We start from the raw sequence: 57,671 nt of genomic DNA, 5'->3' as shown, positions 1-57,671 counted from the left end.
AGATATTGCTCGCCCCAGGCTTCCAACCCGCTCACCCCGACCCGTTCGTCGCCGGCGTATCCGATCGACTGGTAGTAGGCCATATCCTCCGCCGAGGGCTGTTGGGTGTATCCGACCACATGCGAAGCGATCCCGCCGCCGTAGTAGTAGCGCATCATCGTGGTCGTCAGGTGGATGCCGGCGAGGTTGCGGAGGGTTCCGTAATATTGCTCGATATCCGCCTTGTTGGCGTCGCCGATCGGGTAATACCAATCCGGATGGTTGTAATCGAACATCTGGCGGACCATTTCGCGGGGCATGTGCAGGGCCAGCGCCACGTAGGCGACCACCTGGTCCTCGTCTTCGATCTCCCCCGGGACAATCCCGATTTCCACCGCCTCGGCCTCGGCCGCCAGAGCCAGCCCGTTTCGGTCGTAGATGTTGCCGCGCGCGGGATAGCTGCGGTGCAGAATCAGCCGGTTGCCGTTCTCCAGCTCCGGCAGGACCGTCTTTCCGTCCCAAGCCACTTTCCAGCCCCCGTCCTGGTTCTTCAACAGCATCCGGGTCTGGCGGGTGATGTCGCCCACCAGGATCGTGTGCAGGGTGACTTCGAATCCCACCGTCGCGTCGGTGGGAGTCAGTTCCACCGAAAGGATCCGGTAATCCAGCGACTGGAACGTGACGTTGAGATGGACATCCTCGTAGAACGCCTGGAACTCAGCCGGCGACATGGCGTCCCGGCTGAGGGCGGAAAGCAGGGAATACATCTTGCCATAATCCCGCGTCTGCCAGCCGTCGAGATAGGCGCGCGCCGCGGATTCAGGCGAGGGCGCCTGCGTGACCGCCAATCCCAGCGGCGATTGGGTGATGAGCGGCTCGACGGGGCCGCCGCCGTTCCTCGAAAACAAGGAGCGGATGAGGATCACGGCCAGGACAACCGCAACCACCAAGAGCGCAGGAAAGACCCACTTTTTCAAACCGTCACTCTCCTTGGGCGTTCATTCCGGACCGGCGCAAAACCGCATCCGTTCCCCGTTCGACAGGCTTCCGGAAGCGGCCGGGCCGGGGGATTCCCTGCTTCTTCCAACAGCCCATACACGAGGCACAGCGGCAGGCCGACGACGTTAGTGTAACATCCGTTGATGGATTCGACCGGCCGGAAGGAGGAATCCTGTATGGCGTACCCGCCGGCCTTGTCCAGCGCGTTTCCGCCGGACAGATACTCCGCGATCTCCGGGTCGGAATAATTCCGCATGCGCACCGCGGTGACCGCGGCCGCGGAGGCTTCCTCCCCGGAGGGAAGGCGCAACAGGCAAACGCCGGTGATCACCCGGTGCGCCCGGCCGCGCAACCGCAGCAGGTATTCCTCCGCCTGCCGGCGGTCGCACGGTTTCCCCAGTACGGTTTTCCCGTCGGCCACAACAGTATCCGCCGCCAGGATCCATTCCTCGAGCCCGGAAAGCACAAGGGATGCCGCGCGGGCTTTCTTGCAAGCCAACCGAACCGCCGCCTCCTGCGGATCCTCGCCCGGTCGGATTTCCTCGTCGATGGAGACCGGCAGCGCGATGCAACCGATGCCGGATTGCCGCAGAAGCTCCCGCCGTCGAGGGGATTCGGATGCGAGAACCAGGTTCATTATCCTCCATCGTCGAGCATTTCTCAGGCGGAAATTCCATTGTTCGACCGTATTGTATCAAAGGCGATTATTCGGGCTGAGAGAATGGTTTATTGAATAACCGCACCGGACTCCACCCTTGGAACAAATCCGGCTGGAAAAGGCGCAAAATATGGACAGAGATCTCCGAAAAAGCCGGGAAAGCCCACCGCCCGTGAAGCCTGTGGGCCACTATTATAAAAGTTCGGCGGTTTCTGATTGGATTTTCCGGCGAGTCCGGGCAGGGTATACAAGCCCGGGGTTTCCACCCCGAGCCGAAACAGTTGTAACTGATAAGCCAGTGATCGTCTTGCCGACGCCCGCCCTCGGCGTGTTCTTCGCCGGGGGTGATTTTAGCCCGCATCCATTGGATTATCACAAATTACTGGATCCCGGCTTCGAACCCCGCTTTCCCCGCTTCGCGAGGGCGGGCGCCGGGAGGTTAAAAAAAATCAAACGCCGGTAGTTCTTTTTTGAGATTTTTACACGGAAATAACAGTCTGAGCAGGTACATACAGTTTTTTACCCTCAGGCAGATTGAACCGATCGGATTCCCGCGCACCGCTGGTTGGAACGAATTCCTTTTCCCTCCCGATCCACGCTTTGGCCCTCCCAACCGCGGCATCCTTCGACGGCAATCTTTCGCAGTTCCGCGGATCGCAATCTGCGGCGGACGGGGAATCCTGCCCGGAGGGCGCCGGCCTGGCCGGCAAGGTACAATAGACCAAAGATGATTCCCGCGGAAGATTGCCCCCTCGATCCTTTCCGTCGGCCGACTCTCTCTTGGCTTTCCATTTTCTTCGACGTCGGACACATCCTGTTGTCGGTCGGCGCCGCCCTGCTCGTCTCGGCCGCCGTCCCGGCGGCCTCCCCGGCACTTGCCGCCGGAAGTCTGCTCCTGACCGCCCTTTTCCTCCTGCCGATTAAGCACCGGATGATGAAACGGGTTGGTTTTCCGCGGGAGAACGATTTCCGCGGGGACTCGCTCGAGTTCGCGAAAACCTATTCTCCATTCTCCCTCCCATCCGACGCTTCATCCGCGAGGGAAGCGGATTGGGAAAGCGCGGGGCCGACAGAGAGACGGGAGGCGCTCCTGCGCTTCATGCAGATGCTGCACTCGGCCTCCGATCTGGACATACTCTTGGAATTAACCGCATCCCAGATCCTGCACTGCGTCCCGGCCGTTTCCTTTCGAATCGCGCTGGCGGATGAAGATCCGTCCTTCTTGGCATATGCGTTTTCACTTGACCACGAGGTCCGTCGCGGCGAGCGGGAGAACAGGCTGTTCACCGCGGATGAGGATTTATGCGGAACGGTCGTGCGCAGCGGGGTTCCGCTGGTCACCGGCGAGTATGCCGAAACCTGCCGGATCCGAAACCTACCCGCCCGCGAATCCGCATCCGCCTGGGCCGGTTACCCTCTGTCGTCCGGTCCGTCGGTCATCGGGGCGATGCTCCTCCTCCGCGACACTCCCTTTACGGAAGGGGAACAATCGCTGCTGGAATCGATCGCCGCGGCCGTCGGTCCGGCAGCCGCCAAAGCCCGTTTGGTCCGGGAATCGAACCGCCGGACGGCGCTGGTCTCTGGTTTGGTCCGGGCGTCGCGTCTGATCCTCGGCGCCGCGGGGAGAAAGGATCTGCCTGAGACAATTCTCTCCGCGGCCCGCGATCTTCTGCCTTGCCACTCTGCTATTCTGCTGCTTCCCGAATCCTCCGAATCCTGGAAAGCGGCCGGCCGAACCGGTGAAGCAGGTTGGCGGGCCGACCTCCCGGCGGTCGGAATGGACCACCCCTTTGTTCGGCCCATCGCCGGCGACCGGCCGGCCTTCCTCGACCGCCTACCGGCCGACGACCCGTTTTGTTCCGCGGCCGACGGCGGCGGCGCGGAATTTCACTCCGCCGTCTCCTTGGCCTTGCGATATCGGGAAAAAACATGCGGGCGGGTGGTTTTTTGGAATCCCTTGCGGGCCGCCCCTCCCCGGGAGCACGATGCGATGCTGTTGAACGCGTTTGCGGCGATCTGCGTTGCGGCGCTGGAAAAAGACCGTCCGCAGGCGCCGCCGGGATCCGCCGAGAGTGCGCTGTCGGAAGAGCTGACTTCCCTGCAACGCCTTGATCAGGCGCTGAACAGCGCGTCGGATCCTTCCGAAGCGATGGCCGTTGTCTTGGACTGGGGGATCCGGTATGCGGAGGCGGCCTGCGGCTTGGCGGCGATTTGCACCGAGGACGCCTTTGAGGTTTCGGCCGCATTCGGCTATCCGCCGGAGACCGGCCTGGCGAAAGGAATTCGACTGCCCCGCGATTCGGAAGGGTTTGAAGAAGCCGTCCGCACCGGTCAGTCTTTTCGTATGCAATCGCAGGGAACCCAGGGGCGCGGCCTGTTGCCCTGCGGCCGAGTCTCACTGTTCCTGCCGATCCGGCGCGGCGTGCGGATTCTCGGCGTCTTGCTGCTGGAATCCGAATCCGAAGCCGCCTTTCCGCCGGCGCAAGCCGAGTTCCTGGAACGGCTGGCCTCGCATGCGGCCATCGCCATCTCCAACGCCCAACTCTATGCCGAGGTGCGCAACGCCAACCAGGCCAAGAGCGAATTCATCTCCTTTGTCGCCCACGAATTGAAAACGCCGATGACTTCGATCCGCGGATACACCGATTTGGTGGCCCAGGGCGCGGTCGGCCCGGTCAGCCAACCGCAGGCGAATTTCCTCGCCACAATCCGCCTCAACGTGGACCGGATGGCCGCGCTGGTTTCCGATTTGAACGACGTCTCGCGGATAGAATCCGGCAGGCTGAAATTGGAATTCAGCGCCGTCGCCCTATCGCCGGCCGTCGACGAGGTGGTCGAGGCATTGCGCTCCCAAATGGAAGGCAAGGAGCAGAAACTCACCCTGGAGATTCCCGCCGACCTGCCGCCGGCCTGGGTCGACCGCGGCCGATTGATCCAAATCCTCACCAACCTGGTCAGCAACGCCTACAAATACACACCGCGCGGCGGAGTCTTGCGGATTGCCGCTGAACGCACCTCCAATCGATGGGATCCGTCCGGCCCTCCCGAGGTCGTCCATTTCCTGATCCAGGACAGCGGGCTGGGGATTTCGCTTCAGGAGCAAAAAAGTATCTTCCAAAAATTCTTCCGATCGGAAGAAAGGGTCGTCCGCGACCTGCCGGGCACCGGCTTGGGATTGCACATCACCCGCAATTTGGTGGAAATGCACGGCGGAAAGATCTGGTTTGAAAGCGAATTGCACAAAGGATCGACGTTCCATTTCACCGTGCCGGCCGCCTCGTTGTAGCCCGATCCCGCGTAGCCGGGACGGAGCACCGCCTATGCTACAATTTGGAAAATGGAAGATATCACCTTAGAAATTATTATTCTCCTGCTGCTGATTCTGCTCAATGGCCTGTTCTCCATGTCGGAATTTGCCGTTGTCTCCGCGCGAAAATCCAGATTGCAGCCCTTGGCCGAGAACGGGAACGAAAACGCGCGCACCGCTTTGGAACTTGCCAAGCATCCCGACCGGTTTTTGGCGACGATTCAGATCGGCATCACTCTTGTCGGAACCCTGGCGGGGGCGATCGGCGGCGCCACGATCGCCCGCCAAGTCGCCGCCTGGATGGCCGGTCTGCCCCTGCTCTCCCCATACGCCGAGGCGATCTCCGTCACGCTGGTGGTTTTGGCGATCACTTTTCTGACCCTAGTGCTGGGCGAGTTGGTCCCCAAACAGCTCGCGCTGCATTCGTCCGAGCGCCTGGCCATGGCGGTGGCCGAGCCGATGCGGAAGATATCCCGCGTCGCCTCGCCCCTGGTGCGCGTCCTGGCCGGCTCGTCCAATTTCATCGTCCGCATGCTGGGCATCCGCCCCAGCAAGGAGCCGCCCGTCACCGAGGACGAAATCCGCGTGCTGATCGAACAGGGAACGCAAGCGGGTGTATTCGAGGAAGCCGAGCAGGAGATGGTCGAGGGCGTGTTCCGCCTGGGCGGACAGCGCGTGGGATCCCTTATGACGCCGCGTCCCGACGTGGATTGGATCGACTTGGACGAATCCCCCGGAGTGATTCACGACCAGATCCTTAACAGCCACCGCTCGCGATTCCCCGTGGCGCAGGGCGACCTGGACGGCGTACTCGGGATTCTGCGCGTAAAAGACCTTCTGGTGCGGAATTTTTCCTGCGATCCGCAGGACATCCGAAAGCTGCTGCGTCCGCCCCTGTTCATTCCGGAAAATGCGGAGGCGCTGCAAGCCCTTGAGGAATTCAAGGAAAACCGGGAACGGTTTGCGGTCGTCACCGACGAATTCGGCGGCGTTGCCGGGGTGATTTCCAGCACCGACATTCTGGAAGCGATCGTCGGAGATCTTCCCCTCAAGGGCGAGGCGGTCGAACCGGAAGTCCTCCACCGCGAGGATGGTTCCTGGCTTCTGGGCGGAGCGCTCAGCATCGGGGAGATGGAAGATCATCTGGAATTGGAACGGCTCCTGGACGAAGAGGAGGTGACCTTCCAAACCCTCGGCGGATTCATGATGGCCCGACTGGGCGAAGTTCCACGGGCGGGGGACAGGTTCGATTGGGGGGGATACCGATTTGAAGTCCTGGACATGGACGGCCGGCGGGTGGATAAGGTGCTGGTCACACCGCTTCCGCCGGATTCGAAAGAACCCCGAGTCGCTTAACCGCTTATCCCGTCGTGGACACCCCGGCCCCAAGCGTCGCCAAGGAGCGGGCCGAGGATGCTTGGAAGCCGGAAAGAGGATCATCCTCTCCCTGCGGCTTTTCGGCAAGCGGCCGTGGAGAAAGCAAACGCGCCGCCCGTAGGCGGCGCGTTTGCTTTCCGAAATTCCCTCCCTCGGGATTCGGCTTACGCTATTGCCCCATTATTAACCTTCGGCAAGTCTTTCTCCGCCTCGGCGACCGCCTCGGCCGGGTATTCAAAATCCTCCAATCCGCCGTGATTGAAGACGTCATAGGCGCCGAGGTCGAGGAAACCATGGCCGGAGAAGTTGAATGCAATAACCTTCTTCTGGCCTTTCTGCTTGGCTTCCAGGGCTTCGTCGATGGTCACGCGGATGGCGTGCGCGGTTTCCGGAGCCGGGAGCATGCCCTCCGTTTCCAGGAACAGTTTGGCCGCTTCAAAGACGGGAACCTGCTTGACCGCCACGGCTTCGATGTATTTGTTGGCGTGCAGGCCGGAAACCAGCGGCGCCATGCCGTGGTAGCGCAGGCCTCCCGCGTGAATCGCGGGCGGAATGAATCCGTGGCCGAGCGTTTCCATCTTCACCACCGGCGCCATTTTGGCGGTATCGCCGTAATCGTAGGCGTACAGCCCTTTGGTCATCGTCGGGCAGGCCAGCGGCTCCACGGCGATCACGCGCGTCTTTTTACCCTTGGTGAGGTTCTCGCGCAGGAAGGGGAAGGAGAACCCGGCAAAGTTACTCCCGCCGCCGACGCATCCGATCACCACATCCGGATACTCGCCGGCCAGTTCCATCTGTTTCAGGGCTTCTTCGCCGACCACGGTCTGGTGCATCAGAACGTGGTTGAGCACGGAGCCGAGGGAATACTTCTTCGCCCCGTTGGATTTGGCGGCCACTTCCACCGCCTCGGAAATGGCGACGCCCAGCGATCCCCCGCTCTGCGGATCCTTGGCCAGCAACGCGCGGCCGAAATCGGTGAGGTCCGTCGGGCTGGCAAAAACTCTGGCTCCGAAGTTCTCCATTAATACCCGGCGGTAAGGTTTTTGCTGGTAGGAGACCTTGACCATGTACACTTCCAAATCGATGTCGAAGAAGTGGCAGGCCATCGCCAGCGCCGAACCCCACTGGCCGGCGCCGGTTTCGGTCGTGAGCGCCTTGGTCCCGGCTTCCTTGTTGAAGAACGCCTGCGCCACGGCGGTGTTCGGCTTGTGCGATCCCACCGGGCTGGCGCCTTCGTATTTGAAGTAGATGTGCGCCGGCGTATCGAGCGCAAGCTCCAGCCTCCGAGCGCGGATCAACGGCGTCGGTCGCCAGAGTTCATAAATGTAGCGGACGGGTTCCGGAATTTCGATGTACCGCTCGGGGCTGACCTCCTGCATGATCAGACTCATCGGGAAAAGCACCGAGAGGAAATCCGGCGTGATCGGTTCCAGTGTGACGGGGTGAAGCGGGGGCGGGATTTTAAAGGGCAGATCGGCTTGGATGTTATACCAAGCTTTCGGGACGTCTTTTTCCCCCAACAGGAATTTGGTTGTTTCCATGCGTCTCCTCCTGGAGCAAAAATGGGTCGATCGGCGGATGATGGTTTCCGTTCGGCGCAACGGAGGAATCCCATCCGTCCGCCGGAAATTAAAAACGCCCGTCTCCTTCTTGGGACGGGCGTTTCGCTCGCGGTGCCACCCAAGTTCGGCCGGTGTCGGAAACGCAAAACCCTGCGTGAATGTGCAGGGTTTGGTTTGCCAGCCTCACTCGTCGGGGTTACCGGTTTCCCGGCGCCCCCCCCGCCCGGTAACGGGGGCGGATCCGGCTCAGGCTATGGCGGGATCTTGCGCCTGCTTTCGCCCTGCAACTCCGAGGTCCATTCCGCGTTCGCGCCGCCGCCGGTCTTCCACCTTTACGCCGGCTCTCTGAGGAGCGCTCGCCGCGTACTCGTCCTCATCCACGTTTTTTCGATTTTCGAATGGAGGCAGAGTATATCCCAATGGACGGCGATGTCAAGCCGCAATTCCCTTTACCGCTGTCAGCGGCGGAAAAACGCACCGGATTTGTAGAATCCCAAAATTTTACGGAGGGCGTTAATATGGATCTTTAAAAAGTCACCTGCCGGGAAAAAACACCTCTTATTCTTACCAAAGCCGGCCGCTCCCCGCATGACACTCAAAAGTTTTTACGACGTGTTTGAGGTCTTTGCGCCTTTCTGTAGACAAATAAAGCCAAGTTCTGGCTTCTTTCTCAATGATATAGACTCCGTTCCAATATTAAAGAGAAACCTAATATCTACGTATATCCATTAATTCCACCTTATTTCTGGCGATTGACAGCAATAGAACAAATGTGCTATTATCCCCGAACCTCAGCATCTCCTTCCTAAAAAACGAGGAACCCATGGAAAGGATTATTGAACAATTCCCCCAGAGTGCACTTCGTGATTCTGCCGTCGTTTCCTATTCGGCATTAACCCGGCGTGAACGTGAAGTTCTTACCCTTATCGCCGCCGGACAGACAAACCGGGAAATGGCGGAAAGCTTGGTGGTCTCTCCCGAAACGGTAAAAACTCACGTCCGTCATGTATTAAGCAAGTTTGGGGTATCCCGAAAAGCCGAGATCTACGCGCTGATCGATCGGGAACAATGACAATAATCTACCGCGCGGCAGGCTGCCTCCGGCGGATCATGGTTTGACCGCTTCAACATAGGTATAGCTTCCAGCCGTCTGGGATCCGGGCTGTTGGCAGGTTTTTACGAACGTGTCCCATGTGTACGTCTCCTTGGATCCGCTGTAGGGATTGAACACCTCCACAAAGATATCCCCGCCGCCGTCTTGGAACACGTCCGTCACCGTCACCCAGTGCGCGGCTCGGCCCGGGGTCTGCGGTGCGGCGCCGGGCACCAGCTGCCCATAGGTGGGATTGGGGCCGAAGGAATTCGCCGACGGAAGGAAAATTTCCCGCCGGGTATCCAATTCGGTCAGGACCACCACGGAATGGCCGGATTGGATCTTTGCCGCCAGCACATCCGGCGGAGGCAATCCGCCGTTTGAGATCTGGGCCTCGTATCCGCATTCCTCGAATAAACGCTTGAGATCATAGGCGCTGGTCGTATGATGGGTGTTCTGCAGAACCTGGGTGCCGTGATACTCCGTCTTGGTCCCGTCGCTGTTCCAATACCCGAGACCCCGAAGTTGCGCAAACCGCGAGAGGCCCCCTTCCAAATCCGTTTCCCCGACAGCGAAGAGGACGGACAGCTCGCCGCACAGGTTGGTGTGCGGAATGTCCGGAAAGCGTCCGCCGCCAATTCCGTCGATATCCATGTTGCCGAGGATCAGGTTTTGCCATGGATCTCCGGGCAGATACCACGCAGGATCCCGTCCATCGGGTCCGAACGGCGGCGGCAACGGGGGATCGGCGACCTGCTGGCCGTCCGTGAAGGATCCTTCCCGGTTCGGAATGAGCGATAAATCGACGGCAGCGCTGTTCTTCGATTTCGGAATGTACACGAACTGACCGCCGCCCAAGTCCGCCACATAATATCCTTTTCCCGTTCGGGGATCCGTCCATTCGCCGACGACATTCGTCACCAGACGGCCGGTGTGATAGGTGGCGACTTGTCGCAATCCCTGCACTCCCTGCACATATACCGGCACCCAATCCGAAAGCCAAACCCGCGTCTGGGGGAGGTAATACGGAGTGAACCCTTCCGGATCCGGATACAAGAGAACGGGGAAGTACGTCTGCCGGAACCATCCTTCCCCTTGCGCGGCGATCAGCGCGGCGATGGTTTCCTCGTCGATCGATTTAAACGCATTGGCCAGCGCCGCGAGCATCTCGGCATGCGTTTCCAGCCGAAGGCTTAGGGAGAGAATCCACTGCTGCGCTTCGAGGGCGTCTTTGCGTGCCGACGCCGCGAGGTCCGGACAGGCGCTTCCGACGCCTTGAATCCTCGACAGGAGGCTGTCGGCATCGCGGCGGAAACGTTCGCCGATGGCATGAATCGCATCGGCGTTCTTGAACAACAGGTCGGTATCCATTCGAATTCTGGTCATCGGCATCCCCCCCGGGCGCGAAGCAATTGTGCGCCGGATGAATTATAATCCATACCGAAAGGGGGCGACATAATGCCCGTCTACAAAAGCCCGAGAATCATCCGGAGAATCATCCGCGTGCACCCTCCCGAGGCGGACGCCGTCGCCCGCGTGTTCGGAGAATCCCGCAGCGCCGCGGAAAACGATCAGGCCGCGTTGCGGGAAATATCCAGGTCCCTGGATTCGGAATGGGAGGGAAAACAAAAGGAAAAATTTTTGGAGGATCTGCGCCAGACGGCCGGTCGACTTGCCAACATTCTTCTTCCCGGCCTCCGTTCCCTGGAAAAGAAATACCGGGAGTTCACGGTGGAAAAAACCATCGAGGAATCCGTGGAGGGTTGATCCTCCGCCTTCCTCAATCCCCCATGATGGAGTCGTAAAAGGCGAGGATATCCCGCTTGCGGTCCCCCTCGAGGAAGGCGATGGCGGAACGGGGGTGGATGTTCCTTTGCCCGGTGATCAGCAGGGGAATGTCGTACCCCCACGTGATTTCACTCCGCAGCGGCAGGAAGTGCTCCTGAATGCACCGTAGAATCGGCCGCAGGTGGAATTTCGGATTCTTCAGAAAGCCGAGCAGGAGTTCCGTCGCGCAGTTGCCCGCGCCGCGCCCCAATCCCGCCACGGTCGAATCCAAGTAACTCGCCCCGAGGATCAACGCCTCGATGGTATTGGCGTAGGCCAACTGCTGGTTGTTGTGGGCGTGGACGCCGACCTTCTTCCCGGAAGCCTCGGCGAACTTCATGAACGTGCGGGTTAGCGCCTGGATTTCCTCCGAATACAGCGCTCCGAAGCTGTCGACGATGTACAGGACATCCACCTCGGATTCAGACAGGATTTCCAGCGCCTCTTCCAATTCGCGGTCGTGGACGATCGAAACCGACATCAGGTTCAGCGTGGTCTCGTAGCCTTTGTCGTGCGCGGCTTTGATCATATCCAGCGCGGTCGGGATCTGATGGATGTAGGCCGCCACGCGGATCATATCCAGGACGCTTTTTTCCTTCGGCAGGAAATCCTCATGGTAGTTGGTGCGTTCGGCGTCGGCCATGGCCGAAAGCTTGATCGCGGTTTTATTTTCGCCGACGATCCGGCGGATATCCTCTTCCTGGCAATGCTTCCAGCAGCCGTATTCCGAGGGCGAATAAATTTTCTGGTCCCCCTTGTATCCGATTTCCATGTAATCCACGCCGGCTTCCGCCAGCGCCTGATACACCGCTCGGACAAAATCATCCGTGAATTGGGAGTTGTTGACCAATCCCCCGTCGCGGATTGTGCAATCCAACACATTAATGTCCGGCCGATAGGTCAGCCAGGTTCCCCGCTTCCCCGCCGTCCCGGATGAGCATTTTTCTTTCATACCCCGCCTTTTTGTGATCCGGAAAACCGTCGGCGGAATTATACCCCTCCCAGCCCTATCCAAATCGAAGCGCGGACATTTCCCGAACGGGGAACACTTCGTTGCGTGATCTGGAAAAAGCCAGGGAGGGGTTAAGCAACGTTTAGGAGGGTTCTTCGCCGAGGGAAGACTCCGCTTCCGGCTCCGATCCAGCCGCCGGTTCTACCTCCACCGGCGCCGCCGGAGACCAGCGGCTGTTTTCATACACTCTCAGAAGCAATTCGACGGCGAGAAAAGCGCCGAAAAAAGCCCAGCCCAGGAACGGCGTGAACATCCGCCCCGCCTGCAGCCAGATCAGAAACACTCCCAGCGATGCGGCTTCGATCGCCTCGCGCACGAGGACGCCTTCGGAAGGAAACCGTTCGGCGGTGAACCGCCGGTTAAGGTACCAAACGACGGGAAGCGCGGTTCCCGTAAAAGCCAGAAACAGGGAAAAGAAAAACAGCCAGCGCGGACCGAGGAACGGCTGGGTTAGGAATACCACCGCCGCCACTCCGCCCCAACCCAGAAGGGCGAAGACTCCCCCCATAAGGAACAACCCGGCGGGGAACGGCGGCGGTTGTAATGTTGTAGAAGGCTGTTTCGAGGGCATAGGCCGTTATTATAGCCGCGACTCCCCGCCGCCGCGAACGGAATCCGCCGCGGGATGCCGCCGTCACATCCATCCATTCTTCCGCAGCAGGAGGATCATCAGAATCGGCAGGGCGAGCATCACCGCCAGCGTAATCAGAAATCCAAGAGGCGAGATGATGCTTCCCAGCTGGGGTCCGGCGGGGAGGAAGAAGTTCATGCCGAAAAACCCCGCCACGAACGACATCGGCATGAAGAGGGTGGTGATCACGGTAAGGGTCTTCATGATGTCGTTCATCCGGTTGTTGATCACCGAGAGGTACGTGTCGAGCGCGCCGCCGACCAGGTCGCGCATGCTCTCGTTGATGTCGTGCAGCCGGACCAGGTGGTCGTACACGTCGCGGAAGAAAATGCGGTCCTTGGCGTCGATCACCGGGTAGTCGTCCCGCGCCAATTTGTTGAGCACTTCCCGTTGGGGGGCGATGATCCGCCGAAGCTGCAGCAGGGCGCGTTTAAGCTTGAACAGCTCGGCGAGATTGGCGGGAGTGGGATGGTCGAAAATTTCGTTCTCCTGGGCTTCGATGGCCTCGTCGATCTCCTCGACCGCCGGCATATAGGCCGCCACCATATCGTCCACAAGCCGGTAGAGAATGTGGTCGGTCCCCCGGCTGAGGTAGCGTTCGTCCCGCCGGCAGCAATCCCAGACGTGATGGATTGCGGCAACCGGCTGATCGTGGTGCGTGACGATGTAATTCCGCCCCAGGAACACGTCCACTTCGTCGGTCTCCAGCTTCCCGTCGTGGTTTCGCCCGAAAGCGATGGCGTGCAGCACGAGGTACAAGTACGAATCCCAGTCTTCCACCTTCGGTGCATGGGATTCCCGCAGCGCGTCGTCCACCGCCAAGGGATGGAATCGGAAGGCTTGGAGCAGGATCGGTTCATCTTCCTGCGCCGGGGTGTTCTCGAAATCCACCCACAACACTCCGTCCGGCGTGTTTAGCGCGGAGGGGAAATCCTCCGGCTTCAGATCCCACCGCAGTTCCCCCTCCGGCGTGCGATACAACGTCCGGATCATGTTCCCTCCTTGCCCGTAATCTCGCTGTCCGCTCCCCGCCGCCGGCCGTCGGCCCCGTATCCGGCGATGACGGCGCAAATCAGGAAGACCACGGTGAGCGCCGGGGCGTCGAAGGTAAGGTGTGAAATGTCCGCCGGATACGGGGCCGCGAGCCAAGGCGCATTTGCCCCGGCCGCGAGCAGCCAACTGAACAGGGAACAGGCCGCCGCCGCGCCGATGCCCGCCCGCAATCCGAAGCCGCGGGCCGCCAACACGATCGGGATCAGGAATGCGGAAGCCATCGAGGAGTGCAAACCGTAAGCATACAAATCCGCGGCTACGAGGAGGAAAAGCAAGCCGCAAAGAAGGACCAGCGCCACACGGCCCTTTCCGCGCAGCGACATCCCGGCCAACCCGGCCAGGATCAGCGCCAAAACCACGGCGGCTGCGACGGTGGCCGCCTCCAGGTCGCCCGAGACCATCCAGGTGAGGATCAGCGCCGCGGCCCCGGCGGCGATCGCCGCGCAGGTGAGGAGGACGAGGAACGTGATCCGCCGGGCCGCCGGTTCTCCGGGGAGTGAAAAGAAAACCTTGAAGTTCGTTTTTCCCTCATCCATCCGGACCATGGGCGTTCATTTGCCGGCGCTGACGGAATTCGTCGCTTGAAAGCAACCGCTTGCGCGCTCCCTGTGAATTGCCGCGATCGGCGGCCGCGGTCGCATTCTTGTGCCGGGAAGCAATCTCGGTGTTCGCTTTTTCGCTCACGCCGCGGAAATGAACCATCGGCTGGGTTTCGCCTTTTCGTCCACCGGCAGCACATCGACGAGATCGTACTCGCGAGACCCCAACCCGAGCGCTTCACCGTATTCGGTCACTTTATAGGGGTCCTTCATCGGTCCATGCATGCGGGTAAACGGATGCCCCTCCGGCCACAGGTACGGCTTCAGCGAGGCGGTCATGTTTTCATCGATGAGCTTCAGCTTGGCGACGGTATCCAGCACCGCCCGGTCGACCGCGACGATGTCGTCCGAACCGAAGATGCCCGCGTCTGGAAGGATCGACATGCCCGTGAAGCCGAAGCAGTCGCACACCGGGGTCATCTGGGTCGCCAGGCTGATGTGAACCGCCTTGCCCGGGGCGAAGGTCGAGAGGGTGATCGCGGTGCTGATCGCGCAGGCCTCCTGGAAAGCCCAAAAAGTCGCCGGAGCGATCTTCAGCGATCCTTCCGGAGCGACCTTAAGGCAGCGGCCGCATTGGTTGCACGGCTCGGTGTGCAAGTGCAGCTCGCGCGGATCGTTCCGGTCCGGGACCAGCGCGCCCATCGGGCAGGAATCGATGATTTTTTGGCGGGTTGCCTCGTCCGGGCATTTCTCGGCGAACCAGTATTTTTCGAAATGAACCGTGTCATGCATCGCCCGGCGCGTCTCGCCGACCATGCATCCGAGGGCGATGTTCTTGAAGGCGCCGCCGAACCCGCAGGAAGGGTGGCCCTTGATGTGGGCGAAATTAATCAGAAAGGTCGCGTCCTGGATCAGGCCCGCCACCTTCCACTCCTTAAGATTCTTAAACTCCCGGGTGTGGGTGTAAAAATACTTTTCGTCAGGCCCGGCCGTCGGATACACCGGACATCCGATCGTCTCGGAGGAATATCCTCTTTCTTCCGCGCCCTCCGCATCCCAGTTGACGTCGGCGACGAACGGCTTGCCGCCGCCCTCCTTGACCGCCTGCACCACTTTGCGGACGAAAACCGGATGGATGGTCGAGGTGATGATGTGATTGCCGGTGTGCATTTTTATCGCCACGGTCTCGCCCTTCACCCGCTCGCGGACCTTAAGCTTTTCGAGAATCACATCGAGTTTGGCGGGAAGGGTTTCTTCCCGTCCGATCACGGACTGACGCGGGGAACCCCAATATACTTTGCTGGCCATCGGTTGTCTCCTTTCTGTTCATCGAACAGGCGGGCGCGGCGGCGGCCTAAGCGCCGGGCGGATCATCCGAATTCCGCAGCGCCGACTCGAGTGCGGGAAAATCCACGCGGGCGGTGAGGTCCAAGCCGAGCGGCGTAACCGAGACAATCCGCCGATTGTGCAGGGCATACACGTCGGTATCCGCCGCCTCGATTTGCGGGTTGAAGTGAATCCGGTAGGGGATATCGGCCGCCTCGGAAAACGATTTTCGCTTTGGGCGCATCGGCTGATAGTACCGCGCGCGCGAAAGGCGGGTGAGGGCCCACGGCGTTTCGGGAGTGGCGCGGATCGGGACGTCGATCTTCAATACCAGGGCTTCTTCCCGGAGGCCGGCGGCGATCAGCTTGCGCGCAAACAAAGCCGCGAAATACCCCGTTGCGGAAAAATCCGCGTCCCGGTCGTCGTCCATGGCCAATCCGGAGGGAGTGGCTTGGGAGATCGCGATCGCCGGCAGGCCGGCCGCCGCCGCTTCGAGCGCCGCGCCCACCGTGCCGGACATGGTGACACCATAACCGACATTTTCCCCGAGGTTGATGCCCGAGACGACGAGCGCCGGGGGCGTCGGCAGGATCTCCAACAAGCCGAACAACACCGTCTGCGCCGGAGACCCGTCGACGGCGAACGCTTTGCGGACCGCGCCGCCGAAGGTTTTCTCAACGGTGACGATCCGTCCGGAGGTGTGGCGGGGCAAACTTCGGCCGGCCCCCGACCACTGCCGGTTTGGCGCGGCGACCGTCACTTCGCCGACGGCGGACAGCGCCTCGGCCGCGATCCACAAGCCGCGCGCGTCGATGCCGTCGTCGTTGGTCAGAAGAATGGAGGGGCGGGTCACGGCGCCTTCCGCACGATGAGCCTCAAGCCTTCGACCCGAACCACCTGAACACGCGTTCCCGCGTCCAAGTGGGCGCCGTCTTCAGTTTCGGCGGTCCACATTTCACCCTCGGATTGCACCATCCCCCTCGGCGCGAGCGCCGTGCGCACGTCGCCGAATTTCCCGGCCAGGGCTTCCCGGCCCATTGAAATCGGCAGCTTTCTGGCGCGGAGGGCCAGCCCGATGACGAGCGAAAAAACCAGGGCCAGGGCGATCCCCGTGCCAACGATCAACGGAACGGAGGCGCGCTGGAATTCCGGCGTGGCCGGCGAGTTGAAGAGGATCAGCGCACCGGCAATGAAGGATCCCGTCCCCGCCGCCGTTAACGCGCCCTGGGTGGGGGTCTGGAATTCCATAAAGAAAAGCACGAAGGCCAGGACGATGAAAACCAATCCAAGCCAATTCACGGAAAGAAGCCCCATTCCGTAGAAAGCCAGCGCCAGGCAGACCGCACCGATGAATCCCGCCACCCAACCTCCGGGTTGGGAAAACTCGATCAGGATCGCCTGCACGCCGACGGCCAGCAGAAGGAAGACGATGTTGGGATTGGTGATCAGCCCGAGCAGAATCTCAATTACGGTCAAATCCAAATCCACCACCGTCGCCCAGGCGGTTCGCAGGACAACCTCGCCTTGGGCCAGGCGGACGGTCCTGCCGTCCAACTGTCGCAAAAGATCCTCCCGCGAATCCGCGAGGATATCGATCAGCCCGGTATCCAGCGCCTCGCGCGAGGAGACCGCCTTGGCGGATTCGATCGTGCTTTCGGCCAAGGCGACGGCCTCCGCCGGGCGGGATTCCGTCAGCGAGCGGATTAGGGCGCGAAGGATCTCCTTCTCCTTGGTTTCCAGCGTGGTGTTAAGGTCTTCGCCTTGTGATCCCACCGGACTGGCGGCGCCGATGGCCGTCTCGGGCGCCATCGCCGCCACATGGCCGGCCAGGGTGATCAGCGTTCCGGCGCTTCCGGCGATCGCTCCGCGCGGAGCGACGTATACCACCACCGGGATCCGGCTCCCGCGCAGGGCGGTGACGATCCGTTCCATCAAACTAATCTGTCCGCCCGGCGTGTTTAGCTCCAAGACGATCAGGCAATAATTCTCCGTGTCCGCCAATTTGACGCCGCGTTCGACGTATTCGGTCATGACGGTGGAAACCGCGCCCTCGGCCTTCAACCACAAGACGCGCGTCTGCCCTTCGGCCCGGACCTGAGTCCGGAAACCGCAAAACAACAAAACCGCGAAGGCGAAGGCGATTTTCTTCATAGCGGATTGATTTGGAATTATAATCCCCTTGGCCCGGAATTTTCAGCAACCCGCGGCGCTTCGGAGCTCCGGCCCCCCGCGGGGGAAGGAAAAACCGCCCGTCCGGTTCCCACAGCCGGAAAAGGAGGGCTCTTGCCCAAATCCCCGTACGACGTGATCGTCATCGGCGCCGGGCCGGCCGGATATGTCTGTGCGATCCGCGCCTCCCAACTGGGCCTGAAAACCGCGGTCGTGGAACGGGAATTTCTGGGCGGGGTTTGTTTAAACGTCGGTTGCATCCCCTCCAAAGCCCTGCTCCGCAACGCCGAGGTCATCCGCACGGTCCGCGGCGGCGGAAAGGAATTCGGATTTGAAACCGGTGATGTCACGGTGGATTATTCCGCCGCCGTCCGCCGTTCGCGCCGGATCTCCGGACGGATGGTTAAAGGTGTCGAATTCCTGCTCAAGAAAAACGCCGTCGACGTGATCCGCGGCGCGGCCCGCATCACCGGGCCCGGCGCGGTGACGGTCGCCGAAGCGGACGGAGATACGCCGTTTTCTCTCACCGCGAAGCACATCGTCGTCGCCACCGGCGCTCAGCCCGCCTCCCCGCCCGGGATCCGTCCGGACGGAATCCGCATCCTCACCTACCGCGAGGCGATCCTCCGCGAGGCCTTGCCCTCTTCGGCGGTGATTGTTGGCGGCGGCCCGATCGGCCTCGAATTCGCCGCACTCTGGAACGCCTACGGCGTACGGGTGACGATCGTGGAGATGCTGGCGCGGATCGCTCCTTTGGAGGATGAAGAGGTCAGCGCCGAATTGACGAAGGCCTTCGGCCGGCTGGGCATCGAAATCCGCACCGGATGCAAGGTGCAATCGGCGGAATCGGCCGGCGAAGGCGTCCGATTGCGCCTGCAAGGCGGCGCCGAAGGCGAATTCCTCGAAGCCGGACTGGTGCTGGTAGCCGTCGGCTTCCGCCCCAACTCGGATGGGCTGGGCCTCGAATCCCTTGGCGTGGCGATGGAAAAAAACCGCATTTCCGTGGACGGCCGCATGGCGACCAACGTCCCCGGGATCTGGGCGATCGGCGATGTCACCGGAAAACTGATGCTGGCTCACGTCGGATCCGCAATGGGCTTGGCGTGCGCGGAAGCCATGGCTGGTCAAGAGCCCGCCGCACTGGATTATGAGTTCCTTCCGCGCGCCGTCTACTCGCACCCGCAGGCGGGCTCCTTAGGTCTGACCGAATCCCAGGCGGCGGAGCGGGGTTATACAGTCAAAGTCGCACGCTTCCCCTTCCAAGCCAACGGCAAAGCCCTGGGGATCGGAGAGCACGCCGGTTGGGTGAAGCTGATCGCCGATCAACAGACGGGATTGCTGCTCGGGGCGCACCTCGTCGGGCCGGAAGTATCGGAATTGTTGCCGGAACTCACCCTCGCACAGCGGGCGGGCTTGGGCGCGGAGGAGATCGCTCGCAATATCCACGCGCACCCCACCTTAAGCGAGAGCTTGATGGAGGCGGCCCATGGGTTGCACGGAGGCTACCTCCACTTGTAAACCGGAAGCGGATTGCGGGGCAAGAAACGCCCCGCAACCGTCCGATGGCGAACTCCATTCCATGGATTAACAGGAGTCTTCATGCTGCGGATTGAGAAAATCGACAGCAACAAACGCTCCGACGTGATCCGGTTCTATAAAGTGCCGTTTCCGATGTACGAAGGGAACCCGTTTTGGGTCCCGCCGCTGTGGTCGGACCTGTCCATGCAGCTCAACCGGAAGAAACACCCATTCTACGAACACTCCGACGCGGATTTCTTCATCGCCTCGCAATCGGGCCGGGATGTCGGCCGTATGGCGGTAATGGAAAACAAGCCCTACAACCGCTACCACGACCGCAAGGTTGCGGCGTTTTACCTGTTTGAATGCATCGAGGATCCGGAGGTTGCCAAAGCCCTGTTCGAACGCGCCTTCGGGTGGGCCCGCAGCCGCGGGCTGACGGAGGTGATGGGTCCGAAGGGGTTCGGCCCGCTGGACGGCTACGGGATGCTGGTGGACGGATTCGACCGGCGGCAGACGATGATGATGTCCGCCTACAATCCTCCGTACCTGCCGCGCTTTTTGGAGGCGCTGGGTTTCCGCAAGGAGGTGGATTTCATCACCTGCCTGATCACCCGCGAAGGATTCCGCATGCCGGACCGGGTGCACTCCATTGCCCAGCGCGTTCTCAAGCGCGGAGCCTTTAACGTCCTTTCCTTTAAGAATAAGAGGGAGTTGCTGGGCTGGATTCCCGGATTCATCCGGGCGTACAACGCCGCGTTTGTCAAGAATTGGGAATACTACCCGCTGTCCGATCGGGAAGTGAATTTTGTCGTCGACAACATCATGCAATTCCTGGATCAAGATCTGATAAAAATCATGACCCACAAGGACGACGTCGTCGGATTCATCCTTTCCTTTCCCGACATCTCCGCCGCGCTGCAGCGGACGCGCGGCTATGTGGCTCCCTTGGCCATCTTGGACGGCGTTCCCCCGCCCCTGGCGATTCCGGATATCCTCCGCGAAGTCTCCCGGACCGAATGGCTTGCGCTCAACGGCGGCGGCATCCTTCCCGAGTTCAAAGGGGTGGGCGGAAACGCCCTGATGTACTCGGAGATGGAAAAAACCATCAACAGCCATTTCCGCCAATTCAACTACGGAGAGCTCTGCCAGGTGGCCGAAACCGCCAAGGAAATGCGCTCCGACCTCGCCAATCTCGGCGGGGCATTCCACAAGAACCACCGGGTTTTCATCCGCAGCATCTAATCGCGCGCCCCTTCCGGCCTTCGCCCAATCCGCGGGACGGCTTCCCCGCCTCCACGGGGAAGCGACTCGCGGATTGGGGAGCGCGGGAAGGGATCAGGAGTGCCGCCATGATCCAGATCGAATCCCTCGACACCCGCAAACGCTCCGACGTGATCCGCTTCTTTCGAATTCCCTTTCCAATGTATGCCGGGAGCAAGCAATGGGTTCCGCCGTTGTGGGGCGATCTGTCCCTCCAGCTCAACCGGAAGAAGCATCCCTTTTACGAGCATTCCGACGCGGATTTCTTCATCGCCGTGAAGGACGGGGTCGACGCCGGCCGGATCGCCGTAATGGAGAACAAACCGTACAACCGGTACCACAACCGCAAGGTGGCGACGTTTTTCCTTTTTGAGTCGGTCGACGATCCGCACGTGGCCCAATTCCTGTTCGACAAGGCGTTTGCCTGGGCCCGGAAGCGGGGGTTGAACGGGATGCTGGGGCCCAAGGGTTTCGGCCCGCTCGACGGCTACGGTATGCTGGTCGAGGGTTTTGAGCACCGCCAGACGATGATGATGTCGGCCTACAATCCCCCGTATCTGCCGCGCTTCCTGGAGGCGATGGGGTTCCGCAAGGAGGTGGATTTCATCACCTGTTACCTCCCGCGCGAAAAAATCACCTTCCCGGAGCGTCTGTACCGCGTTGCGGAAAGGGCGAAAAAGCGCAATACGCTCCGCGTATTGGAATTCAAATCCAACAAGGAATTGATGGCGTGGATTCCGAAATTTATCCGAACCTATAATAAAACTTTCGTGAAGAATTGGGAGTATTACCCGCTTTCAGACCGCGAGGTGAATTTCGTCGTCGAAAACATCATGCAACTTGTGAATTACGAGTTCATAAAAATCATTGCCCATCAGGAAGACGTTGTGGGATTTGTGCTTGCTTTCCCGGATGTCTCGGCGGCCCTGCAGCGCACCCGCGGGTATGTCCCGCCGTTCTCCTTTTTGGATCCGATCCCCTCCCCAGGCGCGCTGATCGACATCCTGCGTGAAGTCAATCGCACCGAATGGATGGCGGTGAACGGCGCGGGGATCCTCCCGGAATACCGCGGACTTGGGGGCAACGTCCTGCTCTACACCGAGTTGGAAAAAACCCTGAACATGCGTCATCAACAATTCAAGTACGGGGAATTGTGCCAGGTAGCCGAAACGACCAAGGAAATGCGGGCCGATTTGATAAATATGGGCGGCAATCCCTATAAGAATCACAGGGTGTTTTTCCGGGAAATATAACCGCCGGATGACTTTGCCGTCCGAAATGTTTTCCGTCCGGCGCCTGATGAAAAGGAAAATGAAAGGCGATTCTCCGAGGGTGGTAAGATCTTCGACAAGATCGCAATAAGGATTCCGCAAGCCGGGAGTTTTCGTTTGAGAATTCCCCGTTTTTCCCGCATGGATCGAAGCCTCTCGCGCACCTGCAATAGCGTTTTGCTCAATCCGAATTAACGGTCGCTTAATCTTCTCTTTTCAGACGTGTGGTAGAATTTTCCCAGACAAGTCTTCGGGTGCCCCCCTCACCCGAGGACTTGTCTATTTTTTCGGGAAACCCGCTTCCGCCGCGGGATTGCCGATTCCTTCCTCACGGTGTAGACTTCTCCCGGTTTGCCATGCGGATCCTGGTTGTCTCCGACATTCACGCAAATCTCACCGCCCTGGACGCAGTCCTCGAAGACGCCGGGATGATCGACGCCGTATGGTGCCTGGGGGACCTCGTCGGGTACGGCCCGGACCCCAACGAGTGCATCAACCGGATCCGGGAGCTTCCCGAGGTTTTGTGCATCGGCGGCAACCACGACAAAGCCGCGATCGGGGATATTTCTCTTGACGCCTTCAACGGCGAAGCGCGCCGGGCGCTGGATTGGACTCATCGCCAGTTGACCCCCGATGCGATCCAATTCCTGCACGATCTCCCGGAACGGCTTGTGCATGATCCGTACACGCTCGCCCATGGAAGTCCCCGCCGTCCGCTGTGGGAATACCTGCTGGATGCTCCCCGGGTTCAAACCAGTTTTTCCTTCTTTAAAACGCTGTATTGCCTGGTCGGCCATAGCCACGTCGCCATAGCCTTTCAACTCAACGAGCGGAACCGCTGCGTGACATACCTTCCCTCCCACAGCAGTTCGTTCGTTCTTGGCTATCAGCGGATGATCCTTAATCCCGGTTCCGTCGGCCAGCCTCGCGACCAGGATCCGCGCGCCGCCTACTCCCTTCTGGACACCGACACCATGGAATGGGAATGGCACCGGGTGGAATATTCCGTTGAAACGGTCCAATCCCGGATGCGGCTGGCGGACCTGCCCTCCCGGCTGATCCTCCGCCTCGAAGAAGGCTGGTGAACCCGGCGGAGGGCATGGAACCTTCGGGGGCCGTTCTTCGTCGGAATCCTCTGTACCAAATTCATCGAGGTTCCCGCAAGGAGGATCCATGAAACGAAAAGCCCTGATTCTCTCGATCGTCATCGTGCTGATGTTGAGTTCCTGCGCGGCCGCCAATGCCTCTCCCGCGGCGGCCAATTGGACTGAGGATTCTCTGCGCGAAATCGGCGTAGCGGGCGAAGGCGCCGTCCCGCAGTCTGCCCCGGCCGTTAAATATGCCGATTATGAGGATTCTGCCGCGTCCGGATCTGAGTTGCCGGACCCGGCCGTCAATCCGCAGGACCGGATCGTCCTGATGGATGCTTCGTTGACGCTGGTGGTGAACGATCCCTCCGACGCGGCCTCGCAAATCGCCGATATGGCCTTCGCCAAAGGCGGCTGGGTGGTCGAATCGAACGTCTCCCAAAGCGTGTACGGCAGCGCGGGTGAAAAATACTACTCCGGACAGATATCCATCCGGGTCCCCGCCGACACCGCCGAGGAGTTGAAAGCCGCGCTCGCGGAGATCGAAGCATTGGCGGTGGAGGTGAAAAACCGGTCGATAACCGGCCGCGACGTGACGGCGGAATACACCGACGCGGAATCCCGCCTGCGCAACCTCTACGCATCGCAGAACCGGCTGTTGGAAATCATGAAAGACGCCGTCGATACGGAAGCCGTATTGCTGGTGGAAGCCCAGTTGCGCCAAGTGACGAGCGAGATCGAAGTCCTGGAAGGCCAGATCAACTACTATGAAACCGCATCGAAGTATTCGCTGATCACCGTTTACCTCCAGCCCTTCATCCCCTCTCAGCCGATCAGCATCGGAGGTTGGCATCCGGAGGGCGTCGCCAAAGAGGCTTTTGAAGACCTGATCCACGGGCTGCAGGGGTTGGTGGATTTCCTCATCCGCCTCGGCATCTGCGGCATCCCCGCCCTGTTGGTCATCGCGTTGTTCGTCACGCCGTTTGTCCTGATCGTACGGTTCTTCGTGCGGCGTCACAACAAGGCCCATCCCGTGAAATAGACGCGTGGTGCGGAATGCAAAAGCCCGGCGCTATAAAATACGGCGCCGGGCTTTCTTTTTTCGCCGTCAACGGCGGGTCCGACCGCATCCGGCGGTATAATCTTCCCGTCCCGCACGAGCCCCCTGCGGATTCTCCCCTTGCGGTCCGCGGGTCGCCGCCCGGCGGTTACTGCGGAGCGAGGTTGGACCTCTTCTGCCAATTCCCCCCGGATCCCCGCCAAACCCAACGCGACCTCATGGTTCGAGAGCAGATCGAGCGCCGCGGAGTGCGGGACGCCCGGGTTTTGGCCGCGATGCGCGCCGTCCCCCGGCACCTTTTCCTTCCCGAGAACGCCCGCGCCTCCGCCTACGACGACACTCCGCTGCCGATCGGTTCCCATCAGACCATCTCCCAGCCGTACATCGTCGCCTATATGACCGAAGCCCTCAAACTGCGGGGAACGGAGCGGGTACTGGAGATCGGGACGGGATCCGGATACCAAACCGCCGTTTTGGCCTGTCTTTCGGATGAGGTGTATTCTATCGAGCGAATACCCGAATTGGCGGATTGCGCGCGCCGGAACCTGCATGCACTGGGTATCTCCCGGGCGGAAGTCGTCGTCGGCGACGGAACCTGCGGCTCTCCGGAGCACGCCCCCTTCGACGCTATCGTGGTGACCGCAGGAACCCCGGCCGTCCCGCAGCCGCTCTTGGATCAGATGGCGCCCCGCGGCCGCCTGATCGCGCCGGTCGGCGGACGATCTGTGCAGGAATTGGAATTGTGGATCCGTTCGCCCTCCGGAATCCGGCATTCGCGGTTGACGGCCGTTGTGTTCGTGCCGCTGATCGGTGTCCACGGATGGAACGAATGATTCCTCGTCGGCCGGCGTCCGGGCCATCCTCCCCCCGTACGCATCCGTTCCGCCCGTCCGGGGAACCGCCCCGTTCGTTTCGGGCGCTCCGCCTTTTTCCGTTGCTGTGCGGAGTGATCCTCCTTGGATCCTGCGGCCGGTTGCGGCCGGAATCCACCGCCGCGTCCGTCCCTACCGTCACGGCCGCCATCCGCGCGACTCTCCCTTCTTCCCCGGCCTTCACGGCCTCCTTCACCCCTTCCCCCGATCCGCGGCCGTACGCCGCGCGGGTCCTCATCCTCAGCCTTGACGGACTGCGCCCGGATGGCTTGTTGCGCGCCAACATTCCCCGAATCAGCGAGCTGATCAACGGCGGCGCGAGCTCATTCTCCGCCCAAACCATATTCCCCAGCGCGACCCTGCCGGCGCATGCTTCGATGGTATCCGGCCGGTGTGTGGACGAACACGGGATCACTTGGAACGATCTGATCCCCGCCAACGGGCCGCTGCAAGGAGATACCGTCTTCTCGATCGCAAAATCGGCCGGTCTGCGGACGGTGATGGTGGTGGGCAAGGAGAAACTCGTCACCCTGGCCCGTCCCGGGACAGTGGATGTCTTCCGCTGGGTGGCCGATGCCGACGAACAGATCGTTCAAACTGCCCTCCAGGAATCCGCCGCCGGTTTCGGGGTGCTCTTCGTGCATCTTATTCTTCCGGATTACTTCGGCCACCTCAAAGGCTGGATGTCCCCGGACTACTTGAAGGGCATCGGCCGCGATGATACCGCCGTGGGAACGCTCATCGACGGTCTGCGCGGCCTCGGACTTTTGGAAGGGACGCTGATCATCCTCACCGCCGACCACGGCGGGCACGGGACCACCCACGGGACCCGTCAAGAGGAGGATATGACCATTCCTTGGATCGTTTACGGTCCCGGGGTTCTGGAAGGTGTTCGGCTTGACGTTCCGGTTTCGATTCTGGATACCGCGGCCACGGCGGTTTGGGGGTTGGGGCTGGATGTTCCCGCCGATTGGGAGGGCCGGCCGGTGGTGGAAGCCTTCGGCCTTCGGGCGGAACTCCTACCCGTTTCCACGGCCGCGCCTTCCCGCTGCGGGGGTTGACATCCGGTTCGAAAGAGGAGCACCCGGCACCTGAGGAATTCAGCCGCCGGCGATCACCACGCGGTTCCTTCCCTGCTCCTTCGCCCGGTACAGCGCCTCATCCAGGGATTTCAACAAGGAATCGCGCGTATCGCCGTGCTCCGGAAACGAAGCCACGCCGACGGATACGCTCGTCGCCTCCAAGGGCTTTTCGCGATAGGTAAACGTCAGCTTGCGGATTCCCTCGCAGATCTGCCGGGCGCGCTGGACGGTGGAATCCAAGGTGGCCTGCGGAAGGATGAGTACGAATTCATCGCCGCCGTAGCGGCAGGAGATGTCGCCGGTGCGGATGTTGGCCTGCAGCCATTTCCCCAGCGCGCGGAGCAACGCATCGCCCGCCTCATGCCCACAGCTGTCGTTGACGGCTTTCAGGCGGTCGACGTCGATCATGATCACCCCGAGCGATCTTCCGTGATCGCGGGCGTTGTTCAACTCGAGCTGCAGCGATTCCTCCAGGTAGCGCCGGTTGAACAAGCCGGTTAACTCGTCGCGGATCGATTGCCGCCGCAGAGTCTCCTGAAGGGTCAGGTTGGAGAGGGCCAAGGCGATGTGGTCGGCCGCCATGACGGCCAGTTGCCGCTTCAAATCCGGCAGAGTTTGCCCCCCTTCCTTCCGCTTCCCCCGCAGGTGCAGCACTCCGATCATCTCGCCCTGCGACAGCAGTGGAGCGCACAGATAGACCATATCGTCTTTGGAGGCCTCGGCCACATGGCGGCAGGAGGATTCGGCGGGGATGGCGCTGGCCATGATAAATGCTTGGCCACTTTGGATTCCCTTGCATTCCTCCGGCGCGAAGGAATCCGCCGGTCCGGGATCCGCCCCCCAGCGGACGACGCAATCCAGCATCTTGCGTTCCTTATCAAACCGGTACAGCATCCCCGCGTCCACGGGTATCAAACGGTTCATCTGCTGGGCGATGATCGGATAGGCTTCCTCCGGCGACCGGCAGGCTTCCAGCAGATTTCCCATCTCGCTGAGAACCGAGATCTCCCGGTTCCGTCCTTCCAGCCAATTGACCATAATCGAGAGTTTCTCGTTGGCAATCTGAATGGCCATTTCGAGGTTTTTCCGTTCGGTGATTTCACGTGAAATCCCGAACGTCCCGACGATCCGTCCTTCGGTGTCGCGCATCGGGAATTTGGAGGTGGAGAGCCACGTCTCGCGCCCGTCGGGCCAGGTTTCTTTCTCTTCGATGGCGATCAGCGGTTCGCCGCCGGTGATGATTTGTTCCTCCTCCTGGAAGGCTTGGCGGGCGTGTTCGTCGGTGAAATAATCGAAATCCGTTTTGCCGACGGCCTCCGCCGGGTCCGGGAGGTGGAAATGGGCGGCCATTGAGCGGTTGATGAGCTGGTACCGGTTTTGTGCATCCTTGAAGTAGATGAAATCGGTGGTGCTGTTCATCATGGTGCGGAAGAGGTCCCGCTCCCGGGCCAATTCGGCCTCCGCCCGGCGCCGTTCGGCGATTTCCATTTCCAGGGCTCGATTGGCTTTTTCATACTCTTCATTGGCCTGGAGGACGGAGAGTTCGATCGCCTTTCGCTCGGTGATATCGCGGGAAATCCCAAAGGTCCCTATGATCCTGCCTTCGAGATCCCGCAGGGGGAATTTGGTCGAGGAAACCCAGGTCGCATGGCCGTCGGGCCAAGTTTCCTTCTCTTCCTTCCCGATGTAGGGCTCCTCGCTGGCGACGAGTCTCTGCTCGTCGGTAAACGCCTGGCGGGCGTGCTCGTCGGTGAAATAATCGAAGTCGGTTTTCCCCTCCGCCTCCGCGGGGTCCGGGATTCCGAAGTGGGCGGCGAGCGATCGGTTTATGAGGAGGAAATGACTCCCGCGGTCCTTGAAGTAGATCCGGTCCGTCGTATTGTCCATCATCGCGCGGAAGAGATTCCGCTCGTGGGCCAGCAATTTCTCGACGCGCTTCCGCTCGGCGATTTCCGTTTCCAGGGCGGCGTTGATTCTTTCCAGTTCCACATTGGCTTCGCGGAGCGTCGCCGCCCGGATGCGGGCCTCTTCGCCCAATTTATAATCGGTGATATCCCGCGATATGCCGAAGACCCCGATGGTATTCCCGTGCCGGTCGCGGAAGGGAAGTTTCGACGATGAGACCCAGGTCACCCGGCCGTCCGGCCAGGTTTCTTTCTCTTCAATTCCGATCAGCGGGTCCGCGGTGGCGATGATTTTCTGTTCGTCATCGTACGCCTGCCGGGCGTGCTCGTCCGTGAAAAAATCGAAATCCGTTTTGCCGACGGCGCCTGCGGGCTCCGCCAGACCGAATTTTTCCGCCTGCGCCTTGTTGATCAGCAAGAACCGGCTTTTGCGGTCCTTAAAATAGATACGATCGGGTGTATTGTCCATCATGGTCCGAAACAAGTTCCGTTCGCGGGCCAGCGCCGAATCCGCGCGCGCCCGCTCGGCCATTTCCTTTTGCAGCGCGCGGTTGGCATTTTCCAATTCCTCGTTGGCGCGAAGCAGCGAAAGCTGGTAACTCTTCCGCTCGGTAATGTCGCGCGAGGTCCCGAAGATTCCTACGATCCGGCCGTCGCGGTCCCGGAATGGCAATTTCGAAGAAGAGACCCAGGTCTCGCGGCCGTCCGGCCAGGTTTCCTTTTCCTCGAATCCGATCAGCGACTCACCCGTCGCGATAATCCGTTGTTCGTCGTCAAAGGCCTGGCGGGCGTGTTCCTCGGAGAAGAAGTCGAAATCCGTTTTGCCGACGGCCTGTTCGGGACGGGATAAATTAAAAAAAGAGGCGGTCGAACGGTTAATGTACAGGAAACGGCTTTGCCGGTCCTTAAAATAAATCCGGTCGGTCGTATGGTCCATCAAGGTCCGGAACAGGTCGCTTTCCTGCAGCGGCGGGGTAGGGGTTTGCGGGGAGGCGGGAGGCGCTGCCTGGGTGCGGGGGGTTTTTTTCCGCGGCGGTCGGGAGGACGCCTTCTTGCCGGGGGCGGGCCGCTTTCCACGGCGGGATTTTTCGGAAGGCGCGGACCGCTTCGTCATTGCCACCCTATTCTCCGCGAGGAAAGCGCGCGGCAATCGGCCCTACGCACCCCTCCGACCCGCATTCGGCCACGGGCAAGGCCACCCTTCGGGCTGTTCACTTCCCCAAATGCATCGGCATGATGACGTGGGTGAAATCTTCGCGTCCTACCGGCCGGATAACTCCCGGGCTGGCCGGTCCGGTCGTCTCCAAAGAGACGTTGGGCGTGTTAATCACCGTCAGCACGTCGACCAGATACTTGACGTTGAAGGCGATTTCAATCGGCGCTCCGTCCACGGTGGCGTCGATCACGGTCTCCCCCGCGCCGGTCTCGGCCGCGGTCGCGTTCACTTGGAGTTTTCCCGGCTCGGAGCCTGTTCCGGACGTGACGGTCAGCCGCGCCGAATGGGAGGCCTGGCGGGCGAAGATATCGGCCGCCTTGCAGGCTTTAAGAAATTGGGCCGTGGACAGCACGGTATGGGTGTTATAGGAGCGCGGGATGATCGGCTGAAAATCCGGAAAGGTACCGTCGATGAGCGACGAGGACAATTCCGCCTCCTTCAGACGGAAGACCGCCTGCCCCCGGCCGGAAGGCAGAACCATCCAAACCGTCTCATCCTGGTCACCGACCAGGCGCGCCAATTCGCTGAGCGCCCGGGCCGGTATGATCACGCTCACGGTGTCCCGGACCGCCGCGGACAGCTTGGCTTCACGCATCGACAGGCGGAAGCCGTCGGCCGCCGCCATGGTCAGCCGATCGCCCTCCAGGCGCACAAGCACGCCGGTCAGCACCGGCCGGGTGTCGTCGGTGGCGGCCGCGATCGTCGTCTGCGTGATCATCTCGCGCAGATCGGCCACATTAAGCGCGATTCCATCGCCGAGGTTCGCCCCCGGCAACAGCGGAAATTCCTGCGCATCCACTCCTTTAATGTCGCTGGTAAACGCTTCACAGTGCAGATTCAGCGATTGACGCCGGGTATCCAGCGCCATTCGGATCTTTTCGTTGGGCAGGGTATTGACAAAATCGGTGATCGTCCGGGCCGGAACGGTGATCGCCCCCTCTTCCTCCACTTTCGCGCCGATCCAGCAGGTGATTCCGATCTCCAGGTTGGTGGCCGCCAGCTTTAACCGGCCGTCTTCGGTCGCCAAAAGCACGTTTCCCAGGACGGGCAGAACGTTCCGCGGCGATACGGCTCGGGTGACGATTCCCAGCCCCTTGGAGAGGTTCTCCTGCAAGCATGTCAGCTTCATGAACGTTTTCTCCTCAATCTGGAATTGCCATCCAATGCCGATGGATCCCTTGGCAGATACTGAGTATACAACGACTCGTAAAAATGCGGGGCTTCAGAGGTCCGGTATTCGAAAGCATGACGGCGGCCTTATTCAGAATTCCGGTCGCGTCCGTTGCCGTTCGGCTGCGCCAGGAAGGCGACGGCCGTCGTTCCATCCATAAAAATGTCGATTTTTCGGCCGCCGAACTCCCCGGGGATATTCACCAATTTTACGCATTCCCTCGGCCCGGGAAAGCCGGGCAGAAGGTCCTCCAACCAATTCTTGGCCCGCTGGAGCCACTCCCGGCGGAATAGATCGCCGGGCTGATCCGGGTACAAAGCCACCGGATATATCCGCGCCTCCATCAAGTCTTGGAAAAAATGCGTCCCATAGGAGGGTTCGGGAACGGCGCCCTGCTGTTCCACCGCCAGCTCCACCAGCACCCTAGTGTTGAAGATGTCCGCGTAGGTGACCGGCACCCCAAGCAGCGGATCGACCGACCCCCATCGACCCGGCCCGACGAGGATAAAACACTGGTTTTCCAACACCTTATTCAATCGGCCGATCGTCCCAGCCACCGCTTTCCGTTCTCCGGGATCCTTCAGGCCGGCATAGGCGTCGGGATCGACGTAGCAAATATATTGCACGTGTTGAACGGAGCCCTGAGGAACCACCCGGGTTCCGACGAAAAATTTGTCCTCCGGATCTACCCCCTTCGGGATTCTGCAAGCCATTTCGTCGCGCACCCCGGATTGCATCCGGCATTGCAGCAAGTGAAAAGTCAGCCGGGTTTCCTGCGAATCCGACTCCGGGGTCAGAGCGAACTCGACATCGACCGGACCGTCGTACTGTCGCGCCAGCGAATCCAGTACACCCTTGATCAGAGCGACAAAGTCGGTTTTCTGCAGGAAATTATCAAATGTCAGGACCATCCTCTCCGCGGAAAAGTCCGGCCCGTCGGCGACGATGGGGATCAGCGCGTTATCCCGATCCATTGCCGCCACCAGCGGCAATCCCGGAAAATCAGCCTCCAGCAGTTTTGATACGGGCAGAGAAACCATTTTCTGTGACCGCAGATCGATCACATCGGCCGCTTTTTGGGAATAGCGCCGGATCTCTGCCGGTGTGGTTTCCGGGCGCAGGGCCGGGTGACTCAGGGTGACCAGACGCGGGTAGTCCTCCGCCACACGGGTCACGGCGCGCGTCCCCAGTCCGAGAACGATCCGGCAAAAACCTTCTTCGCGCCGCAGCCGCGGATTCCAAACGATCGGGCTGTGGGAAAACGCGACCCCGGCCGCCATCGGGAAGAAAAACCTCTGATACACACGCCCTTGCACCTCCTGAATCAGCACCGGCATGCGTTCATCGCATTCCAGCAAGTCCATCCGGCGCCGGTAGGCCAGCGCATCGGGATTGTAGACGCTCGCATATACGCGGCGGATTGCCGCGGCGAGCGAATCGAGGTTTTCCTCTTCCGCACCTTGATTGGGGCAGAAAACGGAAACGTATTTCCCGGCAAAGGTGCTGCCGATACCATCCTCCAGCAGGCTTGACGAGCGTACGATCAAAGGAACGCGGCCGACCTCGCGTAGCACCTTCCGCAGGCGCTCAAGGATCCCTTCCGGAAATGTGGCTTTTTGGAAATCCTCCTGAAGGCGCGGGTACTCGGCGCGGATCTGTTCCAGCGGTTTGAGTTTTTGGTTGAGGGATCCCAGCCGGTTGAGATCGAGGAAGTCGAAAAACGCGTCCGCCCCGAGGAAAAAAGATTTCGGGATGGCGATCCGGGAAGCCAGGTCGGGGGCCGTAGCCCGGAGAATCCGCCACGCCAGAAGCAATCCCCCGGCCTTGCCTCCGATTTTTCCCGATCCAATCCTTCGGGATTGGATGAATCGAAAATCCTCCGCCGTAAACCAGTTTTTCGCGATGCGGAGAAAACTCGCCTGATCGTTGACGAGGGTTTTGAGCAAAACCCCCGTCATTTCTTCAAGCTGGGGACGGATCGGCTCCCGTTGTCCGTCGGGCAGCCGTTCATACCGCTCCAATTGGTCGATTAACAATTCGGTCGGCGCCAACTCAGGATTGAAATATCGGATATGGCTTTCCGGATGCCGAAAATTCCGTTCCGCCAGGACTTTTTCTATCAGGCCTTCGAACAGCGTGAGGGGCAGATTATGCGCAAAGTAAAAATCCGTCAGATGGTCGCGCACCTGCTGCAGGCGCTGCTCCCACAGGCTGCCGTTTTCTTCCGTGATCGGATTGACCATTCCTTCGCGCTTCTGGGAAAGCACCGCCCGCTCACGGACTTCCCGCTCCAGCCTTTCCCGGGAGAGGATGCCGCGTCGATAGAGCTCCTCTCGCATGCATCGGCGGATCTGCCTCGCCAAGATGGGATATTGGGAGATTTGCAGGTGTATGGACAGGATTTTCGGTACATCCAGCGGATGTTCCGGCATTGATGATAAAATCCCCTCTGCTGAGATAGGATATTCTCAATCTTTCTTCGCAAAAGAGGGGGCGGGCGAAAACCCTAATAAATTATATGCTTTTCCACCAGCCGCTTCTATGTCTGGGAGATTAATTTGAGTTGAAATCGCAAGGTACCGGCGGCATCTTGTATGGTTTGCCGGCTTTCACCACGTCGCGTTTGAGAGGAAATCGGAAGGCTCCATCACGGTATGGCTTCTTGGTTGAAACGCCCGTTCGCTTTTTCGGCCCTTTGCCGGGTGTTGGATTTGGTTTCAGAAAAAAACCGCCTCCAAAACAGGTCCGTTTCCCAGGCAATCCTGAGTTGCGCTATGCCCATCCGCGCAAGCGCACCGCTTCTGCCACCCGGCTGACCGCTACAATGTAGGCCCCCATCCGGTTGTTGATCTTATACTGGCGGGCCGTTTCGTAGACGGTATGGAAGGCGTCGGTCATTTTCTTGTCCAACCGCCGCTGAACTCGGTCCTCATCCCAATAATAATCGTATGCGTTTTGGACCATTTCAAAATAAGAAACGGTGACGCCGCCCGCATTGCAGAGGAAATCGGGGATGATGTAACAGCCGTTCTTGTGCAGGATGGCGTCGGCTTCGGGAGTGGTCGGCCCGTTGGCCAGTTCGGCGATGATCTTCGCCCTGATCCGCGGGGCGTTTTCCGCGGTGATCTCGCCGTCCAAGGCGGCCGGAGTCAGGACGGCAACCTCCAACTCGAGGATCTGCTTGTTGTTCACCGGCTGGGCGCCCGGAAATCCGACGACCGAACCGGTTTTCTTCTTATGCTCCCACACGGCGCCATAATCCAGTCCGTCGGGATTGTAGATGCCGCCCTTGGAATCACTGACCGCGACGGTCTTCATCCCGAGTATCTCGGCGCCAAGCTTGTGGGCATTGGCGCCGGCGTTGCCGTAGCCCTGAATCGCCTGGGTGGCGCCCTTAAGGTTCACTCCCAGCACGTTCTGCAACTCGCGCAGGCAATAGACTCCGCCGCGCGCGGTGGCGTCGCCGCGCCCCTTCGACCCGCCGATGGCGACCGGCTTGCCGGTGATCACGCCGAATTCGTTGTATCCGCGCATCGCCGAGTATTCGTCCGCCATCCAGGCCATGATCTGCGGGGTGGTGTACACATCGGGCGCCGGGACGTCCTTTTCCAGGCCGAGAATCCGGGCCACCTGGCGGATGTACGCCCGACTCAATCGCTCCAGCTCGCCGGGCGACATGTCCTTCGGATTGCAGATGATTCCGCCATTGGCCCCGCCGAGAGGGATGTCCATCACGGCGGTCTTCCAGGTCATCCAAGCCGCGAGGGCACGGACGGTATCCGCCGTCTCGCCGATGTGGTAGCGGATGCCGCCCTTCGTCGGTCCGCGGGCGTCGTTGTATTGGATGCGGAATCCGTGAAAAATCTTCGTCGCGCCGTCGTCCATCCTCACCGGCAGAGTCACGTGCAATTCGCGGGCGGGCCAGCGCAATACTTCGTGGATGGCCGGATCCAGTTTCATAATGGCGGCGGCGTCGTCGAGTTGGCGCTGGGCGACCTCGAAGGGATTCGGCCTGACGGATTTGATCTCGGTCATGGGTCGTACTCCTTTCCGGACGGCGCCGTCGTTTCCGGATTGTCGGGCGCCCGGCCGGCACGCACTCCGCTCCTGTCCGCGTCCGCCGCCGACAGGCCCCGGCCAAATACTGCCGATTCACCTTCCTGGGTATCCAGCGGCGGACGCGCGCTTGTCTGGTTCCTGAAAAAAGCCGGTTGAAGCCCGGACAATTCCTAAAGTGACGGTTCCGCCCGAAGCAGCTTTACCAACCCCTTGTTTGAAAAAAGGAAAACTCCGGATCCCAATTCCGGAGACGAGTCCGGTCGCCTGGCGGTTCAAAATTTCAGGAACTCCCGCGCGGCAGCAATAAACCCGCCGGATGGTACCATAAGCGCGCCACTGCCCAGAAGCGCCGGTCAGGAATACAGGTCCAATTCCGGCAGATCGGGCAACGGGTACTCGTACAGCCATTCCTTGAAGAAATCGCTCAAATCCCGGTGGCTGATCTCCTCGGCCAGATCGATGAATTCCTCCGTGGTCGCGTTCCCGTGACGGAAACTCCGGAAATACGTCTGTAGAATCCGAAAGAACGCCTCGTCCCCCACGTTCAGACGAAGGGCGTGCAGCGTAAGCGCTCCGCGGTAATACACCTCCGGATCAAACAGATGATCCGGCCCCGGATCTCCGAGCAGGTTAACTTCCCTCTCGGGCAGATTGGCAAGGAATCGGTAGCGCCTCGAGAGATCCTCCTTCAGCGCGGAAGCACCTCCTTCCCGCTCCCACCATAATCCTTCCGCGTAGGAAGCGAATCCTTCGTTCAACCAAATGTCCTTCCAGGAAGCCAGACTCACGCTGTCGCCGAACCATTGATGCGAAGTTTCATGAACCACGACGATGCCGTACGCGAAGGTGTACCCCATCACAATCAGCGTTTGATTTTCGAGGGCGAACGGAAGGTCGATCGGATGCAGGACGATTCCGCAGGTGGCGAACGGATAGGGTCCGAAAATCTCGCTGAAGAAATCCATCGCCTCCGGCAAGGCGTCCACTCCGGGATCCATCTCGTCGCGGATGCCGGCATGCACGAAATTCCGGAACGGCCGTCCGTTCCGGGAAGTCCCTTCCAGAAGGTCGAAGTCTCCGACGGCGATCGTGGCGAGATACGTCGCCATGGGATCTTCCATCTTCCACACGAATGTCCGGGTGCGGTCGCCGTTTTGGCCGCTTTCCTGTAATACTCCGTTGGCCGCCGCGACATACGGTTCGGGAACGGTGATGCGGAAGGTGAATGCGGCCTTATCGGCCGGGTGGTTGTTGGAGGGAAACCATGTTTCGGCGCCGGTAGGCTCGCCCGCGACGATAACCCCGCCCGGATAGAAATTCCAGCCTTCCAGGAATTCGATGCCGCCGTATTCCTTGCCTCCGCCCGGCCGGCCGCGGTAGGCGATCTCGACCGTGAACTCTGAATTCGCCGGGATCATCCGGGCCGGCGTGAGCACCAGTTCGTCTTCCGCCTGGGAAAAAACCCCCTCCTCGCCGTTCACCCGGAGGGAAAGGATGTCGAATTGCTTAAAATCCAGATTGAACCGTCCAAGCGCCTGCAACGCGCGGGCGGAGATCGTCGCCACAGCGCTGATTTCCTCCACCTCCATATCAACTCGGATGTCCAGTTCGTAACTTGCAACATCGTACCCGCCGTTGCCCATGTTCGGAAAGTACGGATCCCCGATGCCCTCGGAGCCCACGAACGCGGGATCCACGGAAGGCGTGGCGGTGGGGGTTGCCATGGATTGGGGCGGATCGGCTGGAAGTTGGGTGGATACGGCCTTGTTGGCACCGGTGGAGGATGGAAGTCCGGCGGATGTTGGGATTGTCCCCGAAACGGGAGAGTCCGTATTTCTTCCAAGAATCAAACCGGCCGCCAGAAGCATTCCGGACCCGCAGAGGCATCCCGCGGCGATCATTACGCCCAGGGCGCCGATCAGGAATTTTTTTTCGGGGTTCATTTCGTTCTTTCCACGGACTCTATTTCCCGGAATCCTTCGATTCCGTCAATTCCTTCTCCAGCAGTCCGCGGACGGTTTTCGGATTCGCCCGGCCTCCGGTAGCCTTCATTACCTGTCCGAGCAGCCACTGGATCACGGTGCTCTTTCCTTTTCGATAGGATTCCACCTGCCCGGGATTTTCCGCCAGCACCTTGCGCACCTCCTCGCGCAGGGTGTCCTCGTCCCCGATTTGCCGCAACCCGCGCTGATCCACTAATTCCTCGGCGGATTTGCCGCTTGCGACCATCTCCGCCAGCAGTTTCTTTCCCGTCGGGCCGTTGATGGTTCCGCCAGTCACCATGCGGATCAGTTTGCCAAAGGCCTCAGCCGAGACGGTGGGCGCGCCGTCCTCCCCGACCAGCGGAAGGTTCCTGGCGTTGAGCAACCCGAACAGATCGCCGCTTAGCCAGGCGGCGACGTGCTTCGCCGGCGCGCCGGATTCGGATACCGCCTTTTCATAGAAATCCGCAGCCGCCTTATCCTCAACAATCACTTCCGCGTCACGGCGCTTCAAACCGTATTGCGCCATCAGGCGCTCGCAGCGCGCATCCGGCAATTCCGGCAGGGAATCCGCGATTTCGCTCCGCCATGCCTCGGAAACCTCGAGCGGCGGCAAATCCGGTTCGGGGAAGTACCGGTAATCGTGGGCTTCCTCTTTGGAACGCTGGCTGTACGTCCGCCCCGTCGTTTCGTTCCAGCCGAGAGTTTCCTGCTCCACCTGCCCTCCCTTGTTGCGCAAGGCGGATTGGCGCCCGATTTCATACTCCATGGCGCGGATCATCGCCCGGAAGGAGTTTAGGTTCTTCACCTCCACCCGCGTTCCGAGCTCCTCCGAGCCGGCCGGGCGCAGGGAGATGTTCGCCTCGAAGCGGATCACGCCTTTCTCCATGTCGCCGTTGTTAACTTCCAGATAGCGAAGCAAACGCCGCAGGGCGGTCGCGTAGGCCTTGACTTCTTCGATCGAATGCAAATCCGGTTCCGATACGATTTCCAAAAGCGGGACTCCGGCCCGGTTGAGGTCGACCAGCGAGCGCGCGGGTTTTTCCTCGTGGATCAGCTTGCCGGTGTCCTCTTCCAAGTGGACCCTTCGGATCCGGACCGTGCGGCGCCGCTCGCCCGCCCAGATCCGCAATTTTCCGCCGACCGCCAGCGGCATTTCGTATTGGGAGATTTGGTACCCTTTGGGGAGATCCGGATAGAAATAATTCTTGCGCGCGAACACGCTAACCGGCTCAATCCGGCACTCCAGCGCGGCGGCCACCCGCATCCCCATGTCCACCGCGCGGCGGTTGATCACCGGCAAGCTGCCCGGCATCCCCAGGCAAACCGGACAGATGACGGTGTTGGGTTCAGCCGTGGTGGAATCCACGACCGCGCATCCGCAAAACATCTTGGACCGGGTGCGCAGTTCCGCGTGGACTTCCAAGCCGACCACCGGTTCCCACTCCATAAAACCACCTCTCCCGTTCCGCCCCGCCCGCGGATCAACCGTGCCGGCGCATGAACCGCGCCATGTGTTCCAGGGCTTGCTCGATCTTCTCGTATGCGGTGGCGTAGCAGATGCGGACAAATCCCTTCCCGCTCGGGCCGAACGCCGAACCGGGGACCACCGCCACCTGCTCCTCGCGCAGCAGGGCCTCGGAAAACTGTTCGTCGTCCATTCCGGTTTTAGCCACCGAAGGAAAAGCGTAAAATGCGCCCTGCGGCTCGAAGCAATCCAGCCCCAGGCTGTTCAAACCCCGGATCAGCAGTTCCCTCCTCCGGTTGTATTCCGCCACCATTTCCTTGACATAGTAATCGCCGCGCCGGATCGCCTCCAACCCGGCCGCCTGCGACATGGTCGGGGCCGACATTATCGTGTATTGGTGGATCTTGCGCATCGCCGCCATCAGACCCTTCGGAGCGGCGACGTATCCCAGCCGCCACCCGGTCATCGCATACCCCTTCGAAAACCCGTTCACCAGCACGGTTCGCTCGCGCAGACCCGGAAGCGACGGAACGCAGACATGCTCCTGGTGATACACCAGCCGGCTGTACAATTCGTCCGAAATAATCAGCAGGTCGTGTCGGCGGGCAACTTCGCCCACATCCAAAAGCTTCTCCCGCGACATAACCGCACCGGTTGGGTTGTTGGGGTATCCGATGAGGATCGCCTTGGTTTTCGGAGTAACCGCCCGTTCGATCTCCTCCCCCGTCACTTGGAATTGGTTTTTCACGAACGTCGGCACGGTCACCGGAGAGCCGTCCGCGAATACCACCTCCGGCGTGTAGGCGACAAAACAGGGTTCCGGAACAATGACCTCGTCCCCCGGATCCAGGATCGCCGACAGCGCCAGATGGAGCGCCTCCGAGGCGCCGACCGTGATCAGGATTTCTTCCTCGGGATCGTAGGCCACTCCGTAGAGGTTCTGCAACTGTACGGCCACCGCGTCGCGCAGCTCGCGGGTTCCCGAATTGGAGGTGTAGTGGGTGTCGCCCAGCCGCAGGGAATGGATTCCCGCCCGAAGGATGGGGGTGGGCGTGATGAAATCCGGCTCTCCGATCCCAAGCGAGATGACGTCCTTCATTGTTGCGGCAATGTCGAAGAAGCGCCGTATTCCGGACGGGGGGACCGCTTGGATTCTCTTGGCAACGAAATTCCGCATACGAAAGTCCCTCGGTTTGGCAAAGAATTCCGGCCCCTCCCCCGCGCCAAACGGCGGCCGCCGGCGGATTCGCCGGTCAGGGCGCGGGAAGGATCGTCCAGGAGTCGTTTTCGGTATCGTACGTCAGGATGAACTTATCCCGCTCCTCATCCAGCACTTCAAATTGTTTCCCGTTCGGCGTCCGGCGCTCTGCATAAACCCGATCCACATCTCGCCACGCCCCCTGCCACAGGAACCTCCGCGGGCTTTCCGCATACTCCGCGCCCGAATGGCACTCCACCGCGCCGGACACCGGTTTTCCTCGGGTCATCCCAAGCACATTTCGGAGGAATCTCCGACCAGAAACGAGTCGAATCTTCCCAGCAATTTGGCCTGGGCTCCGATCAGGGATCCCGCAACCACCATCCGCGCGATTTCCGCCTTTTCGTCGACGATCGAATCCCGGATGACCGAGTGTTCGATCCGACATCCGGCGGCGAGCGACACGTACGGCCCGATGACCGATTGTTGCACCGCTGCGGCGGGATCGATGTACACCGGCGGAACGATCACTACGTCACCTCGGACCGTCGGTTCCGCATTCCCTCCGTCGCGCTCCAGGAGATATCGGTTTGCATGCAACAGGGTTTCCGGCTTGCCGCAATCCTCCCAATGACCCACCTGTTCCACCTCCATCTTCAGCCCGTCAGCCAGCATCAGGTTGAGAGCATCCGCCAGATAGAACTCCTCGGCGAGCTTCGTCCCCTTCTCCATCTGCCGTTCGATGGCGCGTATCAGCTCGGCCCCGGAGGGCAGGTAATAGGTGCCCACGACAGCGAGTTTGTTCTCCGTCCCGGAAGGCTTCTCCACCAAACGCTCCACCCGGCCGTCCTTGCCGAGCGTCGCCACACCGAAGCGGCGCGGGTCCTCGACCTGTTTCACCCAGGCCGCGGCGTGTTTCCGGTTTTTTACCGCCCGGGTGAAATCCGTATCCATCAGAGTGTCGACGAAGGAGATCAGAACCGGCCCTTCCAGATGTGCCCGGGCCAGCCACAGAGCTTGCGATTGGCCGAGCATGTCTTTTTGCTCGACGTAGTGGGCCTTGAGGTCCGGATAGGTCCGATGAACGTATTCCTGGACCTGGTCGCCCAGGAAGCCGACGATGAAAACCGCTTCCTCCAGGTCCGGAAGGCGGCAGAACATGTCCAGCACGTGCCCCAGGATCGCCTTTCCCGCAACTTGAACCAGGGGTTTGGGCTTGCTCCACGTAAGCGGCCTCAGGCGAGTCCCGAAGCCGGCCATCGGCAGGATGACTTTCATAGGCTGGGTGCCTCCATGTGCCAACGGGTTGCCTGCTGGAACGCCCATCCGACCCGCACAAGGGTCTCTTCACCCAAAAACGGCCCGCTGAGCTGCAAGCCGATGGGGAGTCCTGTGGAATCCCGACCGCATGGGATCGACATCCCCGGAATACCCGCCAAGCTGGCCGGCAGGGTGAGTAGATCCTCCATGTACATGGAAAGCGGGTCATCCACTTTCTCTCCAATACGGAAGGCGGTTGTTGGCGTAACGGGCGAGGCGATGATGTCGACCGATCGGAAGGCGTTGTCGAAATCAGCCTTGATCAACGTCCGGACTTTCTGCGCCTGTCCGTAGTAGGCGTCGTAGTATCCGGCCGAGAGGGCGTAGGTCCCCAGCATAATCCGCCGCTTCACCTCAGGCCCGAATCCCGCACCGCGCGTGCGCTCGTACAGATCGCGCAATCCTTGGGCTTCCTTCCGCAGTCCGAAACGCACGCCGTCGTAGCGGGCCAAATTTGCGGAAGCCTCCGCCGGCGCCACGATGTAGTACACCGGAAGCGCGAACTCCGTGTTGGGCAGCGACACCTCCCGGATGTCCGCTCCCAGGGATTGCAGAACGGCGATCGCCTCGCGGACAGACCGATCGACATCGGGTTGGATGCCGGGGGGGAAATATTCTTTCGGCACCCCGACCCGCAAGCCGTGCAAATCCGGTTCTCCACTCATCGATCCGCAGTATCCTGGAACCGGATCCGGAAGAGCGGTGGAATCCAACGGGTCGTAACCGGCCATGACCTCCAACAGGAAAGCCGCGTCTTCGACCGTCTGCGAAAGGACGCCGACGCAATCCAAAGACGAACCAAAGGCGATTAATCCGTATCGGGATACCCGTCCGTAAGAAGGTTTTAATCCGACCACGCCGCAATAGGCAGCGGGCTGCCGGACGCTCCCGCCGGTATCGGTGCCAAGGGCGGCGGGCGCCATCCGGGCCGCTACGGCCGCGGCGCTTCCGCCGCTGGACCCGCCGGGAACCCGGTCTGGATCCCATGGATTGCGGGTGTATCCATAGGCGGAATTCTCTGTGGAGGATCCCATGGCAAATTCGTCTGTGTTGGTCTTCCCCAAGGGGATCGCTCCCGCAGCCACCAGCCGGTGAACGGCCGTGGCCGTGTACGGCGGGACGAAATTTTCGAGAATCTTCGAGCCGCACGTGCATCGGTATCCCTTAATGCAGAGGACGTCCTTCACCGCGAGAGGAATTCCGCACAGCAGGCCCGGAGCCTCGCCTCCCTTTCGGAACGCAGCCCACTTTGCATCCGCTTCTCGGGCCGCTTCCTCCGCTTCTCCATCCGCTGTTTGCAGATAGGCATGAATTTTCGGATTCGCCTGTTCCGCCCGCTTGCGGACGCAATCCAAGAGTTCCGCACTGCTCAACGTTCCGTTGCGGAGGGAAGCCGCCGCCTGCCGTAGTGTGAGGTCAAGGGGATTCATTGACGGCCGCCGGATCAGTCGAATACGGGTGGAATCCGGAACATGTGCCGTTCTTGTTCCGGCGCATTGGCCAACCCGTCGTCCCGGTCGAGGGATTCTCCCACCGAATCGTCCCGGAGAACCGAACGCAGGGGAAGCACCGTCGTCGTGGGAGAGATGGATGCCGTTTCCACCTGCCGCAGTCGATCCGCATATTCCAGAATACTGGTCAATTGCTGGCAGAATTTCTCCACTTCTTCCGTGGACAATTGGAGGTGGGCCAACGCGGCAATGTGTTCCACTTCTTTGCGTGTCAGCGGCATGGCGGGATTATACCGCACCAGTTTGTTTTCCCCATTTTCCACGATCCGCCTGTGGAGAACGCGGGATAAATCCGGTTTTTTCCCTGGAAAACGAGATTCTGCGCAAAAAAAAATTTAATGTCTCGTGCGGCGATTGTCTCCGTCTTTGGTCGGAATAAAAAGCATCGAAAAAACCGCGCCATTTCGGCCTTGCTACGGCTCCGGGAATTCTCTTGGGTTCGCTCTCCGCGGATTCGTCCCTCCTTCGGTTTAAGAAAACTGAACCTTAAAGGTTTGTGGAAACCGGCTTATGCACCGAATGGGTTGTTGTCAGACCCATGCAAGTCTGCTAGAATGCGCATCAGTTGTATCTCCCAAACAGCGCAACACCGCAATCCGAAATCCATCCGCAGTAAACACCACGACGGAGCCCGAAGATATGAATCCGGAACAAGCGTGGCAGGCGGCACTCGGTCAATTCCAGCTGGAAATGAACAAGGCGACGTATGATACGTGGGTGCGCGACGCCCGGTTCCTCTGCTATGAAAACGGCGTTTTCACCATCGGCGTCTCCAACGGATACGCGCGGGATTGGCTGGAAGACCGCTTGACGGGACTGGCCAGAAAAATCCTCACCGGGATTTGGGGCCAACCCGTTGAAGTGAAATTCGAAGTTGGAAAACCCGAAAGCACGGAAGAGGCGGAATCCGTGGAGGAGGGAACGGCGGCTCCGGCGTCGGACGAAGGAGTGCCGATCACCATCCCCATCCGCCCAACCGGCAACAACCTCAACCCCCGGTATACTTTTTCCTCCTTCGTGGTCGGGAACAGCAACCGCTTGGCGCATGCCGCCAGCCTGGCTGTCGCCGATAATCCGGCCCAAGCCTATAACCCGCTTTTTCTTTACGGCGGGGTGGGGCTGGGGAAGACCCATCTGCTGCACGCGATCGGAAATTCTTGCATCGAACACGGACTCATGGTGCTGTACGTCACTTCCGAAGATTTCACCAACGACCTGATCAACTCGATCCGTTCCCATACCACCGACGCCTTCCGGGAAAAATACCGCCGCATCGACGTCCTGCTCATCGACGACGTGCAGTTCATCGCCGGGAAAGAATCAACCCAGGAGGAGTTTTTCCACACGTTCAATGCATTGCACGGCCAGAACCGCCAGCTTGTGCTTTCTTCGGACCGCCCGCCTAAGGCGATGGTAACTCTGGAGGAGCGCCTTCGGTCGCGGTTTGAATGGGGTCTGACGGCCGACATCCAGCCGCCCGATATCGAGACCCGGATGGCCATCCTGCGATCGAAAGCGGAACGAGCCGGCAGGACAATGCCTCCGGAGATCCTCGAGCTGATCGCCCGCAGAGTCCAAAGCAACATCCGTGAGTTGGAAGGGGCACTGATCCGCGTTTTGGCGCTTTCCGATTTGGGCGGCATTCCCGTAGGGCCGGAACTTGTCGAATCGGCCTTATCGGATATGCTCCCGAAAAACAGGCGCATCGCACCGACCGCTATCATCGACGCGGTTGCGGGGCAATTCGGCATCGAAAGGGATAAACTCCTTGGCCGGGAACGCTCAAAAGACGTGGTGCTTCCCCGGCAGGTCGCTATGTACCTGATCCGCGAGGAGACCAACGCCTCCCTGCCGGAAATCGGAAACGCCATGGGCGGACGCGATCACACTACCGTGATGTACGGCTGCGATAAGATCAACGACCTGATGGAACAAGACGACAAACTCCGCCGGCAAATTATGTCCATCCGCCAGCAACTGTACCAACCCACAATCACTGCCTGATTTTTTCCGCGTTTATTTTTTTTGGACCCCGGGACAGTCCCCGGGGTCTTTTGCCTTCCGGTTGTTGGGGCGATCCAATGCCCGCCGGTATGCCCCCGGAAACTCAATCGATTCATTTGCCCGCCACGCCCGCGGACCTGTCTCAGGCGATTCCCCTCTTCCAGATAATCGCTATCCGCCGGCACCCGACTTCCATTTTGCTCGGGGGTTCAAACACGCCTCCTATTTACTTCGCGACCGTGGGGCTGTGGACGATAAGTGGAAAACCAAGGAAAAGTCCGATTTTCTTCATAATTATGAGCCTTTCTCAAATTCCGCATCCACAAGGCCTGTGAGTTGTTGCGCAAAGCCCCGCCTGTGGATAAACGGCCTTAATCTGTGGATAAACAGATGTTTTTGGGGAGAGGACTGGGAGGTTTGGGCTATTCTCACAAAAAACGGGTCATTTTAAGACACGAAAAGAACGCGCGTTCTGACCCTTTAATCAGAAAGTTACTTTTGCCGATCCACACGGTTTCCAGCGGACTTCTTTACATCAAGCCGCATTTTTCTGCTTTTTTGTAAATACCCACAGATTCACAGCCCCTACTATCACTACTAATTCCATCCCAACTCTAAGGTATTGCAGATAGATTAAAGAAGGCGGCCGCAGCGGTGGTCACGAAGGGAAGATATAACTGTGGGAAAAGCCCAAACAGAAGCATTATAAAGAGCGCGGCCAGAAAAAAGCTGCGACGCAGCCTGCTTTTTTCTTCCGTGAGTTGCGTGGCGGCAGCAAAATCCAGCATTGGACGGGCAAACCGATAGAGAGAAAACAACCCGGAGGCGATTGAAAAAAAGATCGAAAGCGAAAGAAGTCCGCCGAGGGAAGAAAGCCCATAATGAGACTGGTTGGAAAGCAACAGAGCCATCAGCGGCGGAAAAGAAAGAAGCCCGGGGGCGCCGACCAACGAAAGGGCCGAAATTAATACGGCGGAGAAAGCAAACGGCCTAACGGCGGCGACCCCCAACAAATCCTGTATCCGATCCCCGGCCTGCTTGGGACGGAGGGCGTTGAACGAGATTCCCCAAACCAGAAGGGAAAAGCCGCGTGAGGCCAGAAGGACAACCGCAACCTGAGCCCCAAGCGAATCGGAGAAGGACAGGGCCAACAGGATCGCCCCGAGGTTGCACAACGAGAGGTACCCGACGCAACGGCCAAGCCGCTCCTGAATTAAAGAGAACAGGGCGCCCGTAAAGCACATCCCGGAACCCCCGACCACGAGGATGAGGCTGGTTCCCGGAGATTGGCGCAGCCAGGAAAAACCATCCAAAAAACGGAGCAGAAAGAAAACCGCCGCCCCGATGTACAAAGAGAGAATGGCCGAAACGCTGTAGGGGGGCGAATCGTCGACCACCTCCGGAAGCCAGAAATGGAACGGGGGAAACGATAGGATCAACCCGAAACCAAGCCCAAGAAGGAAAAGAAGCGGCGGGAACTCACCCGCCCCCGCGGGGAGTTTTTCCAAACTCGACAACTCCGAACCCGCCAGGAGGAGGATGATGGTGCCGAGCGCCGAGTAGCAGATCCAGCGAACGGCGCCGCGCGGGGCGGGGTAGGCGGGATCCGACAAAAGCAGGGATAGAAAAAGAACAGAAAGGAAAAGAAAGAAGGCGGCGAAGAGAAAGGGTCGGACGAACAAGGAGGCGGAAAACAAGCCGAGAACGACCAATCCGACCGGCACAATGCCGCGGCTGGGTGGAAGGGCCAGGCTGCCCAAAAACAGAGCCGCACCGCCGGCGAAAAGAAAGACGACGGCCGACTTCAGGCTGGGATCGAAAATGAAAGGCCGGCCCAGGAACAAGAAGGATCCGTCGACAGGAACGGCAAAACCCAGGAGGGACCACGGCGAATCGAGCGGCACCGTGGACGCCAACCAAGCCAATCCGGCGGCAAACAAGGAGGAACAGAGCGAAACCGATCTCGGTCGAAGCGGAAAAAGGAAATATGACGGAACGGCGGCGGCCAAGGGGGCGGCCATAAAAACCAGCGGCGCGTTCACGGCGCGACCTCTTCGGAGGAAGGGGAAAGGGCGTGCGTATATAGGAAGATCAGAGTCATGACTATCGCCAAATCCGTAACGGCCAGAAGGGCAAGCACCAACAAGGATTGCTCAATCCAAAGGTATCCCAATTCAAATCCTTGCAGGAGAGCGAGCAGGCTGACGCCAGAACGGAGCGGGTGCTCCGAAAGCCCGAGGTTCAACAACCCAATCCCGATAAGAAAACAGGAAACGAACAGCAATCCGGCCGGAGGGTTGCGGAAAAGGCCTGCGAATTGGGGAAGCAACGCAAGGACGGACGAAAACAAGAATAACAGGAGGGAGAAACGAAAAAAAAGGTCTATCGGCGCCGTTTTCTCATCAAGGGGAGAGCGAGGTTCGCGGGCAAGGGTTACGGCCAGCAAGGAAACGGCAATCCACCCGACAACGACTTTAACGATTGCCACAGGCGGATCCACAATCGGAAGGACCGACAGGCCAACCCCCAGGGATTGCAGAGCGAAAGCCGGAAGCACATGCTTCCAAGACCGGAAAAGGGTCAGCGCGCAAGCGCCGCCGAAGAGCAGAAGGCCGCCGAGGATAGAGACAAAGCCCTGCACCCTAGCCTCCCCGAAGCACCAGATAAAACAGCAAAGCGAGTCCGAGCGACCACAGCATGGCGCCTTCGCCGCTCAGAAAGCCCTCGACTCCGGAGAAAAATCCGGCGACGCCCCGGAACAATTGGGATACGCCGCGCTGCAAGCCTTCCAGGCGCAACGTCTGTACCAGAAACCGGAACAGGGATGTTTCCGTCCGTTGAAAGCGACGGACCAACGCCATCCAGGATCCGCCGCCGAGCAGCAGGAGTACCGGAGCGGCGAACGCAGGAAGGGACGACGGACCGGGCCATCCGGGATAGCAGAGGAGAAAGAATGCGGCCGCCATCCCCATCGAAAACACGGTCAGGAACAGCGGCTCGTTCGGCGGGAACGTCTCAACGGATTCGAAAGCCGAGCGGAAGAGGGCGCCCAGGATGAAGATCTGGCTTACCGCCAAGGCCAGAAGAACGGGAAACCCGGAAAAGGAAAACAACCCGGGATACACGGACGAACTCCAAGCCGAAAGCGGAGTGAAAGGTGCGCCGGAGAAAAACAAGCCAAGCAGGACAAGAAACGCCGCCGTCCACCGCCGGTGGGGAAGAAACCCAAGGTACAGCAGGAGGATCCCGCCGCCCAGGATCAACAATCCGCCCCCGGCGAGGAATAGCCCTTCCGTGCGGGGGGCAATGACGGCAGAAAGCAGGATGAACAAGGGCAGCAGGTAAAGGAAATCCCCCCTACGTCCGTACGCCGAAACGGAAGCGCTCCATTGCCAGCCGCCGACGAGCAGGAGAACCAAAAGCGGAATGACCGCCCAAAAAAAAACGGGTACACCCCTGGTGGAAAAGTCCGCCGCTGGCCAAATTCCCGCCAAAAGGCAAAGCCCCGCCGCCGGCGATACGACCCGCAAAAAGACATCCGTTCCCGTGGACGGGGTTTGGATGTGGGACACGGAAAATTGAAGCGGGGAGACCGCCACGCGGAGGAGGATGCCGCAGAAAAAAAGGACCGAGGATATGCTTGGAGTAGACGCGATTTCCGCCAGACTCCAACCGGCAAGCGAACCCGACCCCGCCAATTGCGAGAAGAACACGAATACGGAACCGAGCATGTTGGCGGAAAAAATGCCCATAGCATGAGACACCGAAGGCGCGATTCCGGACATCCCGATAACCACGGGGCTTTTCATAAAAAACACGGCAAGAAAAGAGGATATGTCGATCAACGCCCAGGCCAGGATCACCGCCAGAGGATTGGCGGCAAAGCAGGCCAGGATTCCGCAGACGGCCAACCAATAGATAACCGCACGCGCCGTCCGGCCGGGGCTTTGCCGCATCGGGCGAGTCCACTCGATCAGGAGCAACAAACCGCAAAAAAACACGGCGAAGACCACGGCGGAAGGGCCGGCGGTAAAGAGGAGGGGATCGGGGAACAGCGATGGCGGAGACCAGGCGATCGAAAGGGAAGCGGGAAGCCGGATCGGAAGCAGCAGCATTCCCATAGCCGCCAAGGGGATCAGGGAGACAGCGATATGCGCGCTCCGCTTTTCGGGCGGCACAAAAAACGTCGCCAAGGCACCGAGAGACAGCAGGAGCAAAACGATCAGCAGAATCATGGGTCAAATCCGGAAAGAAATTCTAGCATACAACCGGGCGGCCGCTGGGGGTTGGGGCAGAGGGCGGCGATCGTGGCCGAGAAGAAGGCGGAACGACGCTAGGCTGCGGGCAGGGAGAACGGCTCTCTCGAAGAGGGGTGGACGAAAGGAAAGCCGCGCGGACTTGGAATCACGCGCGGTGGGGAAAACGGGCTAGGCTTCCGAGGATACCGGAAGCATTTTTTCCAGGAGGCGCTCCAGGGCCATGGTGTGACTGCAGACTCCGCGGAGGTGGAAGAACTCGCAATCACATGTCCAGCGGCCGTCCTCGAAAAGGACTCGATGGTTGTTGTTGTCCCCGCGGAAAGCGATGGAAAAGCGGTCGAAATGGAAACGATCGGGTTCTTCCGCATAACGCTTGGCTTTTTCGATTTTTCCGATCATTCCGTAATCCATGAGCATCTCCTTAAGAAAAAAAAGGCACGCGGGCCGAGGGCCCCGTGCCTTGTGGTTTCACGTGCAATCTCGATACATACCGCTCATGGCGGTATTCCTCCTGAAAGGGAGATGTTTCGAGTATACGCGATAAAGCGCCGACTGTCAATTGCCCGGAGGCGTATGCAATTCCTGGGAGTGGAAGCGGCGCAGGACTTGTCACGCCTGAGTAGAGGAAAACCAAGCGGCCGTTCCGACGGCGTCAAGAATGATTTATACACTCCTGCGCCCTGAGGGGGATGCGCAGGCAGGAGTACGCTTTATGAATATGGAATGAGCAAACTTGCGCGGGTCACCTCAGCGGAACCGCGCGCAAAGCGATCCCGGTGTAGGAGCCTTCCACGCCGCGGATTTCCTCCGGGGTTCCGCAAGCGACGATCGATCCCCCGCGGATCCCGCCCTCGGGCCCCAAATCGATGATCCAATCGGCCGTCTTAATGACATCGAGATTGTGCTCGATGACGATCACCGTATTGCCGGCGTCGGTCAGGTGGTGGAGGACATCCAACAGCTTCTGGATGTCGGCGAAGTGCAGTCCGGTGGTCGGTTCGTCGAGGATGTAGAGAGTCCGCCCGGTGGAAAGCTTGCTGAGTTCCTTGGCCAATTTCACCCGCTGGGCTTCGCCGCCGGAAAGCGTGGTGGCAGACTGGCCAAGTTTGATGTATTCTAAACCGACGTCCTGGAGAGTCCCCAACAAACGGGAGATGGCGGGAAAGGCAGCGAACAACGTCCTCGCCTCGCCGACATCCAACTTCAGCACGTCGGAGACGGACAGCCCCTTGAATTTCACTTGCAGAGTTTCCCGGTTGAACCGGGTCCCTTTGCAGACGTCGCATGGAATCCACACATCGGGGAGAAAATGCATCTCCACCCGTTTCTTGCCGTGACCCTGACACGCTTCGCACCGTCCGCCGCGGACGTTGAACGAAAACCGTCCGGAGGAATACCCCCGGGCTTTGGCCTCCGGGATTTGAGCGAACACGTCTCGGATCTCCGAATAGACGCCGATGTAGGTGGCGGGATTGGAGCGCGGGGTCCGGCCGATCGGATCCTGGGTGATGTCGATCACCTTGTCGAATTGGTCCAAGCCCACGATTTTTCGAAAGGCGCCAGGTTTTTGCAACGCCCCGTGCAGGCGGGCGGCGAGCGCGGGATAGAGCGTCTCCGCGATCAAGGAGGATTTTCCCGATCCGGAGACTCCGGTGACGCAAGTGAAGAGGCCGACCGGAAATTTGACGTCGATTCCCTTTAGGTTGTTGTGCCGCGCGCCGCGGATTGTCAACCAATGTCCGTTGGGGGAGCGGCGGCCGTTGGGGGCGTCCGATTGCCGGGTTCCCGCGGCCACCACCAGCCGCCCGCTGAGGTACTTTCCGGTAAGGGAATCCGGATCTGCGGCCAAATCCTTAGGGGTGCCGGAGGCGACGATCCGGCCGCCCTGGAACCCGGCGCCGGGTCCGAAATCAACGACGTGGTCGGCGGCTTCGATTGTCTCCCGGTCGTGTTCCACCACAATTACCGTGTTTCCCAAATCCCGCAGACGGATGAGCGATTCCAGCAGGCGGCGGTTGTCGCGGGCGTGCAATCCGATCGACGGTTCGTCGAGGATGTACATCACGCCGACCAGGCCGGATCCGATCTGCGAAGCCAGACGGATGCGCTGGCCTTCCCCGCCGGACAGCGTGGGGGCGGAGCGTTCCAGCGTGAGGTAATGCAGTCCGACGTTCATTAAAAACTCCAGCCGGGCGACGATCTCTTTCAGGAGCTCGTCCGCGATCTGCGATTGCTCAGCCGGCAGCTTCAGCGCGGAGAAAAACAACAGCGCTTCCCCGATGGACAGGGCATGGACGTCGACGATGGTTTTCCCGGCGAACCGAACGGCGGTGGCTTCGGGCCGCAGGCGCGATCCGCGGCAAACGGGACAATCCTGGTACGACATGAATTGCGAGTACCATTCACGCATGCCTTCGGAGTGGGTTTGGTGGTAGCGCCGCGCGGTGGCGGGAATGATCCCTTCGTAGGTGGATTCCCAGGAGCCCTGCCCGCCGCGGTCGTTGCCCCATTCCCAGCGCACGCGCACGCGAGGATCACCGAACAAGAGGCCTTTTTTTACCTTCTCCGGAAGGTTTTTCCAGGGGGTATCCAGGGAAAATTTGTAATGCCGGGCGTAGTTGACGGCTATCACCCGCGCCGATTTGGACGTCCGAATCGGGCCCCAGGCGCGGATGGCCCCGTCGGAGATGGATTTCTCCGGAAAGACGAATTTCTCCGGATCAAAACTGAATTTCTGCCCCAAGCCGTTGCATTCCGGGCACATCCCCAAAGGGGAGTTAAAGGAGAACATCGGCGGGGTTAATTCCGGGAAGGAAATTCCGCAATGCGGGCAGGCGTTCTGCTCGCTCATTTCCAATTCGCGCAGCGTCCCGGTAAAGACCAGGACGGTGCCGCCGCCCACGCGCAGGGTGGTCTCCACCGAATCCGCCAGGCGTGAGCGGAAATCCGCGTTGTCTTCAGCGGGAATTACCAGACGGTCGATGACGACCTCGATGTCGTGCTTGCGGGTCTTTGCCAAGCGGATGGTCTGGTCCAATTCGGTGACGACCCCGTTCACCCGCGCCCTCTGGAAGCCGCTGGCCTTGGCCTCCAGGAGGATGTCTTCGTGGGCGCCTTTGCGTTTGCGTACGACCGGAGCGAGCAGCATGATCTTCGTGCCGGGGCGCAGGGCAAGGATTTGGTCGACGATCTGGGTCGAGGTCTGGCGGGTCACCGGCCGGCCGCACTTCGGACAATAGGGCGTACCGGCGCGCGCGAATAGGACGCGCAGATAATCGCTGATCTCCGTCACGGTTCCGACGGTGGACCGCGGGTTTTTTGAAACCGCCTTTTGTTCGATGGCGATCGCCGGACTTAGCCCACCGATATAATCGACGTGCGGCTTTTCCATCTGGCCAAGAAATTGCCGGGCGTAGGCCGAGAGGGATTCCACGTAGCGCCGCTGGCCTTCGGCATACAGCGTATCAAAAGCCAGCGAGGATTTTCCGGATCCGGAGACGCCGGTGAACACGATGAATTTGTCCCGCGGCAGCACGATCTGAATGTTTTTCAGATTGTGTTCCCGGGCGCCCCGGATCGTGATGCAGTTGGATTCATGGACGGGCATGCTCGGTTCCAAGAAGCGCCGGACGACGCCGGCGGCGGGAAAATCGGATGTCTGGACGGAGAACCGCGGCGGGAGAAAAACCGCTGGGGAAATTCCGAAAGCGATTCTACCAGTATGCTTTCCTTCGAGGGAGGGGGATTTCCAAACGCCGGACGGACGGGCGGAGATCAGGGTTGCGGCCCCGGAACGTCCGCCTTTCGCGGGTGGTACATCATCAACCCCGCGATGATGGTCGCGGTTCCGACGACCAACCCGATGCTTTGCAGGGTTCCCAAATGCGGGGATCCCGGCAGCGGATGGCTGCCCAATCCGATCAGGTCCGCGGTGCTCGACACCGCAACCAGAACGTATCCGGTGGCCGACAACCGGGCGCCCACATCTTCGCGGATGGTGAGCGATTGGCCGGCCGGGCGAAGCAATTTCTCGATGGAGAAGGACGCGATCACGACGCATCCCAGCCCGAAGAGAAACACCACCACTTGGAGGTATCCGATAACCGGTGAGCGGTCCAACCCGAAGAGATAGGGCTGCAGGCCGAGCAGGAACAACGCCAACCCGAGAAAGTCCAGAACTACGAACAGCAACATCCAGCGGGGGTGGAGGGAACGGGAATCGGAGGCCATGGGGAAAAGGTCCGGGGGGATTATACGCTCAACGGACAAGCAGCCATAGGGCGGCCAGAAAACCGAGCGCAAGGATGATGAAAGCCGCAGGCAGGCGGCGGGAGAGCGGATTGCGATCCACCACAACCGGCGATCCGGTGTACAGGTCGAAATCCAGCGTCAGGCGCTGTCCCAACACCCAGGTCAAGCCCGCACCGGCGAGCAAGCCGCCGAGGTGTCCCCAGAGGTCGATTTGCGGATGAAAGCTGATTGCCAAGTTCATCCCGATAACCACCAGGACGTTGGTCAGCATCGACCGGCCGACGGGCCCGAGGATTTTGGTGTTGCGGTATAAAAACACCGCCAAGGCGCCGATCAGGCCAAAGATCGCGCCCGAGGCGCCCAGCGAGGGTGCCGGGTTGAAAAGGAAGCTCGCGGCAACCCCGGCGATGCCGGAGAAGAAATAGATCATCAAGAAGCGTACTCGCCCAAGCAGGCGTTCGATTTGAGTTCCAATGTTGTAGAGCGCGTACATGTTGAAGAAAAGGTGCATGGGGTCGGCATGGAAAAAAATCGGCGTGACGAAACGCCAATACTCCCCTTGACGGATTAATTGGTTGATTTTCAATCCGTACACGGTAAAGGCTGCCCCGAATCCCCATTGTCCGACAAAAACCAGAATCGTGACCGCCAGGATCCCATAGGTAAAAACCGTGCGCACTCCGGCCACGGACGGCGGCCGCATCGGCGGGGGGGCGGAATAGCCCGAAGGATGCATTTCTACAGGACCACCTTTCTGGGAACCGCGCGGCAATGCTCGGCCCGGAGTATGGCGGCGATGGAATCCACCGCCTCATCCAGTCGGCCTTCGGCGTTGACCACGAAGTATTCGAATTCCGGGATCCGGCGCATCTCCTCGCGCGCGGTGCGCAGGCGCAGCGCCATCTGCTCCGCCGAATCGGTCCCCCGCCCGCGAAGCCGGCGTTGCAATTCTTCCTCGGAGCCGGCCGTGAGAAAGACGGTGACCGCCTGCGGGCAAAGGCGCCGGACGGTGCCGGCGCCCTGCACGTCGATCCGCAGGACGACGTCTCTCCCCGAGGCCAGGGCATGCCGAATCTTGGATTTGGGAATCCCGTAATGCTTGCCGTAGACCTCCGCGTGTTCCAAAAGGTCGTTCTCGCGGATCAGATCCTGGAATTCGGCTTCGCTGAGGAAGGAGTAATCACGGCCGTCCTCCTCGCCGGGGCGGGGCGGGCGGGTGGTTGCGGTGACCACGAATTCGAACGGGACGCCGCGCTCCTTCATTCGGCGGACGACGCTGTCTTTGCCGGATCCCGCCGTGCCGGACAGGACGATCAGCAAGGGAGGTGTTTCGCGGGGGAAAAAATCATCCGCCATGATAGCCTCTTGCTATAATAGCCGCCTCGATGATCGAAGCGGCGGAGGTGCGCCATGCCATTCTACGAATACCGATGCGCGGATTGTAAAAAACGGGTTTCTATCCTGCAATCCTACGCCGAATACGGAAAAACCGACCCCATCTGCCCGGAATGCGGCGGCGCGAACCTGCGGCGGCTGATCTCGCGCATCCGCTTCGCCCGTTCCGAGGAAAGCCGCCTGGAGGCACTTTCCGATCCGTCGGCCTGGGGCGGCATCGACGAGCAGGATCCCCGTTCGATGGCCAAGATGATGCGCCGCATGGGCAGCGAGCTGGGCGAAGATATGGGGCCGGAATTCCACGAAGCCGTCGACCGGTTGGAGGACGGGGAGGATCCGGAAGAGATCGAAAAAACGATGCCGGGCATGGGCGGGGGCGCGGAGGGGGGCGGCCCGGACGACTTCGACCTGTAATCGGTTCATTCGTCGAATCCCAGCCGGCCGCAAACCGCTTTACGGATTTGCTCCCAAACCCGTTCTTCCGCTTGGTCGGCGTAGATTCGGATCCAGCGTTTTCCGCCCCGTCGGACCAAAGCCGCGTACCCCGACCGAACTCGGCGGTGAAATTCCACTTCCTGTGCGTCCAGCCGGTTCCAGTCGCTGTCGCTGCGCCGCCTGCGGGCCAATCCGGTTTCAACCGGAAGGTCGAGCAGCAGGGTCATATCGGGAACCAGCGATCCGGTCGCGAACCCGTTGATCGCCTTCAGAAGGTTAAGCTCCAATCCCCGACCGTATCCCTGATACGCCAATGTGGAATCCGCATACCGGTCGCAAACGACGGTTCCGCCGCGCGCCAGGTGTGGGCGGATCAATTGGTTGACCAATTGCGCACGCGAGGCGCAAAACAGGAGGATTTCCGCGCGCGGATGCATGGCCGCATTGGCGTGATCGTTAAGGATCGAGCGGATCTGGTCGCCGATCGAAGTCCCTCCCGGTTCACGCGTCAGCAGCACGTCGCGCCCTTTGCCGCGCAGGTACCCAGCCAGGCGGGAGGCATGCGTGGATTTGCCGCTCCCTTCGGGGCCTTCCAGCGTGATGAAAAAGCCCTTGGCTCGCACGGGAGTCATCAGGTGCGGTAGATCCGCACCCGGCGGCGCGGCTCCTTTCCGAAGGATTGGGAGAACAGATTGGCCTGGCGCGCCATCTGATGCTGCAGGCGTCGGATGTAGGCGGAAGTGGGGGCCAGGTCGATCGACCGCGACCCGTTGAGGATTTCATCGATGGCTTGCTGGGTTTCCTGCATCGCCGAGTCGAGGGAGGGGTTGGCGGAAGGGGTGTGCCCCAGGTCGAAAAGCTCCGAAAGGAAATGCTCCATTTGGCCGACGGTGTTGGAGCGCAGCACGTAGATCGGCGTCCCGCCGCGTTCCGCGTCCTCGATCACCTGCGGGCGGCGGCGGTAATAGGATTTAATGGTGACGATCGCCTCCGCCTGTCCGGCGTCGCCGACCACCACCACCGGCACCTGGAGATAGCGCGCCGCCTGCTCCAATCGGTTTTTCGCCACGCCGTACGGGTAGACGTGGATCGGACGCGACCGGGAAGGCGGCAAATGCGGCGGCGTCGGGGAAAACGGGAGGCTGTCGGGGGCCGGGCTGGGTTCGTAGGCCCGCGGCGTACCGCTCCAGGGCATCGACATGTCCGACGAAGGGCTGCGCCTCGGGCGTTCGCGGCCCGCGGACCCGGGAACGGCGGCGGAGGCGGCCGTCTCCTTGTGGACTTCGCCTTGTTCGTCGACGTACCGAAGCTGCGGCGGAAGGGGGCGTCCGCGCAAAATGGCGTCGACCGACGCGGCCACGTCGTGATGCACGGCCAGCCGTTCGCGGTCCTGGATCTCGACCAGAATCTCGAAGGTCGGCGGGGCGCGGCGCTCGAGCACGGTCTTTTGCGTTCCCCGGCGGCGGGCCTCCTCGTCCGACAGCGTGACGGATTCGATCCCGCCGACCAGGTCGGCGAGGATCGGATTGAGCAGGATGTTGTCGATGGTGTTGCCGTGCGCGGTGCCGATCAGTTGTACCCCCCGTTCGGCGATCGTCCTTGCGGCGGCCGCCTCGAGCTCGCGCCCGATTTCGTCGATGACGATCACTTCCGGATTGTGATTCTCCACCGCTTCGATCATGACTTCGTGCTGCAGCGAAGGCGTGCGGACCTGCATCCGCCGGGCGCGCCCGACCGCCGGGTGCGGAACGTCGCCGTCACCACCGATTTCGTTCGACGTGTCGACGATGACGACGCGTTTGCTCTCGGCCAGAATGCGGGCGGCCTCACGCAGCATGGTCGTTTTCCCGACGCCGGGCCGGCCGAGCAGCAAGAGGCTCTTGCTGGAGACGATCAGATCCTCGACGATGTCGATCGTCCCGTAGACCGCCCGCCCGACCCGGCAGGTCAACCCGACGATGTGGCCGTGGCGGTTGCGGATGGCCGAGATTCGGTGCAGGGTGCGTTCGAGCCCTGCGCGGTTGTCGGCGTCGAATTCCCCGATCCGGCTGACGACGAAATCGATGATCTCGCCGGAGACCTCACGTTGGGCCAGAACCTTTTCGCCGTCCAAGTAGCGCGCGGTCGGAATCCTCCCGAGGTCGAGGATGATCTCCTGCAAGACGTCCCAGCGGCCTTCGGCCCGCAAGGCGGCGCTGATTCCTTCGGGCAGGACGCTCAGCATGATGTCGAGGTTATCGGTGATTCGCCGCTGCGGTGTCATAAGCGTTCCGGGATGATGGAGACCCGTAAGAGGTGGCTTGGGGGATGGGTTTTTCCACGGAGGAGAGCGCCATGCCTTCCTCCAGCGGAAGCGGAACGACAACGCGGCGGACGAAGGCCGCCCGCCGGCTGTGGAGGTTGAAACCGAATTCACGAAGGATGGGGCCCACCCAATCCTGATAGGATCGAACGCGGACGAAGACCGGCCCGGGAGGACGCGGGGAAAGCGCCCCCAGCCACCCCGCGATCCAATCCGCGGCCTTCCTTGCCATGGGATGGAAGAAAGGTTCCATCCACAACCCCAGCGGCCCCGAGCGGACCTGAAAGAAACCTGCCAATTCCCCGTCCTCCAAAAACAGCCATCCCTTCGGCCGGCGGGATAAACCTTCCACTTGATGGACCAGCGCCGGCACAATGGAACAGTATAGCGCATGTACCGCAGTCGCGTCCGCGTCGCGCAGGGCGCGCAGGGAGTCCGGCGGAAGGCGGGATGCTTTCGGAAGGGAACCGCCCGCCTGCCAGATATCCTCCCGGGCGTAGACGGTAAACCCCGCCCGTCGCAGGAAAGCGGAAACTTCGCTCCGATCTTCCGCGTCTGCGAGGATGTGCTGGGCTCGGCGCCGACCGGCAGATTTCAGGAGCGCCTCGATCAGTTCGAACCCCGCGTCGCCGGCGCACAGCTCCTTCGGAGAAAGGAAGCGCAGGCGGGAAGACGGATCTCCCAACCGGTGACTGAGTTGACCGAACCCCGTCGTCCGGCCGGCGCGGTCCACCACGAGAGTCTCCGGCAGAAACACCGGGAGGATCAGCGCCAAAACGGCGTTGCCGAGCGGATGCAGGTCCTGGGTCAGAAGGCTCGGGGAATCCAGGCTGACGCCCCGGGCGACCAAACGTTGCAGGGCAAGAGAATCGCGGAGTTGGAAGGCGTGAACCATGGCTATCCCATGCAAGCAACCATATCCAAGAACAGCCGGTGTAGACGGTCATCGCCGGTGAGTTCCGGGTGAAAGCATGTAGCCAGCCAATGCCGCTGGCGGGCGGCGACGATCGTCCCGTCCGGCAGACGGGCGAGGATCTCGACGCCGCGCCCGGTTCGCAGGATGGCCGGGGCGCGGATGAAGACGGCGGGAAACGAGGCCGGTCCGGCTCCGTCCCGGCGGGGCAGGGTGGGGATTTCCAGATCGATTTCAAAGGATTGCAGCTGCCGGCCGAACGCGTTGCGCTCGACGGCGATGTCCATCAGCCCCAAGAGGGATTGCTCGCGCCCGAGGTCGCTCGCCAGGGCGATCGCCCCGGCGCAGGTGCCCCACACCGCATGGCGCCGGCCGAACGCCTGCAGGGGCTCGACCAACCCGTAGGCTTGGGCTAGGTTGCGGAACGTTGTCGTTTCCCCGCCCGGGATGATCAGCCCGGAGAGGGACGCCAGATCCGCGGGACGCCGGACCTCGACGGCGGGCACGTTAATGCCGCTGAGCTTAATAATGTGCTCTTCGAAATCGCCCTGCAGGGCGAGGACGCCGATGGTCATTCGCGGGAAAGTTCGAACCCGA

General features: G+C 60.6%; 49 protein-coding genes (2 of these 49 only partly in view). 14 read left to right on the top strand and 35 right to left on the bottom strand.

The genetic code is table 11. The features are described from left to right. Both JW929_02950 and maf read right to left on the bottom strand, forming a co-directional pair. Positions 1-956: the start of a hypothetical protein gene (locus JW929_02950; protein MBN1438343.1), read on the bottom strand. It extends 1,309 nt beyond the left edge of the window; 956 of the gene's 2,265 nt are visible here — the first part of the coding sequence; its start codon is at positions 954-956; its stop codon lies off the left edge, out of view. Further along, complete coding sequence (gene maf / locus JW929_02945) at positions 953-1,615, bottom strand: septum formation protein Maf (GenBank protein MBN1438342.1); 663 nt, start codon at positions 1,613-1,615, stop codon at positions 953-955. Before maf ends, JW929_02950 begins: the two co-directional genes overlap by 4 nt. Positions 1,616-2,363: 748 nt before the next feature. Between maf and JW929_02940 the strand changes: the two genes are divergently transcribed. Then, complete coding sequence (locus tag JW929_02940) at positions 2,364-4,922, top strand: GAF domain-containing protein (protein ID MBN1438341.1); 2,559 nt, start codon at positions 2,364-2,366, stop codon at positions 4,920-4,922. Between the two features lie 51 nt (positions 4,923-4,973). Continuing rightward, positions 4,974-6,299, top strand: a complete 1,326-nt coding sequence (locus JW929_02935) for an HlyC/CorC family transporter (protein ID MBN1438340.1) — start codon at positions 4,974-4,976, stop codon at positions 6,297-6,299. 185 nt (positions 6,300-6,484) lie between these two features. Here the strand turns inward: JW929_02935 and JW929_02930 are convergent, their stop codons facing one another. Beyond that, positions 6,485-7,861 carry a TrpB-like pyridoxal phosphate-dependent enzyme gene (locus tag JW929_02930; GenBank protein ID MBN1438339.1) on the bottom strand — a complete coding sequence of 459 codons (1,377 nt, stop codon included), beginning with the start codon at positions 7,859-7,861 and terminating at the stop codon, positions 6,485-6,487. 844 nt (positions 7,862-8,705) lie between these two features. Between JW929_02930 and JW929_02925 the strand changes: the two genes are divergently transcribed. Continuing rightward, entirely contained in the window at positions 8,706-8,954 is a 249-nt protein-coding gene (locus tag JW929_02925; GenBank protein MBN1438338.1) for a helix-turn-helix transcriptional regulator, read from the top strand. Between the two features lie 36 nt (positions 8,955-8,990). Here the strand turns inward: JW929_02925 and JW929_02920 are convergent, their stop codons facing one another. Beyond that, on the bottom strand, positions 8,991-10,361 hold the full coding sequence (locus JW929_02920) for a hypothetical protein (GenBank protein ID MBN1438337.1): 1,371 nt from the start codon (positions 10,359-10,361) through the stop codon (positions 8,991-8,993). A 72-nt stretch (positions 10,362-10,433) separates the two neighbouring features. Between JW929_02920 and JW929_02915 the strand changes: the two genes are divergently transcribed. Next, positions 10,434-10,742: a WXG100 family type VII secretion target gene (locus JW929_02915; GenBank protein ID MBN1438336.1), complete on the top strand. Its 309-nt coding sequence runs from the start codon at positions 10,434-10,436 to the stop codon at positions 10,740-10,742. A 13-nt stretch (positions 10,743-10,755) separates the two neighbouring features. On the opposite strand, the gene JW929_02910 is transcribed toward JW929_02915, so the two are convergent. The 7 genes from JW929_02910 to JW929_02880 all read right to left on the bottom strand — a co-directional run bounded on the left by JW929_02910 (position 10,756) and on the right by JW929_02880 (position 17,514). Then, a complete protein-coding gene (locus JW929_02910) occupies positions 10,756-11,754 on the bottom strand; it encodes an aldolase catalytic domain-containing protein (GenBank protein MBN1438335.1) in 999 nt (332 codons plus the stop codon). A 142-nt stretch (positions 11,755-11,896) separates the two neighbouring features. Continuing rightward, positions 11,897-12,385, bottom strand: a complete 489-nt coding sequence (locus JW929_02905; GenBank protein ID MBN1438334.1) for a hypothetical protein — start codon at positions 12,383-12,385, stop codon at positions 11,897-11,899. Between the two features lie 63 nt (positions 12,386-12,448). Then, the gene (gene corA, locus JW929_02900) at positions 12,449-13,438 is read right to left on the bottom strand and encodes a magnesium/cobalt transporter CorA (protein ID MBN1438333.1); all 990 of its coding nucleotides are present in this window, start codon (positions 13,436-13,438) and stop codon (positions 12,449-12,451) included. Next, entirely contained in the window at positions 13,435-14,043 is a 609-nt protein-coding gene (locus tag JW929_02895) for a hypothetical protein (protein ID MBN1438332.1), read from the bottom strand. The genes corA and JW929_02895 overlap by 4 nt, the downstream gene beginning before the upstream one ends. A gap of 135 nt (positions 14,044-14,178) precedes the next feature. After that, positions 14,179-15,345, bottom strand: coding sequence for a DUF362 domain-containing protein (locus tag JW929_02890; GenBank protein MBN1438331.1), 1,167 nt, complete (start codon positions 15,343-15,345; stop codon positions 14,179-14,181). Positions 15,346-15,391: 46 nt separating this feature from the next. Continuing rightward, positions 15,392-16,216 carry a 5'/3'-nucleotidase SurE gene (surE, locus tag JW929_02885; protein MBN1438330.1) on the bottom strand — a complete coding sequence of 275 codons (825 nt, stop codon included), beginning with the start codon at positions 16,214-16,216 and terminating at the stop codon, positions 15,392-15,394. Further along, positions 16,213-17,514 carry a nodulation protein NfeD gene (locus JW929_02880; protein ID MBN1438329.1) on the bottom strand — a complete coding sequence of 434 codons (1,302 nt, stop codon included), beginning with the start codon at positions 17,512-17,514 and terminating at the stop codon, positions 16,213-16,215. The genes surE and JW929_02880 overlap by 4 nt, the downstream gene beginning before the upstream one ends. A gap of 132 nt (positions 17,515-17,646) precedes the next feature. Here JW929_02880 and lpdA point away from each other — a divergent pair, with 132 nt between their 5' ends. The 7 genes from lpdA (at position 17,647) to JW929_02845 (ending at position 25,665) form a co-directional block, all read left to right on the top strand. Beyond that, a complete protein-coding gene (lpdA, locus tag JW929_02875; protein ID MBN1438328.1) occupies positions 17,647-19,050 on the top strand; it encodes a dihydrolipoyl dehydrogenase in 1,404 nt (467 codons plus the stop codon). Positions 19,051-19,131: 81 nt separating this feature from the next. Then, positions 19,132-20,295, top strand: a complete 1,164-nt coding sequence (locus tag JW929_02870; GenBank protein MBN1438327.1) for a hypothetical protein — start codon at positions 19,132-19,134, stop codon at positions 20,293-20,295. A 107-nt stretch (positions 20,296-20,402) separates the two neighbouring features. Continuing rightward, positions 20,403-21,566: a hypothetical protein gene (locus JW929_02865; protein ID MBN1438326.1), complete on the top strand. Its 1,164-nt coding sequence runs from the start codon at positions 20,403-20,405 to the stop codon at positions 21,564-21,566. Between the two features lie 374 nt (positions 21,567-21,940). Continuing rightward, entirely contained in the window at positions 21,941-22,669 is a 729-nt protein-coding gene (locus JW929_02860; GenBank protein ID MBN1438325.1) for a metallophosphoesterase family protein, read from the top strand. An 88-nt stretch (positions 22,670-22,757) separates the two neighbouring features. After that, entirely contained in the window at positions 22,758-23,714 is a 957-nt protein-coding gene (locus JW929_02855; protein ID MBN1438324.1) for a DUF4349 domain-containing protein, read from the top strand. A 236-nt stretch (positions 23,715-23,950) separates the two neighbouring features. Further along, positions 23,951-24,565, top strand: coding sequence for a protein-L-isoaspartate(D-aspartate) O-methyltransferase (locus tag JW929_02850; GenBank protein ID MBN1438323.1), 615 nt, complete (start codon positions 23,951-23,953; stop codon positions 24,563-24,565). Positions 24,566-24,705: 140 nt separating this feature from the next. Next, entirely contained in the window at positions 24,706-25,665 is a 960-nt protein-coding gene (locus JW929_02845; protein MBN1438322.1) for an alkaline phosphatase family protein, read from the top strand. Between the two features lie 39 nt (positions 25,666-25,704). Here JW929_02845 and JW929_02840 read toward each other — a convergent pair whose 3' ends face one another. From JW929_02840 to JW929_02830, 3 genes are all read right to left on the bottom strand, one after another. Continuing rightward, complete coding sequence (locus tag JW929_02840; protein MBN1438321.1) at positions 25,705-28,704, bottom strand: PAS domain-containing protein; 3,000 nt, start codon at positions 28,702-28,704, stop codon at positions 25,705-25,707. A 97-nt stretch (positions 28,705-28,801) separates the two neighbouring features. Beyond that, positions 28,802-29,935 (bottom strand): DNA polymerase III subunit beta, encoded by a 1,134-nt coding sequence (dnaN, locus tag JW929_02835; protein ID MBN1438320.1) that lies wholly within the window; start codon positions 29,933-29,935, stop codon positions 28,802-28,804. 128 nt (positions 29,936-30,063) lie between these two features. Then, complete coding sequence (locus tag JW929_02830) at positions 30,064-32,316, bottom strand: hypothetical protein (GenBank protein ID MBN1438319.1); 2,253 nt, start codon at positions 32,314-32,316, stop codon at positions 30,064-30,066. Positions 32,317-32,368: 52 nt separating this feature from the next. Here JW929_02830 and JW929_02825 point away from each other — a divergent pair, with 52 nt between their 5' ends. After that, positions 32,369-32,539, top strand: a complete 171-nt coding sequence (locus tag JW929_02825; GenBank protein ID MBN1438318.1) for a hypothetical protein — start codon at positions 32,369-32,371, stop codon at positions 32,537-32,539. A 210-nt stretch (positions 32,540-32,749) separates the two neighbouring features. On the opposite strand, the gene JW929_02820 is transcribed toward JW929_02825, so the two are convergent. The 8 genes from JW929_02820 to gatC form a co-directional block, all read right to left on the bottom strand. Then, entirely contained in the window at positions 32,750-34,012 is a 1,263-nt protein-coding gene (locus tag JW929_02820; protein MBN1438317.1) for a Glu/Leu/Phe/Val dehydrogenase, read from the bottom strand. Between the two features lie 377 nt (positions 34,013-34,389). Continuing rightward, positions 34,390-35,979, bottom strand: coding sequence for a M1 family metallopeptidase (locus JW929_02815; GenBank protein ID MBN1438316.1), 1,590 nt, complete (start codon positions 35,977-35,979; stop codon positions 34,390-34,392). A 19-nt stretch (positions 35,980-35,998) separates the two neighbouring features. Further along, positions 35,999-37,468, bottom strand: a complete 1,470-nt coding sequence (gene gatB, locus JW929_02810; protein MBN1438315.1) for an Asp-tRNA(Asn)/Glu-tRNA(Gln) amidotransferase subunit GatB — start codon at positions 37,466-37,468, stop codon at positions 35,999-36,001. A 34-nt stretch (positions 37,469-37,502) separates the two neighbouring features. Continuing rightward, a complete protein-coding gene (locus tag JW929_02805; GenBank protein ID MBN1438314.1) occupies positions 37,503-38,663 on the bottom strand; it encodes an aminotransferase class I/II-fold pyridoxal phosphate-dependent enzyme in 1,161 nt (386 codons plus the stop codon). A gap of 76 nt (positions 38,664-38,739) precedes the next feature. Continuing rightward, positions 38,740-38,973: a hypothetical protein gene (locus JW929_02800; GenBank protein ID MBN1438313.1), complete on the bottom strand. Its 234-nt coding sequence runs from the start codon at positions 38,971-38,973 to the stop codon at positions 38,740-38,742. Next, positions 38,970-39,962, bottom strand: coding sequence for an NTP transferase domain-containing protein (locus JW929_02795; protein MBN1438312.1), 993 nt, complete (start codon positions 39,960-39,962; stop codon positions 38,970-38,972). Before JW929_02795 ends, JW929_02800 begins: the two co-directional genes overlap by 4 nt. Then, positions 39,959-41,434, bottom strand: coding sequence for an Asp-tRNA(Asn)/Glu-tRNA(Gln) amidotransferase subunit GatA (gatA, locus tag JW929_02790; GenBank protein ID MBN1438311.1), 1,476 nt, complete (start codon positions 41,432-41,434; stop codon positions 39,959-39,961). Before gatA ends, JW929_02795 begins: the two co-directional genes overlap by 4 nt. 14 nt (positions 41,435-41,448) lie before the next feature. Beyond that, entirely contained in the window at positions 41,449-41,754 is a 306-nt protein-coding gene (gene gatC, locus JW929_02785) for an Asp-tRNA(Asn)/Glu-tRNA(Gln) amidotransferase subunit GatC (GenBank protein ID MBN1438310.1), read from the bottom strand. Between the two features lie 400 nt (positions 41,755-42,154). Here gatC and dnaA point away from each other — a divergent pair, with 400 nt between their 5' ends. After that, positions 42,155-43,519, top strand: a complete 1,365-nt coding sequence (dnaA, locus tag JW929_02780; protein MBN1438309.1) for a chromosomal replication initiator protein DnaA — start codon at positions 42,155-42,157, stop codon at positions 43,517-43,519. A 614-nt stretch (positions 43,520-44,133) separates the two neighbouring features. On the opposite strand, the gene JW929_02775 is transcribed toward dnaA, so the two are convergent. The 8 genes from JW929_02775 to JW929_02740 form a co-directional block, all read right to left on the bottom strand. Next, positions 44,134-45,561: a hypothetical protein gene (locus tag JW929_02775; GenBank protein MBN1438308.1), complete on the bottom strand. Its 1,428-nt coding sequence runs from the start codon at positions 45,559-45,561 to the stop codon at positions 44,134-44,136. Continuing rightward, a complete protein-coding gene (locus tag JW929_02770; protein MBN1438307.1) occupies positions 45,558-46,160 on the bottom strand; it encodes a hypothetical protein in 603 nt (200 codons plus the stop codon). The genes JW929_02775 and JW929_02770 overlap by 4 nt, the downstream gene beginning before the upstream one ends. Position 46,161: 1 nt before the next feature. Then, on the bottom strand, positions 46,162-47,754 hold the full coding sequence (locus JW929_02765; protein MBN1438306.1) for a hypothetical protein: 1,593 nt from the start codon (positions 47,752-47,754) through the stop codon (positions 46,162-46,164). 192 nt (positions 47,755-47,946) lie between these two features. Further along, positions 47,947-48,189: a hypothetical protein gene (locus JW929_02760; GenBank protein ID MBN1438305.1), complete on the bottom strand. Its 243-nt coding sequence runs from the start codon at positions 48,187-48,189 to the stop codon at positions 47,947-47,949. 331 nt (positions 48,190-48,520) lie between these two features. Then, a complete protein-coding gene (uvrA, locus tag JW929_02755) occupies positions 48,521-51,385 on the bottom strand; it encodes an excinuclease ABC subunit UvrA (protein MBN1438304.1) in 2,865 nt (954 codons plus the stop codon). 167 nt (positions 51,386-51,552) lie between these two features. After that, positions 51,553-52,008, bottom strand: coding sequence for a hypothetical protein (locus JW929_02750; protein MBN1438303.1), 456 nt, complete (start codon positions 52,006-52,008; stop codon positions 51,553-51,555). 28 nt (positions 52,009-52,036) lie between these two features. Continuing rightward, the gene (locus JW929_02745) at positions 52,037-52,765 is read right to left on the bottom strand and encodes a rhomboid family intramembrane serine protease (protein MBN1438302.1); all 729 of its coding nucleotides are present in this window, start codon (positions 52,763-52,765) and stop codon (positions 52,037-52,039) included. 2 nt (positions 52,766-52,767) lie between these two features. After that, positions 52,768-53,385, bottom strand: a complete 618-nt coding sequence (locus tag JW929_02740; protein MBN1438301.1) for a guanylate kinase — start codon at positions 53,383-53,385, stop codon at positions 52,768-52,770. Positions 53,386-53,439: 54 nt separating this feature from the next. On the opposite strand from JW929_02740, the gene JW929_02735 reads away from it, so the two are divergent. Continuing rightward, positions 53,440-53,838 carry a hypothetical protein gene (locus tag JW929_02735; GenBank protein ID MBN1438300.1) on the top strand — a complete coding sequence of 133 codons (399 nt, stop codon included), beginning with the start codon at positions 53,440-53,442 and terminating at the stop codon, positions 53,836-53,838. A 5-nt stretch (positions 53,839-53,843) separates the two neighbouring features. Here the strand turns inward: JW929_02735 and JW929_02730 are convergent, their stop codons facing one another. The 5 genes in view from JW929_02730 to JW929_02710 are tightly spaced (at most 2 nt apart) and all read right to left on the bottom strand, a layout consistent with a single transcriptional unit that may run on beyond the window. Then, on the bottom strand, positions 53,844-54,491 hold the full coding sequence (locus JW929_02730; protein MBN1438299.1) for a dTMP kinase: 648 nt from the start codon (positions 54,489-54,491) through the stop codon (positions 53,844-53,846). Continuing rightward, on the bottom strand, positions 54,491-56,122 hold the full coding sequence (locus JW929_02725) for an AAA family ATPase (protein MBN1438298.1): 1,632 nt from the start codon (positions 56,120-56,122) through the stop codon (positions 54,491-54,493). The genes JW929_02730 and JW929_02725 overlap by 1 nt, the downstream gene beginning before the upstream one ends. Then, positions 56,094-57,056, bottom strand: a complete 963-nt coding sequence (locus tag JW929_02720; protein MBN1438297.1) for a hypothetical protein — start codon at positions 57,054-57,056, stop codon at positions 56,094-56,096. Before JW929_02720 ends, JW929_02725 begins: the two co-directional genes overlap by 29 nt. 2 nt (positions 57,057-57,058) lie before the next feature. Then, on the bottom strand, positions 57,059-57,649 hold the full coding sequence (pdxT, locus tag JW929_02715; GenBank protein MBN1438296.1) for a pyridoxal 5'-phosphate synthase glutaminase subunit PdxT: 591 nt from the start codon (positions 57,647-57,649) through the stop codon (positions 57,059-57,061). Further along, a protein-coding gene (locus JW929_02710; GenBank protein MBN1438295.1) for a hypothetical protein crosses the window boundary here: on the bottom strand, positions 57,646-57,671 show its final stretch. It continues 367 nt past the right edge of the window; only the last 26 of its 393 coding nucleotides appear in the window; the start codon falls outside the window, past its right edge — the gene reads right to left on this strand; the stop codon is at positions 57,646-57,648. Before JW929_02710 ends, pdxT begins: the two co-directional genes overlap by 4 nt.

The sequence above is a fragment of the Anaerolineales bacterium genome, assembly GCA_016928575.1.
Taxonomy (GTDB): domain Bacteria; phylum Chloroflexota; class Anaerolineae; order Anaerolineales; family RBG-16-64-43; genus JAFGKK01.
The sequence above is the reverse complement of the archived record's forward strand: the minus strand, read 5'-3'. Positions and strand labels throughout refer to the sequence as shown.

What these genes read in the sequence shown, in the direction of transcription:
- corA (MBN1438333.1), bottom strand. Translation starts at nt 13,438, where the DNA reads ATGATCCGGACGTTGTATCGCACGCCGGAGGGGGAACTGCGGTGGGAT.
- JW929_02860 (MBN1438325.1), top strand. Translation starts at nt 21,941, where the DNA reads ATGCGGATCCTGGTTGTCTCCGACATTCACGCAAATCTCACCGCCCTG.
- JW929_02850 (MBN1438323.1), top strand. Translation starts at nt 23,951, where the DNA reads ATGGTTCGAGAGCAGATCGAGCGCCGCGGAGTGCGGGACGCCCGGGTT.
- JW929_02840 (MBN1438321.1), bottom strand. Translation starts at nt 28,704, where the DNA reads ATGACGAAGCGGTCCGCGCCTTCCGAAAAATCCCGCCGTGGAAAGCGG.
- JW929_02910 (MBN1438335.1), bottom strand. Translation starts at nt 11,754, where the DNA reads ATGAAAGAAAAATGCTCATCCGGGACGGCGGGGAAGCGGGGAACCTGG.
- JW929_02895 (MBN1438332.1), bottom strand. Translation starts at nt 14,043, where the DNA reads ATGGTCCGGATGGATGAGGGAAAAACGAACTTCAAGGTTTTCTTTTCA.
- JW929_02925 (MBN1438338.1), top strand. Translation starts at nt 8,706, where the DNA reads ATGGAAAGGATTATTGAACAATTCCCCCAGAGTGCACTTCGTGATTCT.
- JW929_02915 (MBN1438336.1), top strand. Translation starts at nt 10,434, where the DNA reads ATGCCCGTCTACAAAAGCCCGAGAATCATCCGGAGAATCATCCGCGTG.
- dnaA (MBN1438309.1), top strand. Translation starts at nt 42,155, where the DNA reads ATGAATCCGGAACAAGCGTGGCAGGCGGCACTCGGTCAATTCCAGCTG.
- JW929_02935 (MBN1438340.1), top strand. Translation starts at nt 4,974, where the DNA reads ATGGAAGATATCACCTTAGAAATTATTATTCTCCTGCTGCTGATTCTG.
- JW929_02815 (MBN1438316.1), bottom strand. Translation starts at nt 35,979, where the DNA reads ATGAACCCCGAAAAAAAATTCCTGATCGGCGCCCTGGGCGTAATGATC.
- dnaN (MBN1438320.1), bottom strand. Translation starts at nt 29,935, where the DNA reads ATGAAGCTGACATGCTTGCAGGAGAACCTCTCCAAGGGGCTGGGAATC.
- JW929_02795 (MBN1438312.1), bottom strand. Translation starts at nt 39,962, where the DNA reads ATGAAAGTCATCCTGCCGATGGCCGGCTTCGGGACTCGCCTGAGGCCG.
- JW929_02730 (MBN1438299.1), bottom strand. Translation starts at nt 54,491, where the DNA reads ATGACTCCCGTGCGAGCCAAGGGCTTTTTCATCACGCTGGAAGGCCCC.
- JW929_02880 (MBN1438329.1), bottom strand. Translation starts at nt 17,514, where the DNA reads ATGAAGAAAATCGCCTTCGCCTTCGCGGTTTTGTTGTTTTGCGGTTTC.
- JW929_02905 (MBN1438334.1), bottom strand. Translation starts at nt 12,385, where the DNA reads ATGCCCTCGAAACAGCCTTCTACAACATTACAACCGCCGCCGTTCCCC.
- JW929_02825 (MBN1438318.1), top strand. Translation starts at nt 32,369, where the DNA reads ATGGACAGGATTTTCGGTACATCCAGCGGATGTTCCGGCATTGATGAT.
- JW929_02920 (MBN1438337.1), bottom strand. Translation starts at nt 10,361, where the DNA reads ATGACCAGAATTCGAATGGATACCGACCTGTTGTTCAAGAACGCCGAT.
- gatB (MBN1438315.1), bottom strand. Translation starts at nt 37,468, where the DNA reads ATGGAGTGGGAACCGGTGGTCGGCTTGGAAGTCCACGCGGAACTGCGC.
- JW929_02865 (MBN1438326.1), top strand. Translation starts at nt 20,403, where the DNA reads ATGATCCAGATCGAATCCCTCGACACCCGCAAACGCTCCGACGTGATC.
- pdxT (MBN1438296.1), bottom strand. Translation starts at nt 57,649, where the DNA reads ATGACCATCGGCGTCCTCGCCCTGCAGGGCGATTTCGAAGAGCACATT.
- JW929_02830 (MBN1438319.1), bottom strand. Translation starts at nt 32,316, where the DNA reads ATGCGAGAGGAGCTCTATCGACGCGGCATCCTCTCCCGGGAAAGGCTG.
- JW929_02940 (MBN1438341.1), top strand. Translation starts at nt 2,364, where the DNA reads ATGATTCCCGCGGAAGATTGCCCCCTCGATCCTTTCCGTCGGCCGACT.
- JW929_02745 (MBN1438302.1), bottom strand. Translation starts at nt 52,765, where the DNA reads ATGCATCCTTCGGGCTATTCCGCCCCCCCGCCGATGCGGCCGCCGTCC.
- JW929_02760 (MBN1438305.1), bottom strand. Translation starts at nt 48,189, where the DNA reads ATGGATTACGGAATGATCGGAAAAATCGAAAAAGCCAAGCGTTATGCG.
- JW929_02720 (MBN1438297.1), bottom strand. Translation starts at nt 57,056, where the DNA reads ATGGTTCACGCCTTCCAACTCCGCGATTCTCTTGCCCTGCAACGTTTG.
- JW929_02800 (MBN1438313.1), bottom strand. Translation starts at nt 38,973, where the DNA reads ATGACCCGAGGAAAACCGGTGTCCGGCGCGGTGGAGTGCCATTCGGGC.
- gatA (MBN1438311.1), bottom strand. Translation starts at nt 41,434, where the DNA reads ATGAATCCCCTTGACCTCACACTACGGCAGGCGGCGGCTTCCCTCCGC.
- JW929_02855 (MBN1438324.1), top strand. Translation starts at nt 22,758, where the DNA reads ATGAAACGAAAAGCCCTGATTCTCTCGATCGTCATCGTGCTGATGTTG.
- JW929_02820 (MBN1438317.1), bottom strand. Translation starts at nt 34,012, where the DNA reads ATGACCGAGATCAAATCCGTCAGGCCGAATCCCTTCGAGGTCGCCCAG.
- JW929_02890 (MBN1438331.1), bottom strand. Translation starts at nt 15,345, where the DNA reads ATGGCCAGCAAAGTATATTGGGGTTCCCCGCGTCAGTCCGTGATCGGA.
- JW929_02930 (MBN1438339.1), bottom strand. Translation starts at nt 7,861, where the DNA reads ATGGAAACAACCAAATTCCTGTTGGGGGAAAAAGACGTCCCGAAAGCT.
- JW929_02870 (MBN1438327.1), top strand. Translation starts at nt 19,132, where the DNA reads ATGCTGCGGATTGAGAAAATCGACAGCAACAAACGCTCCGACGTGATC.
- JW929_02765 (MBN1438306.1), bottom strand. Translation starts at nt 47,754, where the DNA reads ATGATTCTGCTGATCGTTTTGCTCCTGCTGTCTCTCGGTGCCTTGGCG.
- JW929_02805 (MBN1438314.1), bottom strand. Translation starts at nt 38,663, where the DNA reads ATGCGGAATTTCGTTGCCAAGAGAATCCAAGCGGTCCCCCCGTCCGGA.
- JW929_02740 (MBN1438301.1), bottom strand. Translation starts at nt 53,385, where the DNA reads ATGGCGGATGATTTTTTCCCCCGCGAAACACCTCCCTTGCTGATCGTC.
- uvrA (MBN1438304.1), bottom strand. Translation starts at nt 51,385, where the DNA reads ATGCCCGTCCATGAATCCAACTGCATCACGATCCGGGGCGCCCGGGAA.
- JW929_02725 (MBN1438298.1), bottom strand. Translation starts at nt 56,122, where the DNA reads ATGACACCGCAGCGGCGAATCACCGATAACCTCGACATCATGCTGAGC.
- JW929_02750 (MBN1438303.1), bottom strand. Translation starts at nt 52,008, where the DNA reads ATGGCCTCCGATTCCCGTTCCCTCCACCCCCGCTGGATGTTGCTGTTC.
- JW929_02735 (MBN1438300.1), top strand. Translation starts at nt 53,440, where the DNA reads ATGCCATTCTACGAATACCGATGCGCGGATTGTAAAAAACGGGTTTCT.
- maf (MBN1438342.1), bottom strand. Translation starts at nt 1,615, where the DNA reads ATGAACCTGGTTCTCGCATCCGAATCCCCTCGACGGCGGGAGCTTCTG.